This is a genomic window from Mycolicibacterium celeriflavum, assembly GCF_010731795.1.
Classification (GTDB): domain Bacteria; phylum Actinomycetota; class Actinomycetes; order Mycobacteriales; family Mycobacteriaceae; genus Mycobacterium; species Mycobacterium celeriflavum.
Genome location: NZ_AP022591.1, coordinates 743,172 through 798,924 on the forward strand (window position 1 = coordinate 743,172; position 55,753 = coordinate 798,924).

The 55,753-nt window shown below is 67.1% G+C and carries 57 protein-coding genes (2 of these 57 only partly in view); 35 read left to right on the forward strand and 22 right to left on the reverse strand.

Going from position 1 to position 55,753, the window contains the following annotated elements:
• Positions 1 to 7,925: the 5' portion of a BTAD domain-containing putative transcriptional regulator gene (locus G6N18_RS03490; protein WP_234806176.1), read on the reverse strand. The gene continues 4,426 nt to the left of window position 1, outside the view; 7,925 of the gene's 12,351 nt are visible here — the first part of the coding sequence; its start codon is at positions 7,923 to 7,925; its stop codon lies beyond the left edge, outside the window.
• A gap of 147 nt (positions 7,926 to 8,072) precedes the next feature.
• On the opposite strand from G6N18_RS03490, the gene G6N18_RS03495 reads away from it, so the two are divergent.
• The 3 genes from G6N18_RS03495 to yaaA all read left to right on the forward strand — a co-directional run bounded on the left by G6N18_RS03495 (position 8,073) and on the right by yaaA (position 10,864).
• Positions 8,073 to 9,209, forward strand: a complete 1,137-nt coding sequence (locus G6N18_RS03495; RefSeq protein WP_067225168.1) for an alkaline phosphatase family protein — start codon at positions 8,073 to 8,075, stop codon at positions 9,207 to 9,209.
• 253 nt (positions 9,210 to 9,462) lie between these two features.
• Complete coding sequence (locus G6N18_RS03500) at positions 9,463 to 10,086, forward strand: NlpC/P60 family protein (RefSeq protein WP_163689802.1); 624 nt, start codon at positions 9,463 to 9,465, stop codon at positions 10,084 to 10,086.
• Positions 10,087 to 10,117: 31 nt separating this feature from the next.
• Positions 10,118 to 10,864, forward strand: a complete 747-nt coding sequence (gene yaaA, locus G6N18_RS03505; RefSeq protein ID WP_067225176.1) for a peroxide stress protein YaaA — start codon at positions 10,118 to 10,120, stop codon at positions 10,862 to 10,864.
• A 4-nt stretch (positions 10,865 to 10,868) separates the two neighbouring features.
• On the opposite strand, the gene G6N18_RS03510 is transcribed toward yaaA, so the two are convergent.
• Entirely contained in the window at positions 10,869 to 11,384 is a 516-nt protein-coding gene (locus G6N18_RS03510; protein ID WP_067225167.1) for a hypothetical protein, read from the reverse strand.
• Between the two features lie 142 nt (positions 11,385 to 11,526).
• On the opposite strand from G6N18_RS03510, the gene G6N18_RS03515 reads away from it, so the two are divergent.
• Positions 11,527 to 12,393: an oxygenase MpaB family protein gene (locus G6N18_RS03515; protein ID WP_083002718.1), complete on the forward strand. Its 867-nt coding sequence runs from the start codon at positions 11,527 to 11,529 to the stop codon at positions 12,391 to 12,393.
• Here the strand turns inward: G6N18_RS03515 and G6N18_RS03520 are convergent.
• On the reverse strand, positions 12,390 to 14,021 hold the full coding sequence (locus G6N18_RS03520; protein WP_083002715.1) for a fatty acid--CoA ligase: 1,632 nt from the start codon (positions 14,019 to 14,021) through the stop codon (positions 12,390 to 12,392). The genes G6N18_RS03515 and G6N18_RS03520 overlap by 4 nt on opposite strands.
• Positions 14,022 to 14,162: 141 nt before the next feature.
• On the opposite strand from G6N18_RS03520, the gene G6N18_RS03525 reads away from it, so the two are divergent.
• From G6N18_RS03525 to G6N18_RS03535, 3 genes are read left to right on the forward strand one after another with little or no spacing between them, the layout of a single operon-like run.
• A complete protein-coding gene (locus G6N18_RS03525; protein ID WP_109749470.1) occupies positions 14,163 to 14,402 on the forward strand; it encodes a hypothetical protein in 240 nt (79 codons plus the stop codon).
• Positions 14,403 to 14,438: 36 nt separating this feature from the next.
• Positions 14,439 to 15,287: a hypothetical protein gene (locus G6N18_RS03530; RefSeq protein WP_083002711.1), complete on the forward strand. Its 849-nt coding sequence runs from the start codon at positions 14,439 to 14,441 to the stop codon at positions 15,285 to 15,287.
• 38 nt (positions 15,288 to 15,325) lie between these two features.
• Complete coding sequence (locus tag G6N18_RS03535) at positions 15,326 to 16,252, forward strand: alpha/beta fold hydrolase (protein WP_067225163.1); 927 nt, start codon at positions 15,326 to 15,328, stop codon at positions 16,250 to 16,252.
• A 31-nt stretch (positions 16,253 to 16,283) separates the two neighbouring features.
• Here G6N18_RS03535 and G6N18_RS03540 read toward each other — a convergent pair whose 3' ends face one another.
• The 4 genes from G6N18_RS03540 to G6N18_RS03555 all read right to left on the reverse strand — a co-directional run bounded on the left by G6N18_RS03540 (position 16,284) and on the right by G6N18_RS03555 (position 19,396).
• Positions 16,284 to 16,511, reverse strand: coding sequence for a hypothetical protein (locus G6N18_RS03540; RefSeq protein ID WP_067225162.1), 228 nt, complete (start codon positions 16,509 to 16,511; stop codon positions 16,284 to 16,286).
• Between the two features lie 64 nt (positions 16,512 to 16,575).
• Entirely contained in the window at positions 16,576 to 17,283 is a 708-nt protein-coding gene (locus G6N18_RS03545) for a 2OG-Fe dioxygenase family protein (protein WP_083002709.1), read from the reverse strand.
• Positions 17,284 to 17,331: 48 nt separating this feature from the next.
• A complete protein-coding gene (locus tag G6N18_RS03550; protein ID WP_083002706.1) occupies positions 17,332 to 18,591 on the reverse strand; it encodes a competence/damage-inducible protein A in 1,260 nt (419 codons plus the stop codon).
• A 70-nt stretch (positions 18,592 to 18,661) separates the two neighbouring features.
• On the reverse strand, positions 18,662 to 19,396 hold the full coding sequence (locus G6N18_RS03555) for a glucose 1-dehydrogenase (RefSeq protein WP_059102293.1): 735 nt from the start codon (positions 19,394 to 19,396) through the stop codon (positions 18,662 to 18,664).
• Positions 19,397 to 19,474: 78 nt separating this feature from the next.
• On the opposite strand from G6N18_RS03555, the gene G6N18_RS03560 reads away from it, so the two are divergent.
• From G6N18_RS03560 to G6N18_RS03590, 7 genes are all read left to right on the forward strand, one after another.
• On the forward strand, positions 19,475 to 20,551 hold the full coding sequence (locus G6N18_RS03560) for an NAD(P)H-dependent amine dehydrogenase family protein (RefSeq protein WP_083002703.1): 1,077 nt from the start codon (positions 19,475 to 19,477) through the stop codon (positions 20,549 to 20,551).
• A gap of 149 nt (positions 20,552 to 20,700) precedes the next feature.
• A complete protein-coding gene (locus G6N18_RS03565) occupies positions 20,701 to 21,468 on the forward strand; it encodes an HAD family hydrolase (protein ID WP_067225174.1) in 768 nt (255 codons plus the stop codon).
• A 17-nt stretch (positions 21,469 to 21,485) separates the two neighbouring features.
• Positions 21,486 to 21,842 carry a VOC family protein gene (locus G6N18_RS03570; protein ID WP_234783734.1) on the forward strand — a complete coding sequence of 119 codons (357 nt, stop codon included), beginning with the start codon at positions 21,486 to 21,488 and terminating at the stop codon, positions 21,840 to 21,842.
• An 84-nt stretch (positions 21,843 to 21,926) separates the two neighbouring features.
• Positions 21,927 to 23,060: a nitronate monooxygenase gene (locus G6N18_RS03575; RefSeq protein ID WP_083002699.1), complete on the forward strand. Its 1,134-nt coding sequence runs from the start codon at positions 21,927 to 21,929 to the stop codon at positions 23,058 to 23,060.
• A 116-nt stretch (positions 23,061 to 23,176) separates the two neighbouring features.
• A complete protein-coding gene (locus G6N18_RS03580) occupies positions 23,177 to 23,536 on the forward strand; it encodes a DUF6766 family protein (protein WP_067225172.1) in 360 nt (119 codons plus the stop codon).
• A 134-nt stretch (positions 23,537 to 23,670) separates the two neighbouring features.
• On the forward strand, positions 23,671 to 24,252 hold the full coding sequence (locus tag G6N18_RS03585) for a TetR/AcrR family transcriptional regulator (protein ID WP_083002696.1): 582 nt from the start codon (positions 23,671 to 23,673) through the stop codon (positions 24,250 to 24,252).
• Entirely contained in the window at positions 24,249 to 26,495 is a 2,247-nt protein-coding gene (locus G6N18_RS03590; RefSeq protein ID WP_083002693.1) for a molybdopterin-dependent oxidoreductase, read from the forward strand. Before G6N18_RS03585 ends, G6N18_RS03590 begins: the two co-directional genes overlap by 4 nt.
• A 34-nt stretch (positions 26,496 to 26,529) precedes the next feature.
• On the opposite strand, the gene G6N18_RS03595 is transcribed toward G6N18_RS03590, so the two are convergent.
• On the reverse strand, positions 26,530 to 27,081 hold the full coding sequence (locus G6N18_RS03595; protein WP_083002690.1) for a TetR/AcrR family transcriptional regulator: 552 nt from the start codon (positions 27,079 to 27,081) through the stop codon (positions 26,530 to 26,532).
• A gap of 60 nt (positions 27,082 to 27,141) precedes the next feature.
• On the opposite strand from G6N18_RS03595, the gene G6N18_RS03600 reads away from it, so the two are divergent.
• Together G6N18_RS03600 and G6N18_RS03605 are read left to right on the forward strand one after the other, a co-directional pair.
• Positions 27,142 to 27,762, forward strand: a complete 621-nt coding sequence (locus G6N18_RS03600) for a DUF2867 domain-containing protein (protein ID WP_067225154.1) — start codon at positions 27,142 to 27,144, stop codon at positions 27,760 to 27,762.
• A complete protein-coding gene (locus tag G6N18_RS03605) occupies positions 27,759 to 28,238 on the forward strand; it encodes a hypothetical protein (RefSeq protein ID WP_083002687.1) in 480 nt (159 codons plus the stop codon). Before G6N18_RS03600 ends, G6N18_RS03605 begins: the two co-directional genes overlap by 4 nt.
• Here G6N18_RS03605 and G6N18_RS03610 read toward each other — a convergent pair.
• Positions 28,235 to 28,780, reverse strand: a complete 546-nt coding sequence (locus G6N18_RS03610) for a hypothetical protein (RefSeq protein ID WP_109749469.1) — start codon at positions 28,778 to 28,780, stop codon at positions 28,235 to 28,237. The two genes, G6N18_RS03605 and G6N18_RS03610, sit on opposite strands and share 4 nt — an antisense overlap.
• Before the next feature lie 250 nt (positions 28,781 to 29,030).
• On the opposite strand from G6N18_RS03610, the gene G6N18_RS03615 reads away from it, so the two are divergent.
• Positions 29,031 to 30,275 carry a cytochrome P450 gene (locus G6N18_RS03615; RefSeq protein ID WP_083002828.1) on the forward strand — a complete coding sequence of 415 codons (1,245 nt, stop codon included), beginning with the start codon at positions 29,031 to 29,033 and terminating at the stop codon, positions 30,273 to 30,275.
• Here the strand turns inward: G6N18_RS03615 and G6N18_RS03620 are convergent, their stop codons facing one another.
• Positions 30,276 to 30,566, reverse strand: a complete 291-nt coding sequence (locus G6N18_RS03620) for a hypothetical protein (protein ID WP_067225151.1) — start codon at positions 30,564 to 30,566, stop codon at positions 30,276 to 30,278.
• Between the two features lie 111 nt (positions 30,567 to 30,677).
• Here G6N18_RS03620 and G6N18_RS03625 point away from each other — a divergent pair, with 111 nt between their 5' ends.
• From G6N18_RS03625 to G6N18_RS03645, 5 genes are all read left to right on the forward strand, one after another.
• Positions 30,678 to 31,454, forward strand: a complete 777-nt coding sequence (locus tag G6N18_RS03625; protein ID WP_067225150.1) for a helix-turn-helix domain-containing protein — start codon at positions 30,678 to 30,680, stop codon at positions 31,452 to 31,454.
• A 72-nt stretch (positions 31,455 to 31,526) separates the two neighbouring features.
• A complete protein-coding gene (locus G6N18_RS03630) occupies positions 31,527 to 31,946 on the forward strand; it encodes a lipoprotein LpqH (RefSeq protein ID WP_067225149.1) in 420 nt (139 codons plus the stop codon).
• 7 nt (positions 31,947 to 31,953) lie between these two features.
• On the forward strand, positions 31,954 to 32,328 hold the full coding sequence (locus G6N18_RS03635; RefSeq protein ID WP_067225148.1) for a nuclear transport factor 2 family protein: 375 nt from the start codon (positions 31,954 to 31,956) through the stop codon (positions 32,326 to 32,328).
• A 55-nt stretch (positions 32,329 to 32,383) separates the two neighbouring features.
• A complete protein-coding gene (locus G6N18_RS03640) occupies positions 32,384 to 33,106 on the forward strand; it encodes a FadR/GntR family transcriptional regulator (protein WP_067225147.1) in 723 nt (240 codons plus the stop codon).
• Positions 33,103 to 33,780, forward strand: a complete 678-nt coding sequence (locus G6N18_RS03645) for a sterol desaturase family protein (protein ID WP_083002685.1) — start codon at positions 33,103 to 33,105, stop codon at positions 33,778 to 33,780. The genes G6N18_RS03640 and G6N18_RS03645 overlap by 4 nt, the downstream gene beginning before the upstream one ends.
• A 13-nt stretch (positions 33,781 to 33,793) precedes the next feature.
• Here the strand turns inward: G6N18_RS03645 and G6N18_RS03650 are convergent, their stop codons facing one another.
• The gene (locus tag G6N18_RS03650) at positions 33,794 to 34,546 is read right to left on the reverse strand and encodes a L,D-transpeptidase (RefSeq protein WP_067225145.1); all 753 of its coding nucleotides are present in this window, start codon (positions 34,544 to 34,546) and stop codon (positions 33,794 to 33,796) included.
• Between the two features lie 237 nt (positions 34,547 to 34,783).
• A complete protein-coding gene (locus G6N18_RS03655; protein ID WP_179962358.1) occupies positions 34,784 to 36,145 on the reverse strand; it encodes a DUF7159 family protein in 1,362 nt (453 codons plus the stop codon).
• 233 nt (positions 36,146 to 36,378) lie between these two features.
• Here G6N18_RS03655 and G6N18_RS03660 point away from each other — a divergent pair, with 233 nt between their 5' ends.
• A complete protein-coding gene (locus G6N18_RS03660; RefSeq protein WP_067224407.1) occupies positions 36,379 to 37,845 on the forward strand; it encodes a peptide MFS transporter in 1,467 nt (488 codons plus the stop codon).
• Between the two features lie 15 nt (positions 37,846 to 37,860).
• Here G6N18_RS03660 and G6N18_RS03665 read toward each other — a convergent pair whose 3' ends face one another.
• On the reverse strand, positions 37,861 to 38,811 hold the full coding sequence (locus G6N18_RS03665; RefSeq protein WP_067224405.1) for a threonine ammonia-lyase: 951 nt from the start codon (positions 38,809 to 38,811) through the stop codon (positions 37,861 to 37,863).
• Positions 38,812 to 38,866: 55 nt separating this feature from the next.
• Between G6N18_RS03665 and G6N18_RS03670 the strand changes: the two genes are divergently transcribed.
• Positions 38,867 to 39,244, forward strand: coding sequence for a thiol-disulfide oxidoreductase DCC family protein (locus G6N18_RS03670; RefSeq protein ID WP_083002679.1), 378 nt, complete (start codon positions 38,867 to 38,869; stop codon positions 39,242 to 39,244).
• A gap of 18 nt (positions 39,245 to 39,262) precedes the next feature.
• On the opposite strand, the gene G6N18_RS03675 is transcribed toward G6N18_RS03670, so the two are convergent.
• Entirely contained in the window at positions 39,263 to 39,895 is a 633-nt protein-coding gene (locus tag G6N18_RS03675) for a TetR/AcrR family transcriptional regulator (RefSeq protein ID WP_067224400.1), read from the reverse strand.
• A gap of 60 nt (positions 39,896 to 39,955) precedes the next feature.
• Between G6N18_RS03675 and G6N18_RS03680 the strand changes: the two genes are divergently transcribed.
• The 3 genes from G6N18_RS03680 to G6N18_RS03690 all read left to right on the forward strand — a co-directional run bounded on the left by G6N18_RS03680 (position 39,956) and on the right by G6N18_RS03690 (position 42,602).
• Positions 39,956 to 40,795 carry an alpha/beta fold hydrolase gene (locus G6N18_RS03680; RefSeq protein ID WP_067224397.1) on the forward strand — a complete coding sequence of 280 codons (840 nt, stop codon included), beginning with the start codon at positions 39,956 to 39,958 and terminating at the stop codon, positions 40,793 to 40,795.
• Between the two features lie 77 nt (positions 40,796 to 40,872).
• Positions 40,873 to 42,366 carry an MFS transporter gene (locus G6N18_RS03685; RefSeq protein ID WP_067224395.1) on the forward strand — a complete coding sequence of 498 codons (1,494 nt, stop codon included), beginning with the start codon at positions 40,873 to 40,875 and terminating at the stop codon, positions 42,364 to 42,366.
• Between the two features lie 56 nt (positions 42,367 to 42,422).
• Positions 42,423 to 42,602: a hypothetical protein gene (locus G6N18_RS03690; RefSeq protein ID WP_244960076.1), complete on the forward strand. Its 180-nt coding sequence runs from the start codon at positions 42,423 to 42,425 to the stop codon at positions 42,600 to 42,602.
• Here G6N18_RS03690 and G6N18_RS03695 read toward each other — a convergent pair.
• The gene (locus tag G6N18_RS03695) at positions 42,599 to 43,486 is read right to left on the reverse strand and encodes a cyclopropane mycolic acid synthase family methyltransferase (RefSeq protein ID WP_067224419.1); all 888 of its coding nucleotides are present in this window, start codon (positions 43,484 to 43,486) and stop codon (positions 42,599 to 42,601) included. The two genes, G6N18_RS03690 and G6N18_RS03695, sit on opposite strands and share 4 nt — an antisense overlap.
• Before the next feature lie 231 nt (positions 43,487 to 43,717).
• Here G6N18_RS03695 and G6N18_RS03700 point away from each other — a divergent pair, with 231 nt between their 5' ends.
• The 3 genes from G6N18_RS03700 (at position 43,718) to G6N18_RS03710 (ending at position 44,914) form a co-directional block, all read left to right on the forward strand.
• Positions 43,718 to 43,939, forward strand: coding sequence for an Rv3202a family protein (locus tag G6N18_RS03700; protein ID WP_067224390.1), 222 nt, complete (start codon positions 43,718 to 43,720; stop codon positions 43,937 to 43,939).
• 84 nt (positions 43,940 to 44,023) lie between these two features.
• Positions 44,024 to 44,368 (forward strand): hypothetical protein, encoded by a 345-nt coding sequence (locus G6N18_RS03705; protein ID WP_067224387.1) that lies wholly within the window; start codon positions 44,024 to 44,026, stop codon positions 44,366 to 44,368.
• A gap of 81 nt (positions 44,369 to 44,449) precedes the next feature.
• Positions 44,450 to 44,914 (forward strand): SRPBCC family protein, encoded by a 465-nt coding sequence (locus G6N18_RS03710; protein WP_067224416.1) that lies wholly within the window; start codon positions 44,450 to 44,452, stop codon positions 44,912 to 44,914.
• Positions 44,915 to 44,935: 21 nt separating this feature from the next.
• On the opposite strand, the gene G6N18_RS03715 is transcribed toward G6N18_RS03710, so the two are convergent.
• Positions 44,936 to 45,895: an alpha/beta hydrolase gene (locus G6N18_RS03715; protein ID WP_067224384.1), complete on the reverse strand. Its 960-nt coding sequence runs from the start codon at positions 45,893 to 45,895 to the stop codon at positions 44,936 to 44,938.
• A gap of 165 nt (positions 45,896 to 46,060) precedes the next feature.
• Here G6N18_RS03715 and G6N18_RS03720 point away from each other — a divergent pair, with 165 nt between their 5' ends.
• The 3 genes from G6N18_RS03720 (at position 46,061) to G6N18_RS03730 (ending at position 49,095) form a co-directional block, all read left to right on the forward strand.
• Positions 46,061 to 46,564, forward strand: a complete 504-nt coding sequence (locus G6N18_RS03720) for a nuclear transport factor 2 family protein (protein ID WP_067224382.1) — start codon at positions 46,061 to 46,063, stop codon at positions 46,562 to 46,564.
• A gap of 53 nt (positions 46,565 to 46,617) precedes the next feature.
• On the forward strand, positions 46,618 to 47,919 hold the full coding sequence (locus tag G6N18_RS03725; protein WP_179962408.1) for a cytochrome P450: 1,302 nt from the start codon (positions 46,618 to 46,620) through the stop codon (positions 47,917 to 47,919).
• Positions 47,920 to 47,994: 75 nt separating this feature from the next.
• Positions 47,995 to 49,095 (forward strand): Rv2629 family ribosome hibernation factor, encoded by a 1,101-nt coding sequence (locus tag G6N18_RS03730; protein WP_083002676.1) that lies wholly within the window; start codon positions 47,995 to 47,997, stop codon positions 49,093 to 49,095.
• Positions 49,096 to 49,108: 13 nt separating this feature from the next.
• Here G6N18_RS03730 and G6N18_RS03735 read toward each other — a convergent pair whose 3' ends face one another.
• From G6N18_RS03735 to G6N18_RS03755, 5 genes are all read right to left on the reverse strand, one after another.
• A complete protein-coding gene (locus G6N18_RS03735) occupies positions 49,109 to 49,807 on the reverse strand; it encodes an HAD family hydrolase (RefSeq protein WP_067224374.1) in 699 nt (232 codons plus the stop codon).
• Complete coding sequence (locus G6N18_RS03740) at positions 49,804 to 50,244, reverse strand: hypothetical protein (protein ID WP_067224371.1); 441 nt, start codon at positions 50,242 to 50,244, stop codon at positions 49,804 to 49,806. The genes G6N18_RS03735 and G6N18_RS03740 overlap by 4 nt, the downstream gene beginning before the upstream one ends.
• 98 nt (positions 50,245 to 50,342) lie before the next feature.
• Entirely contained in the window at positions 50,343 to 50,741 is a 399-nt protein-coding gene (locus tag G6N18_RS03745; protein WP_067224369.1) for a hypothetical protein, read from the reverse strand.
• Positions 50,742 to 50,805: 64 nt separating this feature from the next.
• On the reverse strand, positions 50,806 to 51,912 hold the full coding sequence (locus G6N18_RS03750; protein ID WP_067224367.1) for a glycosyltransferase: 1,107 nt from the start codon (positions 51,910 to 51,912) through the stop codon (positions 50,806 to 50,808).
• 98 nt (positions 51,913 to 52,010) lie between these two features.
• The gene (locus G6N18_RS03755) at positions 52,011 to 52,922 is read right to left on the reverse strand and encodes a dienelactone hydrolase family protein (protein WP_083002673.1); all 912 of its coding nucleotides are present in this window, start codon (positions 52,920 to 52,922) and stop codon (positions 52,011 to 52,013) included.
• A 124-nt stretch (positions 52,923 to 53,046) separates the two neighbouring features.
• Between G6N18_RS03755 and G6N18_RS03760 the strand changes: the two genes are divergently transcribed.
• Both G6N18_RS03760 and G6N18_RS03765 read left to right on the forward strand, forming a co-directional pair.
• Positions 53,047 to 54,837, forward strand: a complete 1,791-nt coding sequence (locus G6N18_RS03760; protein WP_234806175.1) for an N-acyl-D-amino-acid deacylase family protein — start codon at positions 53,047 to 53,049, stop codon at positions 54,835 to 54,837.
• A complete protein-coding gene (locus G6N18_RS03765; RefSeq protein WP_067224361.1) occupies positions 54,827 to 55,270 on the forward strand; it encodes a nuclear transport factor 2 family protein in 444 nt (147 codons plus the stop codon). The genes G6N18_RS03760 and G6N18_RS03765 overlap by 11 nt, the downstream gene beginning before the upstream one ends.
• 101 nt (positions 55,271 to 55,371) lie before the next feature.
• Here the strand turns inward: G6N18_RS03765 and G6N18_RS03770 are convergent, their stop codons facing one another.
• Positions 55,372 to 55,753: the end of a type I glutamate--ammonia ligase gene (locus G6N18_RS03770; RefSeq protein ID WP_407663572.1), read on the reverse strand. It continues 971 nt past the right edge of the window; the window shows 382 of its 1,353 coding nt (coding positions 972-1,353); its start codon lies beyond the right edge, outside the window — the gene reads right to left on this strand; the stop codon is at positions 55,372 to 55,374.

A 55,753-nucleotide genomic window follows, 5' to 3' on the forward strand; every position in this document is an offset into this window, starting at 1 on the left:
GCGACGACTGACCAGGTGTGCGCGTGGGCTGCCGCTTCGCCTGCGACGAAACGGGCTTCGAGCTCAACGAAGGCGGCGCCGATGTCATCGGGATCGAACGTGACGATCGCTGCGATTCGCCCCTCCGCGTCGGTCTCGGCTATCTGTAGGGTATCGACGCGGAACGCCCCCGCTCGATCGTCATAGGGCGCTCCGCCACGGCTGAGGGCGAGGCGATCCCCGCGGATCGCGATATCAATTGCCGTGAAAACGGGGACCCCGAGGTCGGCGGCCGCCCGCAAGTCCTGCACCGCGGAGTCCCGACCATGTCGGATGCCTGCGTTCACGACTCGCCGGCGATCCTCGTTGTAGAGGTCTTCTGTCAGCATTTCGGCAGCCGCGTCCCAGTCACGCGTCGCGAAAGATGACCGGTAGCGCTCACACACTCGGCTTGCCGTGTTCTCCGGTCGCGGTGCCGGCCTGGTTACCTGGTCGAACCGCGCGAGCGCCGCGTCGAGGTCCGTTTCATCGAAGAATTCACCGCAGCTGATCAGGTCGGCTTTGAAGGTCAGAAGGTGAATGTACCGCCACTCGGCGTCGAATCCCTCTTGCGAGGCGCCGTGGCCGGCGGCTGTGATGACCGCGCCGAGCTTGCTCAGCCGGTGCACCGCTTCGATGTGAACTTTGGTGTCCGGCGCGACATTCCATACAGCTCGGATGTACGGGATCATGTCGCCAGACGCGAAAGATATCCCGCGACGGTGGTCGATGTTCACCCAATCTGGCGTCGTTGGGCTTACCTGGTGACGGTTGAATGCTGCATAGGCCCGTGCGGTGAGTGACCACGTATCCGCGTGAGCCACCGCTTCGCCTGCCAGGTACCTGGCATCGAGTTCTTCCACGGCAGAATCGATGTCGTCGGGATTGAAAGAGACGAACGAGACGATCCGCTCGTCGGCGTCGGTCTCGACGACGCTGAGTGTCTCTGTGAGGAACGCCTCGGACGCTTGATCGCCTAACGAGTAGCCGATGCGAACAAGGACGAGGCGCTCGCCGCGGGTCGCAATGACGGTCGATGTGATGTTCGTGATCGAGAGCTCGGCAATAGCCCGCATGTCTGCAATTTGGACATCTCGGCCGTGTCTGACACCTGCGCCCACCACCGGACGACGATCGTCATTTGAAAAGTCATCGGCCAGAACCCAGGCCAATGCGATCCAGTCTCCAGCTGCAAAGTTCGTACGAAAGCGTTCTTCCGCACGGCTTGCCGCATTCTCCAGCCGCGGTGCCGGTCGACTGAGCTCATCGAATCTCGCGAGTGCAGCGCCGACTTCAGCCTCTTCGAATAGCTCGCAGTGGTTGATGAGCTCGCCCTCGATCGTCAGAAGTTCTTCCACCCGCCATTCGGCGTCGAAGCCCTCGTGCGACGTCTTCGCGGCGTGGGTGAATACCGCTCCGAAATCACTCAGCCGATGCACAGCCTCGATGTAGTTATTGAGGTCCGGAGACACATGCCATCCGGCCCGGATGTATGCGGTCAGATCGCCGGGTGCGAACGCTGTCGCCCGCCGGTGGTCGATACTCACATAGTCTGGCGTTGTCGCGGGAAGTTGGCGCCGGTTGAGTGCGGCATTGGCCCGCACGATGATCGACCACGTGTGCGCGTGGGCCGCCGCGTCGCCTGCGAGATACCGACGATCGAGCTCCGTGAAGGCCGCGTCGATATCGTCGGCATCGAATGCGATGGCCGCCGTGATCTTTTCATTCGCGTTGACCTCACCAACCCCGATTAACTCCGTGACAAACGCCTCGGACCCTTGATCGCGGAACGCGAAGCGGACACGACTGAGGACGAGGTACTCGCCGCGGGTCGCGACGACAGTCGATGTGACGCTCGCGATCGAGAGATCGGCAAAAGCTTGCATGTCTGAAATCTGAGCAGCTAGACCATGTCGGACACCGGCGCCCACGACCCGACGACGATCGTCTTGGAGGAAGTCGTCGGCCACTAAGTCTGATATGGCGTCCCAGTCGCCGGCTGCGAGTTGCACGAAGTAGCGCTCGCCTACTCGACTTGCCGCGTTTTCCAGCTGGAGAGCTCGCCGGCCGAGTTCGTCGAACCTCGCGAGAGCGGCGTCGAGGTCGGCCTCGTCGAACATTTCGGTGTGGCTGACCACGTCCCCGTCGAACATCAGCAAGACGACTTCCCGCCATTCGGCGTCGAAACCCTCGTGCGAGGTTCCGTATGCCGCGTGGGTCACGACCGCCCCGAGGTTGCTAAGCCGATGCACAGCCTCGACATGAATCTTCATGTCGGGAGCAACATCCCACGTCGCAAGGATGTACTCAGCCATCTCGCCGGGCGGGAATGCTCGACCATGCCGGTGGTCGATCGTCACCCAATCCGACGCTGTCGGCGGCAGCTCATGTCGGTTGAGTCTGGCGTAGCCGAACGCCACGAGCGACCATGTATGCGCATGGGCAGCCGCTTCGCCTGCGAGATAACGGCGATCGAGCTCCTCGAAGGCGGCGTCCATGTCGTCGAGATCGAACACGATGTGGGCCGCGATCCGCTCGTCGGCGTCTACGTCGAGTATGTCTAGAGCCTCGACGTGGAACGCCTCCGGTTGCTCGCCGGCCGAGGATCGCATGCAACAGAGGACGAGGCGCTCCCCGCGGGTCGCGATGGCGGTCGAAGTTATGGCTTCGGTCCCCACGTCCGCGATAGCCCGCAAGTCAGCGATTTCGGCATCGCGACCACGTCGAATTCCGGCGTTCACGACCCGCCGACGATCGTCGGTCGAAAAGTCATCGGCCAGCATCTCCGCCATGGCGTCCCAGTCGCGGGTAGCGAAGTGCTCTATGTAGCGATCGCGCACTCGGCTTGCCGCGTTCTCCAGCCGCGGCGCCGACCGAGCTAGTTCCTCGAACCTCGCGATCGCAGCGTCGACGTCGGCCTCGTCGAAGATCTCACAACGGCTCACAAGGTTGCCGTCGACCACGATGACGTTGATCATTCGCCACTCGGCGTCGAATCCCTCCCTTGAGGTTCCTGCACCCACATGGGTGGAAACCGCGCCGAGGTCGGTCAGCCGATGCACGGCCTCCAGGTACGTGCTGATGTTCGCGAGCCCGTTCAACGTTTCGCGGAGGTAGGTGACTAACTCGCCTGACTCGATCATTGCGAGTTGGCGGTGGTCGACATTCACCGCGTCCGGGACGGTCGCGGCGACTTCGCCGCGATTGGCTGCGGCATACCCCTTCGCGATAGCCGACCATGTGTTCGCGTACGGTGCCGCTTCGCCGGCGAGGTAGCAGGCGTCGAGCTCCTCGACCGCGGCCTCGAAGTCGTCGAGGTCGAACACGATGTGGGCCACGATCCGCTCGTCAGTGTCTACCTCAACGATCCGGAGTAGCTCGGTGCGGTACGCATCGGGGCCCTTGTCCCGGCCCAAGAAGAGGTTGCGAACGAGGGCGAGGCGTTCTCCGCGGATCGCAAGGACGACTGACGTGACACTCTCAGTGCCGAGGTCACCGATCGTCTTCGCCTCAGTGAGCAACTTGGCGCGGCCATGGTGCTCGGAGTGGAGCCCGCTGCGTCGGTCTTCAATCCGAATGTCGTCGGCGACCACGGAACCGAATTCGTCCCAGCGCCTTTGGGCGCAGAGCTCGTATAGCCGAGCCTCGCTCCGGCTCGCGCTATTCTCGAGTACCGGTCGTGGGCTGTGCTTTCCGAGCCGAGCATAAGTGGCGTCGAGTTCAGCCATGGCGGCGTCGATGTCTTCGACGTCGAACACGACTTGCAGTGCGACCCGACCCTCCTCGTCGAGCCCGACGACTTGGAGCATTTCGTCCTGTGGCGCCCCGGAACTCAGGTCGGCAGTGCCGACCTTCAGCCGCGTGAGGGCAAGGCGTTCGCCGCGCACCGCGATGGGAACGAACCGGTATCGCACCATGCCCGTTTTCAGGAAGTGGCTCATCTGGTACGAGTACTCGCCAGATGGAAGGTCCGTTTGCGGATAGCCGACAATCTTCCGATGACTCTCGGCTGAGACGTGCGATGCAAACAGCTGCTCTGCCTCGTCCCAGGCCTCGCGGGCGGCCGCATCATTCAGCCTTGCGAGCGTCCGTACGCAAGTGTTGGCCGGCTCAACGTCCGGGGCTTCGGCTGAAGTTGAGGCAATTGGGACTTCGGCGCCAGTGTAGCGGCGTGCCTTCTCGGCAAGCGCCGCAGCGCCTTTCTGTTCGTACAGGTCAACCGCGTTTTCAGCGGCCGCTTTCGCGCCAACAATGTCGCCCACGGCGGTCAAGACCGTCGCCAGCGCCAAGCACGCATCGCCGTGATCGACCAACGCATCGGTGCGCCCGGCCATCGCGACCGCTTCCTCGGCCACCCGGCGCGCCTCATTGTGATCGCATTGACGTGCCAACAGCTGCGCTCGGACGGTGCGCCACGTGATCGACGCCTTCAACGCATGGCCAGCGAGACGCTCACTCTCCGCACACAATTCGTCGGCATCGGCGTCCCGATCCAACGCCAGACACGCTCGCGCCAACAACGCCGCCGTCTCAGCCGTGTCTGCGTCGAGCCCCATCCGACGAAAACCGTTGTAGGCCCGACGCAACGGCGTTTCGGCGGCCGCCGGATCGTCGGCGACCAGCTCGACGATTCCGGCGAACTGGTCAACCTCGAGCAACGCATGCCGCATCCCGAGTTCAGTGAGCGACCGTCTCGCAGAATCGATCAACTGACGACCCGCGGCGGCACGACCGCGAAAGGCGTCCAGCACCCCCTGGCACCTCGTCGACGTCGCCTCCACCACCGGAGACCCTGTTGTGATGCGAAGCAGCCGAACGACATCGAGACACCGCCCGCCCGCCCGCGGAACCGGGTTCGGGCCCCACAACGCCGCAAGTGGGGCGTTCGCCAGCACGGCATTGACCAGGCGGTGTTCACGCGCACGCCGCGCCGCAGTCAGAGCCTGGTCCAGGGCGGTCTCGCAATCGCCGACTCGCCCGAGCCGGCCCAGGCACCCGGCCCGCACCGTGTGCGCCTTGGCCTCCCCCGCCGCATCGTCCAATTCGGCGAGCTTCTCTGCCGCCGTTGCCACGGCGGATTCGATCTCATCCAAACGCTCGGGATCAGTGAGCATCGACAACTGGCCATCGAAACACGTACCCCAGGCGGCCAGCCGGACGGAATCGCTCGCTGCCTCCTGCAATTGCGACACCGCGCCCGTCGCCGAAACCACATCGCCGGCTGCGAGCAGCGCCTCGCAGCGCGCGATCAGCAGATCGTCGCGGTCGGGCAACTCATCATCGAGTTCCTCGAGCGCATGCAGCGCCTTGTCGTAGAGGTCGCCCGCGCCCTCGTAGGCCAACCGTGCCATCGCCTGGTCGGCGGCACGGCGGCAGTAATCGACGGCCTTGGCGGCGTTTCCCGCCCACGCACATTCGAAGTAGTGGTGCGCAAGTTCGGCCAGCAGTTCGTCGTCGTCGCCAGAATCGCTCTCCAGTGTCACGGCGATGCGCTGATGCAGCCGCATGCGACGCACGGATGCGAGCTCGGCCATCAGCGACTGCCGCACCAGGGCGTGGTTGAACCGGTAGTGACCGCCCGGTTCTTCGATGACGATGCCGGCCTTACACGCTTCGTCGAAAGCATCGACAAGGTCCTGGTCGAGCACCCGCTCGACCAGCTCGAGCGCGAATCGGCTGCCGATGACCGCTGCGGCTGCCAGTGCCTTGTTCGTCTCCGGTGAGAGTCGAGACAGCCTGCGGCTCACCGCTTCCCGAACGCCCTGCGGAAGCGTGCTCGGATCCCACCGGCCGCCGCTCTCATCGACATGGCGCAGCGCCTCAATGAGGAAGAACGGATTGCCGCCAGTGACCGACGCCAACGCTCGGGCGAGTTCTTCGTCGTCATAACCCGCCTCGGCGACATATGCGCTCACGTCGACCTCATCGAGGCCGCTGAGCTGAAGGCGACTGGCGGAGCCGTCGCGGTGAAGATCGGCGAGCATCGCCGCCAGAGGGTGCGACCGGTCCAGGTCGGTACTTCGGTATGTGCCGAGGATCTGCACACGGGCGTGCTCGCCGAAGCGCAGAAGATGGCGCAGCAACAGCAGGGTTGGTTTGGCCGCCCAATGAAGATCGTCGAGAATCACGACGACGGGTGCGGTCGTGGACGCCAGCGCCAGCAGCGCGACGACGGCGTCGAAAAGTGCGTAGCGTTCGGTGTCCGGGTCGGCGCGCGCACGCGCGGCCAGGTCGGGTAGCACGTCGACCAACCCGGGAACCAACGGCAGCAGTGCTTCCACGCCGCGCAATCCCCTCAGCCGGCCGGAACTGAGGCAGGGCATCAGCGAACGCAGTGCCTCGGTGAACGGCTGATACGGCGCCCCGAGATCCTCGTCGCAGCGGCCGTACAGGACGACGGCGCCGTGCTCGTAGGCAAGCCGCGACCACTCGCCCGCCAGCCGGGTCTTGCCCACGCCCGGTTCGCCGGCGATCAGCACCGCGCGCGTGCCGGCGGCCTCTGAGGTCTGCCACGCGGCGAAGAGTCCTTCGAGCTCGCGGCCGCGTCCGACGAAGGGCCCGGCGCCGGTGAGGGCTGCGGGCACGGGCGGTCGTTCCATCGGCACTTCGCTCGACGGCGCGGCCGCATCATCGTCGGCGGTCATCAATCGGAGCTCGAAGACGTGCTCCGGCCGCGCCAGATTGCGCAACTGGCGCATCCCGAGATCGGCCAACACGACATCGTCGGACAACGAGTCGATGACGAGTTCGGCTGTCGCGCCCGAGCACAGAATCTGGCCGCCGGTCGCCAGCGACCGGAGCCGGGCGGCGCGATTGACCGCCCGACCGAAGTAGTCACCGTCGCGCAACTCCACTTCTCCGGTGTGTAATGCCACGCGGATGCGTATCGGTTCTTGCAACGCCCACGGCTCGTGTCGGATCGCTTCTTGCAGTTCGATGGCGGCGGCGGACGCCGCTGACGGCCGGTCGAAAACCGAGAAGGTGGCATCGCCCTCGCCGCGCGTCTTGACGAGTCGACCTCCGCGAGAAGTAACCACCTGTTCGACCAACTCGTCGTGTCGGGCCAGTGCCAGCGCCATCGCGTCGGGATCTGCCTCCCATGCTGCGGTCGATCCCTCGATGTCGGTGAGTAGAAACGTGACAGCGCGGGTCACGGTCTGAAGATGTTGTGACACAGGACTTTCCAGGGTCCGGTCTTGAGCGACGATAGCTGCGTCGAGCCGGCGAAGGTCGGGTCCGGGGTCAACACCAAGCTCTTCAGCGAGCACCGACCGTGCCCGCTGATAGGCGCCGAGGGCTTCGCCTTGCCTGCCGGCGCGGTAAAGCGCGAGCATCAGGTGGCCCCAACGCCTCTCGCGCAGGGGCGCGTCGGCGACCGCGGCTTCGAGCTCGCCGATGATCTCGGCGGCACGGCCTGTTGCAAGCAGTGCGTCGGCCCGGTCCTCGACCAGGGCGGCATGGCTTTCGATCCAGCGTGTCTTCTCCGACGACCCGCGTGTGCCGTCCGGCAGCTCAGGGACACCGCGCCAGAGCGCCAGCGCTTCGTCGAAGTGGGCTACCGCCTGGCCCGCATCACCGGCAGCCAGTGCGTCGCGACCCAGCTTCGCGGCCGCCTTGTAACGAATGGCGTCGACTTCGGTGGTGCGCAGACTCCACCCCGTGCCTTCCGTCAGCACGAAGCCGTCCCCGAGGGCGCGTCGCAGAGCGGAGATGTGGGTCTGCAGCGCCTTGGTGGCGGTGCGCGGTGGATCGTCGCCCCAGAGCAGTTCGACGAGCGTCGCTGCCGACACCACCGAATCGCCGTGCAGGCCGAGCACGGTGAGGATCGCCCGAGGCTTGGCGCCCGGGATGGTGACCGGCAGACCGTACTGCCGGACCTGGAGAGGCCCCAGAACGCCCAGCTCCACCTGTTGAAGCGTAATCACATATGGATCGTCTGACGGCCGATTCAACATGCGGTCAAGGGCGGGTAAAGACGCGTTGAGCTGGGTCATTGCGGTGTCAAGGAAACAAGGGGCCGCCAGGGCTGCTCCCGGGTGTGGCAGGCTCGCGGTGTGGACCTGCCGGCGCCGGATCCTGACCTCGCGCACCTGGCCGATGTCGTGCCGTCGGTGCTCTCGGCGATGGGCGTCGCGGGCTTCGACAACCGCATCGGCCTCACCGGCGACATCGCCGGGGCGTGTGTCCTGCTGATCGACGGACTCGGCGCCGAACTGCTCGACACCTACGCCGCCGATGCGCCGGTGTTGGCGGGTCTTCGCGGCCAGAGGCTCACCGTAGGATTTCCCTCGACCACCGCCGCCGGACTCGCGGCGATCGGCACGGGCTGCTCGTCCGGCGAGCATGGATTCGTCGGCTATTCGTTCCGGCTGCCGGAAACCGGCGTGATCAACGCGCTGCGCTGGCGGCCGCACCCGTGGGGCGAAGACCTTCGGAGCACGGTGCTTCCCGAACAGGTGCAGCCCCGGCCGACCACCTTCGAGCGGGCCGCGTCGGTGGGCGTCGCCGTCAACGTGATCTCCGGCGCCGAGTTCACCGGCTCCGGGCTCACTCGCGCCGTGCTGCGCGGAGGGCGTTATGTGGGCGTGCACGCGCTCGGCGACCTTGCGTCTGCCGTCCGGGATACTCTGTCGGACAACGGATTCTGCTACGGCTACCACAGCGAACTCGACATGCTCGGCCACCTGCACGGTCCCGGGTCACCGCCGTGGCGCATGCAGTTGCGCCAGATCGACCGGCTCGTCGAGTCGGTGGTCGAAGCCCTGCCGGCCGGCGGCCTGCTGGCCGTGGTCGCCGACCACGGCATGGTCGAGGTCTCCGAAGCCGAGACCGTGGATGTCGACGCCACCCCCGCTCTGCTCGACGGCGTACAGGCGATCGGCGGAGAGCCGCGGGCTCGACATATCTATATAGAGGACGGCTCCCGAAGCGATGTGCTCGATACGTGGCGCGCCACGCTGGGCGAGCGGGCATGGGTGCTCTCACGCGAGGAGGCGATCGAGGCGAGGTGGTTCGGCGAGCGCGTCAGCGATGCGGTGTGGCCCCGCATCGGCGACGTCGTAGCGGCCGCCCGGGGCGCGGCGGCGGTGGTCCGGCGCAGCGTCGAGCCGCTGGAATCGTCGCTGATCGGGCACCACGGCTCGCTGACCTTCGCTGAGCAGACGGTTCCGTTGCTGCTGGCGTACGGCTGAGCTGCGCTCGCACTTTCGGCAGACCATACTGAAAAGGACTTATTTCCAATTGGTTTCGCTCGCACGCGTGCGCGGTGTAAATCAAACCGTCTGTCGGAGCGCATAATCCACCTTTGGCAACCGACGTTGCTAAGCAGATACGAAAAGCCACGATCCGCAATGATATTCGTGAAGTACGCAATAGAACGCACAGGTTGTGAACGCTGTCACAGAATTTGGTGACACTGCAACGCCACTTGTAACGTCCCGGCGCATGTTTGCTCTTGCCACGCTCTTGACGCTTGTGAACCAAGTGTCGGGCACGCCGTACGTCTCGGGCGGTGACTCCCCTGCCGGTACGGACTGCTCCGGCCTGGTGTCCTGGGTGACGAATGCGGCGACCGGTCGGCCCGTCTATGGCGACCGGTTCAACACGGGAAACATCGAAAGAGAGCTGCTCGAGCGCGGGTTCCAGTACGGCACTCAGCCCGGTGCGCTGGTGGTCGGCTGGAACAGCGGCCACACTGCGGCCACGCTCCCCGACGGCACCCCGGTCTCGTCCGGTGAGAGCGGCGGGGTCAAGATCGGCGGTGGCGGGGCCTACCAGGACCAGTTCACCAACCACATGTTCCTGCCGGTGCCGCCCGAGCAACCGATGGTCCCCGGCGCGCCGCCCGCACCCGTGGTGATGATGGCCGGGCACCAGCCCGCGCCGCCGGCCCCGCCCGTGGCGCCTCCGCCCCCTCCGCCACCGGCGAACCCGTTCGCGCCGCCGCCTCCCCCTCCGATGGCTCCCCCGCCGCCCCCGGCACCGGCACCGCCACCGGCGAACCCATTGCCGCCACCGCCGACGAACCCGTTTGCGCCGCCGCCGCCAGCACCCCTGCCACCGGCCTGACCGAAGCGCCCGCCCGGATAGCCTCTGCGGCGTGATCGTGCTTCTTCCGCCCTCGGAGACCAAGCGCTCCGGAGGTGATGGGCCACCGCTGCGCCTGGAGTCGCTCAGCTCGCCGGAGCTGGAACCGCTGCGCACCGAGTTGCTCGATGAGCTGGTGAAGCTGACGCGAGACCGGTCGGCGTGCCGCCGTGCACTCGGCCTGTCAGACGCGCAGGACGCCGAGGTCGACCGCAACGCGCAGCTGCGCAGCGCACCGACGCTGCCCGCGATCAACCGCTACACCGGTGTCCTCTACGACGCCCTTGATGTGGAATCGCTGCGGGGCGCCGCCGCGAGCCGTGCCCGGGCCCGACTGGCCGTCGGTTCGGCGCTGTTCGGACTGCTACGCGCCGACGATCCGATACCGGCGTACCGGCTTTCGGCCAGCTCGAAGCTGCCGGGGCGGCCGACGTTGGCCGCGCGGTGGCGTCCGCTGCTGGAGCCCGTGCTCACCCGGCTGGCCGCCGACGAGCTGATCGTCGACCTGCGGTCCGGCTCCTACGCGTCGCTTGGTCGGCTGCCCGACGCGGTCCGCGTCGACGTGGTCGCCGAGCACCCAGACGGTAGACGTACCGTCGTCACCCACTTCAACAAGGCGCACAAGGGGCGACTCGCGCGCGTCCTGGCCACCAGCCGAGCCGAACCCGACGATGCGGCCGGGGTTGCCGGCGTCGCGCGGCGCGCCGGGATGCGGGTGGAGCGACGCGGCGGCGATCTGACCGTCGTGGTTGCGGCCTGACGCGTCAGACGTCTTCGATCCAGTCGCTGGTGTAGAACTCCGCGGGGTTCTGGGAGAAGGCGTCGGGACGGGTGATGAACACCCATACGCCGGTTGCGCCCGGTTCGACGGCGTCGTTCAGGGTGACGGCGCCGTAGCCCGCCCCGTTGATCTGCAACACGCCCGCCGCCACTCCGGGGTCGCCGCCGTGGCAGGTGGCCGCCGACGACCGCGGTGACTGGATGAGCCGGACGTCGTAGCGCATGTTCGGTATCGCGGTGTTCATCTCGACATCCGCGGAAACGCCCGAACCACTGGTGCGGATGACGCTGGTGGCGCGCGCGTAGCCGGTCGGACCGTTGAATTCGGTCGCGCTGAAGTCGCAGCGTCGCAGGACTTGATTCAACGGAACGAACGTGCCGCCCCGCACGGCACCGACGGGCCCGTCCGCCCCGGCGCTGCCGGTGCTGTTCGCCAGTCCGAGGGGCGCGGCCACGGCGACCGCGGCGGCCAGGGTCATCAACCGGATCGATCGGCGCATGTCTGCCTCCCCGTTCCTCATCCGCGGTGGTGTGCTTTGCTCACGGGATTGACCTCCGTCGCTACGGTAAACCACAGATCACAGTCCCGGACCAGTTCGGCGGGTGTTTGGCGCGACCCTGACCGCGCCGTACCGTTGAGGTATGACGGTGTTGCCGGATCTGGGTGCCGTGCGCAAGAGCCTTGGCCGCGGCTTGTTCGGCATGGTTGCCGGACCCGACGGCCCTGCCAATCGCACGCGCATCCACGACACCCCCGGACCGCGCTGGTTCGCCGACGACCGGCCGATCCGCCGGGTGCACGCTGACGCCTCGATGTTCGTGGGCGGTCTCCGCGCGTTGTTGCTGCAGTCGCTGCATCCGTTGGCGATGGCGGGCGTCGCCGAACACTCCGACTACCGCGGTGATCCGTGGGGCCGGCTGCAGCGGACGAGCACCTTCCTGGCGGTGACCACCTTCGGGCCCGCCGACGAGGCTCAGCGCGCGGTCGACCGCGTCCGCGGCATCCATCAACGGGTGCGCGGCGTCGCTGCGGACGGCAGGCCCTACCATGCCGCCGACCCGCATCTGCTGGAGTGGGTGCACATCGCCGAGGTCGACAGCTTCCTGCTCGCGCACCAGTTGTACGGCGAGACGCCACTGGACCAGGCCGGCCGAGACGGCTACGTCGCCGACACCGCCCTGGTGGCATCGGCGCTGGGCGTCGCCGACCCGCCGCGTAGCGAGAAAGAGCTGGCCAAGCGGATCGAGCGGTTCCGGCCGGAACTGCGCGGCACCGCCGCCGCCCGCGACGCCGCCCGCTTCCTGCTGCTGACTCCTCCGCTGCCGATGGCGGCCAGGGCCCCCTACGGGATACTCGCGGCGACGTCGGTGGCGATGCTGCCGGCCTGGGCGCGAATGCCGCTGATGCTGCCGTATTTTCCGCCGGTCGAGGCGACCGTGATCCGACTGTCGGGTCGTGTTCTTGTCGGCGGGATCCGATGGGCGCTGACCGCGGAGCGCGGCGGTTAGTCCCGGCACTCCACGACGTCGTATTCACCGTCCGCGTACCGGGACCTGATCAGCTTCTTGTCGAACTTGCCGACGCTGGTCTTGGGTACTTCGTCGATGAACGTCCAGTACTCGGGCAGCCAGAACCGGGCGACCTTGTCGCTCAGGTGTTTCCGCAATTCCGCGGCGGTAATGGCTGCGTCGCTGCCGAGGACGACCGCCGCCAGCGGGCGCTCCTGCCACCGGTCATCCGGTACGGCGACGACAGCGGCCTCGAACACCGCGGGATGCTCCGTGATCGCCAACTCCAACTCCACCGACGAGATCCACTCGCCACCGGACTTGATGACGTCTTTGGCGCGGTCGGTCAGCGTGATGAATCCCTGCGGATCGATGCGGCCGACGTCACCGGTGCGCAACCAGCCCGCGTCGAACTTCGACGGGTCGGCGTTCTGATAGTAGGAGCCGGTGATCCACGGTCCTCGAACCTCGATCTCGCCCACCGCTTTTCCGTCATTGGGCAACACGGCGCCGTCGTCGTCGACGATACGGATCTCGACCCCGCACAAGACGCGGCCCGCCGAGGCGCGCAGCGTCCAGTGCTCCTCACCGGTGACCTCCGGCGGCGGTGCGGCGGTGGCCGCCAGCGGTGAGGTCTCCGTCATCCCCCATGCCTGGCGGATCTCCACGCCGTACCTTTCCTGATATTCCTTCATCATCCCGAGGGGCACGGCCGAACCGCCGCAGGCGACCCGCTTCAGGGAAGAGATGTCGCGCTCGGGGTTGGCGTGCAAAAACTTCAGGACGTCGTTCCAGATGGTCGGCACCGCAGCAGCGACGGTGGGCCGGTGCCGTTCGATCATGTCGACCAACGGAGCGGCCTGCAGGAAGCGGTCGGGCAACACCAGGTCCGCGCCGGCCATCATGGCCGCATACGGTTGCCCCCACGCGTTCGCATGGAACATCGGCACCACCGGCAGCACCCGGTCACCGTCGACGAGGCCGAGGTTGTTGGCCGCGCACACCGCCATCGAATGCAGATAGCTCGAGCGGTGGCTGTAGACCACACCCTTCGGGTTACCGGTCGTGCCGCTGGTGTAACACATTGCGGCAGCGCTTCTCTCGTCGAGTTCGGGCCAGTCGTAGTCCAGCGGCTGCCCGTCGAGGAGGTCGGCGTAGCGGATGACGGTGTGACCCGACGCGCCGAGCTGGGAAACGTCGCCGTCGCCGACCACCACCACCGTGTGCACGGTCGTCAACTGCGGCAGGATCGGCGACAGCAGCCCGGCCAGCGACATGTCCACCAGCACAACCGAATCCTCGGCCTGGTTGGCGATGAACGCGATCTGCTCATCGGCCAGTCGGATGTTGAGCGTGTGCAGCACCGCCCCCATGCACGGCGCGGCGAAGTAGGCCTCCAGGTGTTCCTGGTTGTTCCACATGAACGTGGCGACCCGCTGCCCGTCGGTCACCCCCAGCGCGCGTAGCCCGTGCGCGAGCTGCGCAACCCGTGTTCCGAATTCGCCGTAGCTGATCTCCCGGTGTCCGCCGGGTGTCGCGGTGATCACCTTGCGGCTCGAGGACCACCGGGTGCCGTGCCGCAGAATCCCCGTCACGGTCAGCGGAAAGTCCTGCATCGTACTGTCCATGGCATCATCTCCCCAGGCGCCGGCTCGATAGCGCCATGATGGCCGATGTGGGCGCGCTCCGACGGGAAACCGAGCAAGGGGCCGCGAGCGTGGCGGCTGAAACAGCCGACTGCGCCTACGGTTTGGCCTACCGTAAGCCGGGTGGAAGCACACCCGGCAAAAGCCCCCGGCCTGGTGGCGGTCGAGGCACTGCGCTCAGGCGACCCGATCGTCGATGTCAACGGTGGCGGTCAGCACTACACGGTGTTGGAGGCGAAGGACTTCGGCGAGGGCTGTGTCGTCCTCGAGCTGGAGTCCAAGGCCAACGACGAACTGCGGGTGATCGAGATGACGTTCCCCGCCGGATACCAGATGGAAAGATCGCCGCGCCGACTGCTGTAGACCGCCGTCGATGTCGCATCGAGATGGGAGTGCCCGATGTTGGGCGACATCCGTGAGTTGACCGATTCGCCCGAGGCGTACGCCGAGGAACTGCGCAGGCGGTGGGGCGGGCTGCTGAGCTACCGCTACATCGGCCGCAGCTACGCGCAGATGGACCTCGTCGACGAGGACAACACCGTCACCGTGCGCCGCGATATGCGCGACGCCGCGGGTGGGCTGCTGTTCGCCGTGCTGGGCATCTGCGCGCCCGAGAGCGGGCACATGTCCGATCTGGAGGCCGTGCCCAACCCGGTGATCCATTCCTGCCAGTTGCTCGATCCCGGCCTCGACGTCCGTTGCATCGAGGTGGTGTCCGAGGAACTACGGGTCGGCCGCCAGATGGGTTACAGCCGGGCGAAGATCGTCGACGCCGATCAGCCCGACCGGGTCCTTGCGCTGATCGAAGGGCAGGGCGTCAGCATCGGCACGCCGCCGGAAGGACTGGACCGGATGGAGGCCAATCCCCTCGAGGTGGTCGACTCCCCCGACCTGCCGCCGCTGTGGCAGGTGTTCGGCGGCCACCGCAGACCCGACGGTCGCTGGGGCCTGCCGGAGTTGTCGGTGGAGGTGGCGTCGCCCGACGCGGCGCTGCACGTCGGGCCGCAGTTCGTCATCCTCGAGACGGCGGCGATCGACGCCGCGGCCGGCGTCGCCGGCACTGACCGCCTGCACGGGGTGTCGTGCCATGTCATGTTCATGGCCCGCGGCAAAGCCGGCCCGTTCCGGGTGGACACCGAACCGGTACCCGGGCCCGACGGCACCGTCGCGGTACGGGTGCTGATGCGCGACGAAGGCGTGGACGACCGCGTCACCACCGCCGCGTCGTACGTATTCCGGGTGGCATAGCCGAAAACGGCGCCGACGCGCCATGAGACACTTCGGACATGGTTGTCGCAATCGCCCGCCCCAAGCTCGAAGGCAACGTCGCTGTCGGCGACGATCGTCGGATCGGGTTCGCCGAGTTCGGCGCTCCGCAGGGCCGCGCCATCTTCTGGCTGCACGGCACCCCCGGGGCCCGGCGCCAGATCCCGATGGAAGCGCGTGTCTACGCCGAGAAGGCCAACATCCGGTTGATCGGCCTCGACCGGCCCGGTATCGGATCGTCGACCCCGCATCGCTACGACACCGTCGTCGCGTTCGCCGACGACCTGCGCACCATCGCCGACACCCTCGGCATCGACAAGATGGTCGTCGTCGGCCTGTCCGGCGGCGGCCCGTACACGCTGGGCTGCGCCGCGGCGATGCCCGACCGGGTGGTCGCCGCCGGTGTGATCGGCGGCGTCGCCCCCACGGTCGGTTCCGACGCGATCACAGGCGGCCTGATGGGCAACCTCGGGACCCGCGTCGCGCCGCTGCTGCAGTACGCGGGAACGCCGATCGGCCTGGTCGCATCGGCACTCATCCGGTTCATCAAGCCGGTCGCCTCCCCGGCTGCCGACCTGTACGGCCGGGTCTCCCCGGAGGGCGACCGCCGACTGCTGGCCCGCCCGGAGATCAAGGCGATGTTCCTCGACGACCTGCTCAATGGCAGCCGTAAACAACTGGCCGCGCCGTTCTCCGACATCGTGGTGTTCGCCCGCGACTGGGGTTTCCGGCTCGACGAGATCAAGGTGCCGGTGCGCTGGTGGCACGGCGACGCCGACCACATCGTCCCGTACGCGCACGGGCAGCACGTGGTGTCCAGGCTCGCCGACGCCGAGCTGTACCCGATGCCCGGCGAAAGCCACCTCGCGGGACTGGGCCGCGCCGAGGAGATCCTGCAGACGATGATGAAGGTCTGGGACGAGTACGCCGCCGACGAACGGTCCTAGGACGCCGATCGGGCGCAGGTAGTCGTGGCGCCTACGCTCCGCGGTTCAGCCAGCCGGTCACCGTGGCCAAGTCGCGGGTGTAGGCCATCAGGACGTCGTCGTGATACAGCGCTCCGCCGCTGATCCCGTCGGGTCCCTGCCAGATCACGTGTATTCGCACCGGAGGTCGGGTGTAGTAGTCGGCGCGGTCGGCGTCTCGGCGGTCCCATCCGGCCTCTACGGCGCGTTGGGACATCTCGTCGCGCGCGGTTGCCGTCATCGTGCTCCTCCTGTGTTTCACGGACACGGTATCGGAACGGCGGACCAAGTCCGCACGCGCGGCGCTACGACGCCATCGGCGCGAAGGTGACGACGAGCACGTCGCGACGCGCCGGTTTCGCCGCGTCCAGCGGCCGGATCGGCGTCACGCCGTGCAACGTACGCCGGTCGTCACCGAGCAACAGTGTGCCCGGTTCGCTCAGCGTGGTCGACAGCAGATGGCGGCCGTCGGCGGAAAACACCGAACTCTCGCCGCCCACCGCGTTGTCGCGCCCGATCAGCAGCGAGGTGACCAGGGTGACACCGTCGCGGTGCAGCCCTTCCGGGGTGGGATCGCCACCGTCTGATGTCGAGGCCAGAACACGGAACGGGGTGACCTTCACACTCCAGCGGGGTAGGTCGTCCAGCATCGTGGCCACCTGGCCCAGCAGCCGCAGAAACCGTTGCAGCAGTGGCTCTTCGACGAATGCGTCGGTCAGCGGCTCGAAGTGGCGGCTACGGTCGACATAGAGCGGGTTGGATGCCTGCGGCTGTACGAACGCGTCGTGCGGCATGGGGTCGATGGCGGCGTCGGCGGGGACGAACGCGAAATGTCCGTAGCGGCGTAGGCGCCGGGTGCCCAACTCTGCGGCGTAGGGATCGTCGGCCAGGGCGTCCCAGTGCCGGCCGAACCGCTGCCAGGCGTTCCGGTCGGCGCCGAGGCCCGCATCGAGTTCGGCCGCGGTCATCAGATATGCCCCGTCGGCGATCAATCGGTGCTGCGCCAGTGTCATCTCGCCGCCGGAATACCCGCGTGTACGCGGATTGAACGCGGCGAGGGCTCAGCTCAGCGCCCGGCGCAGCATGTGCATCGCGACGGTGGTGGACCGCTCGCGGATGTCAGCGCGGTTGCCGGGCAGCCGCAGCGTCCTGGTGACCGCGGGGCCGTCGGCCAGCTTGACACTGAAACACACCGTGCCCACCGGCTTTTCGGCTGTCCCGCCGCCCGGACCGGCGACGCCGGTGATCGCGACGGCGGTGTCCACGCCGAACCTGCTCAACGCGCCGTCGGCCATCGCCTCGGCGACGGGCTCGGAGACCGCGCCGTGCGTCTCGATCAGTGCGGGGTCCACGTCGAGCAGCCCGGCCTTGGCGTCGTTCGCGTAGGCGACCACCGCACCGGCGACGTAGGCCGACGAGCCCGCGAGGTCGGTCAGCCGGGCGGCCAGCAGCCCGCCGGTGCAGGACTCGGCGGTCGCGATGCGTCGACCGCCGAGCAGCCGGGCGACCTGGTCGTCGACGCGTGAGCCGTCCTCGGAGAAGATCGCCTCGCCGTGCCGCTCGCGCAGCAACGTCATCAGCTCGCCGTAGCTCTCGGCGGCATCGGGCTCGTAGCGGGCGACCACTTCGAGCTCGCCGCGCCGCAGGCAGGTGGTGATCTCAAGGCGGTCGAAACCGGTGAGGCTGCGCTCGGCGTCGCGCAACGTGTCGGCGAGGCCGGACTCCGGCAGCCCGAACATCCGGACCGTCTCCTGTCGGTACGCGGTGCGCCCCGCGATCGCCTCCTGGACAGCGGCCGTCTGCACCGCGATCGGCCACATCGGCTGCAGTTCACGCGGCGGCCCGGGCAGCACGACGATCGTCGGCTTGCCCGGCACCACCACTCCCGGCGCGGTACCGACCGGATCGATCACGTGTGCTCCGTCCGGCACGAGGGCCTGCTTGCGGTTGGCGGCGTGCACGGCGTCGGCGTCCACGTTGGGAAAGCGCGCCATCAGACGCGACACGATGTCGGCGATCATGACCTCGAGGCGGTTGTCCAACACCAGCTTTCGGCCGGCGAAGCGGGCCACCGTCTCGACGGTCATGTCGTCGGCGGTGGGGCCGAGGCCGCCGCTGGTGACGATCAGGTCCACGCCCTCGTCGGCCAGGAACCGCAACTGTGCCTCGATGTCGCCCGGCCGGTCGCCGCAGATGGTGATGTGCGCCAACTCGACACCCAACTCCAGCAGCCGATCCGCGACCCACGGTCCGTTGAGATCCTGTACCCGGCCCGTGAGGACTTCGGTACCGGTGACGACGATGCCCGCGCGTGCGCTCACGAGCTACGACACTACGGGTCGCCGAGTGTCGGGTTGACCGACGCCTCGGCGCCGCAAAGCGTTCGGGGCGCTACTTGTGCGGCACGTCGTTGGTCAAGCCGCCGTCCATGATGTACTCGGCGCCGGTCGAATAGCTGGACTCGTCGCTGGCCAGAAAGACGACGAACGTCGCGACCTCTTCGGGCTGGCCCGGGCGACCCAGCGGGATCCGCAACATGTTGTCCGGAAAGTGCTTGGTCATCGGCGTCCGGATGAACCCGGGATGCACCGAGTTCACTCGGATGTTGTGCGCGCCGAGCTCGAGCGCCGCCGACTTGGTCAGCCCACGCACTGCCCACTTCGAGGCCACGTACGGGTGCACCATCACGGCGCCGCGCAGCCCCTCGATCGAGGAGATGTTGATGATCGAGCCGCCGCCGGCGGCCTTCATCGCCTCCACCGAGTGCTGCATACCCAGGAAGGTTCCGGTGAGGTTGACGTCGATGACCTTCTGCCACTTGGCCATGTCGAACTGGCCGATCTGGCCCAGCGCCACCGTGCCCGCGTTGTTGACCAGCACGTTGAGCTTCCCGAACTCGTTGACGGCGGTGGCCACGGCGGCTTCCCACTGGTCGGCCTGTGTGACGTCGAGGTGGACGTATCGGGCGGACTCGCCGATCTCGTCGGCCAGGGCCTTGCCCTTCTCATCGAGAATGTCACCGATAACGACCTTGGCGCCCTCGGCCACCAGCGCCCGTGCATCGGCGGCGCCCATCCCCTGCGCACCGCCACTGATCAGTGCAACCTTGTCGTCCACGCGTCCCATGGGGCGTCAGGCTACCGCACGCTCCTGGCGAACTAGAACCTGTTCCAATTTGGCTGTGCAACACGCATACTGCTCGCCATGGCTATTCGTGTGGCGCTCGTCGGGACCGGCAACTGCGGCGGCCTCGCGCTGAAGCAACTCGTCAACGACGCGCGGTTCGACCTGACCGGGGTGTGGGTCTCATCGGATGCCAAGGTCGGTAAGGACGCCGGCGAGTTGGCCGGTTTGAGCGTGAGCACCGGTGTCACCGCGATCAACGACCTCGACGCGATCATCGCTGACAAGCCGGACTGCGTCGTGTACTGCGCGATGGGCGACACCCGATTGCCCGATGCGATGGCCGACGTGCGCAAGATCCTCGCAGCGGGCATCGACGTCGTGGGATCCGGTCTCGGCGTGTTGCAGTATCCGTGGGGAGTGATCCCGGACAAGTACATCCAGCGGGTGGAAGACGCTGCGCGAGAGGGTGATTCGACAGTCTTCATGACCGGTGTCGATCCGGGGTTCGTCACCGACCTGCTGCCGTTCGCGCTGGCCGGAACGTGTCAGAGCATCGAGCAGATTCGCACCATGGAGATCGCCGATTACGCGACCTACGACGGCGCGACGGTGATGTTCGACGTGATGGGTTTCGGTAACGAGATCGGCGACCTGCCGATGCTCTACCAGCCGGGTGTGCTGAGCATCGCCTGGGGCACGGCCATCCGTCAGCTCGCGGCCGGCCTGGGCATCGAGGTGGACGAGATCCGCGACGCCGTCGAACAGGAACCCGCTCCCGAAGACTTCGAGGTCGCGGTCGGCACCATCAAGAAGGGCACCGTCGCGGCGGTCCGTTTCCAGATCGAGGGCATGGTCAAGGGCAGGCCGGTGATCGTCGTCGAGCACGTCACCCGACTGCGGGAAGACCTGCGACCGGATTGGGCCCAGCCCGCGCAGCCCGGCGGGTCGTACCGCGTCGAGATCATCGGCGAACCGTCCTACGCCATGGACATCTGCCCGACGAGCCGCAACGGCGACCACAACTACGCCGCCATCCTGGCCGCGGCGGGCCGGATCGTGAACGCCATCCCCGACGTGGTCGCGGCCCCGCCGGGTATCCGGACCACCCTCGACATGCCGCTCGTCACCGGGAAGGGCCTGTACGCGGGTCAGTAGCATCACGAGTCACACCCTTCGACGATCGGCAGAACAGTTGCGATAAGGGTCCTGTAAACCGTCGATCGGTGTGACCCATGGGAGCGTCGACCCGGTCCGGGGCTGTCATCCAAGGGCTGAAACCGCCGGTGGTTAGGCTGGACCGCGCCATGCATGCGCAAACCGCAGCACCCGACCCGATCGCCGAGATCGCCGCGAGTCCAGCCGGGCCAGACGTGGGCGCGTTCTTCGATCTCGACGGCACGCTCGTCGACGGCTTCACCGCGACCGCGCACGCGGCCGACCGCATCCGGCGCAGGCAGGCTCGCATCGGCGAAGTGCTCGGCGTCGTCGAGGCGTCGGTGCGTTACCGGCTGGGCCGCATGCAGTTCGAGCGGCTTCTGACCCGCGCGGCGGGCTACCTGCGCGGCGAGTCGCTGGCTGAACTCGATGAACTCGGCGAGCGGCTGTTCATCGAGCGGATCGCGGCGCGCGTGTTCCCTTACATGCACGAGATCGTCCAAGCACACCAGCAACGCGGACACACGGTCGTGCTCAGCAGTTCGGCGCTGACCATCCACGCTGAACCGGTCGCCCGGTTCACCGGAATCGATCACGTACTGTGCAACCATTTCGAGCTCGACGAGGCCGGACGGCTCACCGGCCGGATCGCCAAGCCGGTCATCTGGGGACGCAACAAGTCCAGCGCGGTGCAGGCCTTCTGTGAGACCAATGACGTTGCATTGCAACGCAGTTACTTCTACGCCGACGGCGATGAGGATGCGGCGTTGATGGCCCTGGTCGGCAATCCGCGCCCGGTGAACCCACGCCCCGGCCTCGCCACGATGGCCGCCGAGAACGGTTGGCCGGTGCTGCGCGTCGAGGGTTCGGGCGACCGCAGGCGGGTGTCGCTTCGAAGGCTGATCGGATACGACTGACCCGTCGAGGAGCAAGCGTGCCAAGCAAATTCAACGACATCGCCGCCGTCGTCGCCACCAGTGACTATCCCGCCGCGCGTTCCTGGTACAGCCGAATCATGGGGCGCGGACCGGATCTCGAGCCGATCGAAGGCGTCGCCGAGTGGCAGATCACTGCGACAGCGTGGCTGCAACTCATCACGGATGCCGAGCGGGCCGGCAGGTCGGCGGTGCGCATCGGGGTCGACGACCTGACGGGGGTGGTCGCGGAGTTGGCCGGGGCAGGCATCGCGGCGGGCGAACCCGTCGACATCGCGGGCATGGTGAGGGTCGTCGACATCACCGATCCCGACGGCAACGAGGTGTCCTTCGTCGCCGACCTGCCGCCCGAATAATCCCAACCCCTACTGGCCCTGAGACCGGCCTGGCGGCTAAACTAGAACACGTTTCAATTTGTGGCGGCCCACCAAGGAGCAGGCATGCGCACCCCCATCTGTGACGACCTCGGCATCGAGTACCCGATCTTCGCGTTCACCCACTGCCGCGACGTGGTCGTCGCCGTGAGCAAGGCCGGCGGCTTCGGCGTGCTCGGGGCCGTCGGCTATACCCCCGAGCAACTCGAGATCGAGCTGAAGTGGATCGACGAGAACATCGGTGACCACTCGTACGGCGTCGACATCGTGATCCCCAACAAGTACGAGGGCATGGATGCGGCCGACCTGTCGCCCGAGGTGCTCAAGAAGACGCTGAACGATCTGGTGCCGCAGGAGCACATCGACTTCGCCAAGAAGGTCCTCGCCGATCACGGCGTGCCGGTCGAGCACAGCGACGACGACGCGTTGCAACTGCTCGGCTGGACCGAGGCGACCGCAACCCCGCAGGTCGAGGTCGCGCTGCAGCATCCGAAGTGCACGCTGATCGCAAACGCGTTGGGCACTCCGCCCGCCGAGATGATCAAGCACATCCACGACGAGGGTCGCAAGGTCGCCGCGCTGTGCGGATCGCCGTCGCAGGCCCGCAAGCACGCCGACGCCGGCGTGGACATCGTCATCGCCCAGGGCGGCGAGGCCGGCGGCCACTGCGGTGAGATCGGTTCGATCGTGCTGTGGCCGCAAGTCGTCAAGGAGGTCGCGCCGGTGCCCGTGCTGGCGGCCGGCGGAATCGGCAGCGGCGAGCAGATCGCCGCCGCGCTTGCGCTCGGCGCACAAGGCGCCTGGACCGGATCCCAGTGGGTGATGGTCGAGGAGTCGGAGAACAGCCCGGTGCAGCACGCCGCCTACGTCAAGGCCACCAGCCGCGACACCGTGCGCAGCCGGTCGTTCACCGGCAAGCCCGCGCGGATGCTGCGCAACGACTGGACCGAGGCGTGGGAGGACCCGAACAACCCCAAACCCCTCGGGATGCCGCTGCAGTACATGGTGTCGGGCATGGCGGTCGCCGCCACCCACAAGTACCCGAACGAGTCCGTCGACGTGGCGTTCAACCCGATCGGTCAGGTCGTCGGCCAGTTCACCAAGGTCGAGAAGACCTCGACGGTGATCGAGCGCTGGGTGCAGGAGTACCTCGAGGCCACCGGCCGGCTCGAAGCGATCAACGAGGCCGCTTCCGTTTGATTCGCGGCTCGGCCGCGGAGGTCTGATTCTCGGCTCGGCCGCGGCCGCCTGATTCGCCTGCACTGCCGTCGGCGTTTCGAGAGCCGGCGTTCATGGTGGCGTGGTACGCCGTACCCATGACGCATATCAGACGGTGGGGCGCGGTCTACATCCTTCTACTGCTGTTCGTCGGGTCCTGGGCCGGCCAGTTCGTCACGCAGCTGGCCGAGTTCACCAGTACCCAGCAGCAGCACGGCCAGCCCTTCCAGTGGGGCGAATACCTGCACCAGTTCTTCGCCAGCACTTTCGAGAACTGGCAGAGCGAGTGGCTGCAACTGATCTTCCAGGCGATCCTGTTGCTCGGGGCCAAGCACTGGCTGTTCAAGGTCGACGCCGAAGACCTCGAGCGCATCGAGGCCAAGATCGACGACATCAAGGACCGGCTGGGCCTGCCGACTCCCCCGCCCGGCCAAGAAGACCCCTCAAGCCCAGGCTGATGAACGTTCATCACCGCTCGAAGATCCGCCGATTATTCGAGCGGTAATGAACGTTCGCGGAGGTCTACTAGCCTGCGGTCCGCCGATTATGTAAGGTGACATACATAGTTCTGTCGAATGGAGGACATCGGCGCATGGCCAGTCATCGTGAGCGGATGGTCGCCTCCGCGGCGGTGCTGATCCGCGAACGCGGCGCGCACCCGACGGCGATCGCCGACGTACTCGCACACAGTGGTGCGCCTCGGGGTTCGGCCTATCACTACTTCCCCGGTGGGCGCACCCAATTGCTCTGCGAGGCTGTCGATTTCGCGGGAGCGTATGTCGCTTCGCAAATCGAGGAGGCGGACAGCGGCGTCGATGCGCTCGACGCGTTGGTGCTCGGTTTCCGAAAGCAGCTCATCGACAGCGAGTTTCGCGCCGGATGTCCGGTCGTCGCGGTGGCCGTCGAATCCGGTGCCAAGGGTGATCAACTCGCGCCGGTGGTCGAGCGGGCCGCGGCCGCGTTCGCCCGGTGGAACACGCTGATCGCCGACCGGCTGACAGCCGACGGCATCGCCACCGACCGCGCCGAGGAACTGGCGGCGCTGGTCTTGACCGCCGTCGAGGGCGCCATCGTCGTCGCCCGAGCGTCCCGCGACGTGAAGCCACTCGACCTCGTGCACCGCCAACTTCGGGCGCTTCTCGAGACCGCGACGGAAAGTGAGGCCGAGCGATGAGCGATGACTGGCAGCCCACCGCGTGCATCCTGTGCGAGTGCAACTGCGGCATCGTCGTGCAACTCGACGACCGCAAGCTGGTCAAGATCCGCGGTGACAAGGCGCATCCTGCGTCGCAGGGCTATACGTGCAACAAGGCGCTGCGGCTCGACCATTATCAGAACAACCGCGCCCGGCTGACATCACCGATGCGGCGCAGACCCGACGGAAGCTACGAGGAGATCGACTGGGATACCGCGATCGCCGAGGTGGCCGAGGGCTTCCGGCGCATCGCCGACGCCTACGGGGGCGACAAGATCTTCTACTACGGAGGCGGAGGGCAGGGCAACCACCTCGGCGGCGCCTACAGCGGCGCGTTCCTCAAGGCGCTCGGCTCGCATTACCGGTCAAACGCTCTGGCCCAAGAGAAGACCGGTGAGGCGTGGGTCGACGCGCATCTCTACGGCGGCCATACCCGCGGCGAGTTCGAACACGCCGAGGTGTCGGTGTTCATCGGTAAGAACCCGTGGATGTCACAGAGTTTCCCGCGCGCTCGGACCGTGCTCAACACGATCGCCAAGGACCCCGGTCGATCGATGATCGTCATCGACCCGGTCGTCACCGACACCGCGAAGATGGCCGACTACCACTTGCGCGTGCGACCGGGCACCGACGCCTGGGTCCTTGCGGCGCTGGCGGCGGTGCTGGTGCAGGAAAGCCTTTGCGACGAAGACTTTCTCGCCCAGCACGTGCACGGGGTGCAACCCGTACGCGACGCGCTGCATGAGGTGCCGGTCGGCGCCTACGCGTTGCGATGCGGGGTCGACGAGGAACTGATCCGCGCCGCCGCGCGACGCATCGGAACCGCGGGCAGCGTCGCGGTATTCGAGGATCTCGGCGTCCAACAGGCGCCCAACAGCACGTTGTGCTCGTATCTGAACAAGCTGTTGTGGGTCCTCACCGGGAACTTCGCCAAGCGCGGCGGCCAGCACCTGCATTCGTCGTTCGGGCCGCTGTTCCGGCATACGCCTGAGGTCGGCCGGACCCCCGTCACGGGTGCGCCGATCGTGGGCGGCTTGATCCCGAGCAACGTTGTGCCTCAAGAGATTGCCACTGACCACCCGGACCGGTTCCGGGCGATGATCGTCGAGAGCAGCAATCCCGCGCATTCGCTTGCCGACTCGGCGGCGTGCCGCGAGGCGTTCGCGTCCCTCGAACTGATGGTGGTCATCGACGTGGCGATGACCGAGACGGCGCGACTGGCGCACTACGTGTTGCCCGCCGCGAGCCAGTACGAGAAGTGCGAGTGCACGTTCTTCAATCTCGAGTTCCCGCACAACACCTTCCATCTGCGTCACCGCTTACTGGAACCGCTCGACGGCACGCTGCCCGAACCGGAGATCTGGGCCCGGCTGATGCGCGCGCTGGATTTCGTCGACGACGCCGATCTGCAACCGCTGCGGACGGCGGCGAGCGAGGGCCGGCAGGCTTACACGCAGGCGTTCCTCCAGGCGGTCGCCACCAGTCCCACGCTGGCCAAGGTGTTGCCGTTCGTCCTCTATGAAACCCTGGGACCGACACTGCCAGAAGGCCTTTCCGGTGCGGCAGCGCTGTGGGGATTGGCGCAGAAGGCCGCGATGAGCTATCCGGACGCAGTACGGCGGGCGGGCCACGCGGACGGGAACGCATTGTTCGACGCGATCCTGGAACGCCGATCGGGTGTGACGTTCACGGTGCACGAGTACAGCGACGACTTCGCGTTGATCAGCCACCCGGACCACAAGATCGCGTTACACATGCCCGAGATGCTCGAAGAGATCCGGGCGTTGGAGCTGCAGCGCCCGGATCTGGTTACCGCGGAGTTCCCGATCGTGCTGTCGGCGGGCGAACGGCGCGCTTACACCGCCAACGACATCTTCCGCGACCCGACGTGGCGCAAGCGCGACCGCGACGGCGCCCTGCGGGTCAGCGTTGAGGACGCCGAAGCGCTCGGACTCGTCGACGGCGGCAGGGCGCGGATCACCACGGCGGCGGGCTCCGGTGAGGCGAGCGTCGAGATCAGCGAGGCGATGCTGCCGGGGCATGCGTCGCTGCCCAACGGGTTCGGGCTCGATTTCGTCGACGACGACGGCCGGGCCCACACCACGGGCGTGGCGCCGAACTCGCTGACGTCGAGCGACTGGCGCGACGCATATGCCGGCACGCCGTGGCACAAACACGTGCCCGCCCGCATCGAGGCCGTCGAGCCTGCGGTTTCGGTGTAGCCGGTCTCGCCACGCGCGACCAACGGCACCGAAATCACTCATGCAGCAGTCGCTGCGTGGCCAGTTCCACGACTTCGCGTCTGCTGAGTTCGCCGTGGTCGGCAGCGATGAAGCGGCTTCCGATCGCCAAGGAGAACGCCAGCATGGCCCGGGCTTCGACGTCGTGGGCGTCGTCGACGAAGGTGCCGATGAGAGCGCGCAGATACTCCATCCGACGGTTGTCGACACGGCGCAGCCGCCTGGCGACCGTCCGATCGCGGCGGGCCCAGTCACGCACCGCCAGGTCGACCGGAAGTAGCTCCTTGGAGAACGTGAGCAAGCCGGCCTTGCGAACCTTGGCGCTGGCGTCTCCGCCCTCGGTTTCCACCCGGTCGAGCACGTCGTCGGTGCTTCGGCGCTCCCACGATTCCAGCAGGGCGCCGAGGAAAGCCTGCCGGTTGGCGAAATGCCAGTAGAAGCCGCCGCGGGTGACGCCCAACGCTTTCGCCAGCAGGTCCACCCGCACCGCGTCGGGTCCACCCGCTGCCAGCGCCTTCAGCCCAGCGTCGATCCACACGGCCCGCGGTGTCCGGGTCTGAGCGACCATCGTTTTCCCCTATGTGCTTACAGCCTTGACGCCACCTAGAATTCAAGCATACAGTGATGTATGTTTGGTGGTGAGCGACTCGACAACACAGCGCACGTCCGCCGGCCTTGGCGGATCCACGAATTCACCGAGGATTTCCGGGTTCTCGATGTCTGGGCGCTGCCGACGCCGGGCGGACGCGACGATTTCGGTGAACTGGTGGAGCTATGGCGCACATTCGATCCGGGCAGGAACTCTCCCATCGTGCGCGCTTTGTTCACCATCCGATGGTCGATCGGCAAGATGTTCGGGCTCGACACACCGGAGGCCGGATTGGGCGGACGCGTCCAGGCGCTGCGAGACAGACTCACCGCCGACTTACGAGACACCGCAACGCAACTGGCGACCTCTGACGCTCACTTTCAGCCGGTGTACATCACCGACGAGGAGTTCGCGATGGAGATCGCCAATCACACTGTCCACGGGGTGCTGCATGTCGGCTGGGTCGCCGACGTGCATGGCACACACCGCGGCCAGATGGCTGTTCTGGTCCGGCCCAATGGCGTGATGGGCCGGATGTACCTCGTAGCGATCGCGCCGTTCCGCCATCTGATCGTCTATCCGCTGATGCTGCGCGACATCGGCCGCCTATGGCAAGGCCGGTCGAGTGCAACGCGACAACCCGAGAGCAGGCCCCGATGACCAACACAGAAGCCACGGCCAACCGGGTCCGGCAGATCCCCGCGGTAGATCTATCCCGGACACCGAGCATGCTCGGCCGGATCGACTATGTGGACGCGTTCGAGGTCGACGTCCGTCGGCCGGGCGACTGCGGCGCCGAAGAGTGGATGCGGACGATATTGGAGGGCGCTCCACTGAGCATGCGAGCCCGACTGCTCTCGGCATGGTCGGCGATCGGACTCAAGCTGCGGCTGCCGGGATCCGACCGCTCCATACTCGGGTGGGACATCCGCGCGGGCGACGACGATTTCGTGCTGCTCGGTGCACCCTCGCGAATCGGAATGCCCGGCGAACTGTTGTTGCGCCGCAAGGAAGGCGGCTTGCTATTTCAAACGTTCGTGCGTCATGACAACTCGATCGTCCGCGCGCTGTGGGCGAGGATCGAGGCGTCGCACGTGAAAACTGTGCGCTCGCTTCTGGCTCGAGTCTGCGGCTAGGGAGCCGGCGGCGCGGGCGCCGGCGCCGGTGGCGCGGGCGAAACGGGTGCGGGCGGTGGAGGCGCCGGCAGCCACGGCAGCGCGGGAGCGGGCGGCGGGCCCGCGGGTCCGGCCGGTGAGATCGGCACGTTGGGCCCCGGTGCCTGCTCCGGAGAGGGCGTGTTCAGGGGGCGTTGCGCGAGACCCATGATCAACGCTTCCTTGCCGCTGATCTCCTGGCTCTGCACGGCGTGCCAGAGATCCTTGAGATAGCTGACCTTCGGGCGCTGGTTGGGCTTCATGCTCGGGTCCAAGGTGGTTCCCGGCGGGAGCGCCTCCGGACTCGGGAGGTGCGAAACACCTTCGGTGGGTGGCGCTGGCGGAGCATCACCGGGCGCAGGGGCCGGAGCAGCGGCCGCCACCACGGATGCGCTGCCCGCAGGCGGCGGTGGCGGCGGCGCGGGCGTTGCGGGATCGGCGAAGGCCTGCGGCGCGCCGAACAGCGCCGCGGCGATCCCCGCGCCCAGCAACGACAGCTTCTTCGGGTCGATCACGATCCTCACCAGGGCCCCCTTTCCGGGTGACCGTCGCACGACGGCACTGGCGCGTCGACGGCGTCACTGTTGCTTCGAAGAGTGTCGCAGAATTGTTACACCTGTGCCCGTTGAGTCGAGACGGTCAATATCCGCACCTTGCGGAACACGTTTCACTTCGCTTTCCGGCGGACTTTCGCCGAACCCGCCTCACCCTTCCCCAACTGTGGTGTAGCAATGCGATAGGGGAACTAGACCACGTCATGTGAGGAAAGCATCGATGCCGACTCCCAATCTCCCGCCCGGGTTCGATTTCACCGATCCCGACATCTACGCAGAGCGACTGCCGGTCGATGAGCTCGCCGAGATGCGCAAGGTGGCGCCCATATGGTGGAACGAGCAGACGAAGGGCAATCTGGCCTTCGGCGACACCGGTTTCTGGGTGGTGACCAAGCACAAGGACGTCAAGGAGATCTCGCGGCGCAGCGACGTGTTCTCCAGCAACGCGAAGACTGCGCTGCCGAGGTACCGCGACGAGGCCGACTCCGCGTCATTGGAGGCCGGCAAGGTTGTCCTGCTGAACCAGGACGCACCGCACCACACCCATCTGCGCAAGATCATCTCGCGCGCATTCACCCCCCGGGCCATCGAGTCCCTGCGCGAGGAACTGCGCGAGCGCGCGGCCAACATTGCCAAAACCGCTGCCGCCGAGGGTTCTGGCGACTTCGTCGAGCAGGTGTCGGCCGAGTTACCCCTGCAGGCGATCGCCGGGCTGATGGGCGTCCCGCAGGAAGACCGGATGAAGCTGTTCCACTGGTCCAATCAGATGGTCGGTGACCAGGACCCGGAATACAGCAGGAACGATCCGACGGCGGCATCGGTCGAGTTGATCACTTACGGCATGCAGATGGCCACGGAGCGGACCAAGAATCCGGGCGACGATCTGGTGACCAAGCTCGTGCAGGCCGACGTCGAGGGCCACAAGCTCTCCGACGACGAGTTCGGCTTCTTCGTCATACTGCTCGCGGTGGCGGGCAACGAGACGACGCGCAACTCGATCACCCAGGGCATGATGGCGTTCACCGAATTCCCCGACCAGTGGGAGCTGTTCAAGAAGGAACGACCCGCGACGGCCGCCGACGAGATCGTCCGCTGGGCGACCCCGGTCACCTCGTTCCAGCGCACCGCACTCGAGGACACCGAGTTGGCCGGCGTGAAGATCAAGAAGGGCGACCGGGTGGTGATGTTCTACCGCTCGGCCAACTTCGACGAAGAGGTCTTCGACGACCCGTACACGTTCGACATTCTGCGAGACCCCAACCCGCACGTGGGTTTCGGCGGCACCGGCGCGCACTACTGCATCGGCGCCAACCTGGCCAGGATGACGATCGATTTGATCTTCAACGCGATCGCCGACGAGATGCCGAATCTGCGGCCGCTGGCCGAACCCGAGCGGCTACGGTCGGGCTGGCTCAATGGCATCAAGCACTGGCAGGTCGACTACACCGGAGCGGGCAAGGCGTAGTCAGTAGTCGATGATCGAGCGCCAGTACTCCTCGGGTATCTCGGCGTTCGACCGCAGCACCATCGCCAGGCCGGTCGCCATCGCGATACCCAGCAGTCCCAGCCACAGACCGAAGAATCCGATGACCGCCCACAGCACGGCGGTCACCGTCGGCCATGGCGACAGCACTGCCAGCACGGGCGCGAAGAAGAAGCCGGCGCCGATGTACCACGCGGACCCGGCACGGTCGGAGATCAGCACGAAGCGCAGCCACCGCGGAATCGGTGTCGAAGCGGGCTCGACGGTCTCCATGATTCCTTCCTCTGCTCGATGGACACCTCCGACATTGCTCCCCTGAGGTAACCGGCGCAATTACCTGCGACGTAATGGCCGCGCCCATCGTGCTGGGCGACACTGGCAACCATGACCGCTGCGCGCGTGCAGACCCAGACGTTCGGTGCCTTGATGAGGGAATGGCGTCGTCGGCGCCGGGTCAGTCAACTGGACCTCGCCATCGCGGCCGAGGTGTCACCCCGGCACGTCAGCTTCATCGAGACGGGCCGGTCGACGCCGAGCCGGGCGATGGTGCTGCGGCTGGCCGACGTCCTCGACGTGCCGCGCCGCGAACAGAACCAGCTGCTGCTGGCGGCCGGCCTCGCCCCGGTGTATCCCGAGCGCTCCCTCGACGACCCGGAGATGGCCGCGGTTCGCGCGGGGATCGAGCGAGTCCTCGATGCGTACAACCCGTTCCCCTGCGTTGTGGTGGACCGGCGTTGGCAGATCGTGCGGGCGAATTCGGGGGCCGGCGTGCTGCTCGACGGTGTTGCGCCAGAATTACTGAAAGAGCCCAACGCCATGCGCATCGCCCTGCATCCCGACGGGCTGGCACCTCGCATCCGCAACCTCGGCCAGTGGCGACACCACCTCGTCGAGCGGCTGCGCCGCGAGGTCGCCGTCAGCGGGTCGAACGAACTGACCGCGCTGCTGGCTGAAATCGATTCCTACCCAGGTGATCCCGACGGCTCACCGGACGTCGGCGGCGTGGCGGTGCCGCTCGAGTTGTACGCGCCGGACGGCAGGCTGCTGAAATTCCTGTCCACCGTGACGACCTTCGGCACCGCGCTCGATCTGACCGCCGCCGAGCTGTCCATCGAGGCGTTCCTGCCCGCCGACGAGGTGACCGCGGCCGCGTTGCGGTGAAACCCGCCGTCGCGCCGGTAGTCCGACGGAACCGGGCATGTACGGCCGCCGACACCAATAGAGTCTGACGACATGGACAACCGACTCGTCGCGGCGGCTGCCGTCATCCTCGTCGCCGGTGCCGCGGGCTGCTCGTCGCCACCCGCCGCGCTCGGCGGAACGACCGCGAAGGTAACCATCAACGGCAAGAGCACCGGCGGCCCCCACGCGGTGAGGTGTACGCAGACCGGATGGATGTGGACCATCGAAACCCCCGACGATGCCAAGGGCTTCACAGCCACCATCAACACCGGAGACGTCGTCACCGCCGAATCGGTCACATTCCAGGACTTCGATGGCTTCAGCGGAAACTTCTGGAAAGGCAACGTCGGCGAGGCCGAGGTGAAGGGCAAGGGCGGCAAGTACACGATCACCGGCTCGGCGGACGGCTCGTTCACCGACAACCCGAGCAACGCGGTCACCGCCACGTTCCGCATCGAAGCCGACTGCTGAGCGCGCCGTGATTCATGAATTCCGCCGCGCGGTCGAAGCGGCCGATCTCGACGCCGTCATGGCCTTGTGCCGCGACGACGTCGTCTTCCGCAGCCCCGTGGTCTTCACGCCCTACGAGGGACGGGATGCGCTGCGGCAGATACTCGCTGCGGTGATGGAGGTCTTCGACGATTTCCGGTATGCCCGGGAGATCGGAGCAGCCGACGCCCGCGACCACGCGCTCGTGTTCCAGGCGAAGGTCGGTGACAAGGAGATCGAGGGCTGCGATTTCATCCAACTCGACGAGGACGGCGCCATCAGGGAGCTCACCGTCATGGTGCGTCCGCTGTCCGCGACGTTGACGCTGGCCGAGATGATGAAAACACGGCTCGCTGGGATCTGACGGGCACTGGTAAGACCACTTGACCTCTGGCCTGTTTCGATGGCAGGCTGGCGGCATGGCACTTCAACCGGTGAACCGTCGCTCAGTTCCCGAGGACGTCTTCGAGCAGATCGTCGCCGAGGTGCTCAGCGGCGAGATGCAACCCGGTGAGTCGCTTCCGAGCGAGCGCAGGCTCGCCGAGGTCCTGGGGGTCTCCCGGCCCGCCGTTCGGGAGGCGCTCAAGCGGCTCACCGCAGCGGGCCTGGTGGAGGTGCGCCAGGGCGACGCGACCACCGTGCGCGACTTCCGCCGTCATGCGGGCCTGGATCTGCTGCCGCGCCTGCTCATCCGGGCCGGCGAACTCGACTTGTCCGTCGTGCGCAGCATTCTGGAGACCCGGCTTCACAACGGACCCAAGGTGGCCGAACTGGCCGCCGAGCGGTGCGGTGCCGACCTGGCCGAACCACTCGAGAAAGCGGTGGATGCCCTTGGGGCCGAGGACGATCCCGTCGAACGACAACGCCACGCGCTGACGTTCTGGGACCACATCGTCGACGGCGCCGACTCAATCGCGTTCCGGCTCATGTACAACACGTTGCGGGCCACCTACGAACCGGCGCTGCCCGCGCTGGCCACCGTGATGGCCGACGAGGTCGGCAGGCCCCAGGCATACCGGGAACTGGCCGACGCAATCACCGCAGGCGATCCACCGCGGGCCCGAACGGCCGCCCAGGCCCTTCTCGAACCTGCGACGACGGCGCTTCTCGACGCCCTCGGCAATCTGGAGGACCGGCAGTGACGACCGCGACCACCCGCAATGCGCGCACGGGCTTCACGCTCAGGCACGCACAGCGCGAATTCTGGAAACACCCCTCGCCCTGGATGATCGGCAGCACCCTCGTCGCCGCGCTGGTGGCCCGCATCGCCGTCGGTGACTGGCAGATCACCGACGCGATCGTCCCGGTGGTGATGCTCGCGCTGTTTCCGTTCTTCGAGTGGATCATTCACGTCTGCATCTTGCATTGGCGTCCGAAGCGGCTGGGGCCGTTGACAATCGATCCACTGCTCGCCCGTGAGCATCGGGCCCACCACAGCCATCCGCGTGACATTCCGCTGATATTCATCCCGTGGAAGTCGCTGGCCACCTGGGTGCTGCCGCTGACGGTCGCGATCGGACTACTGGCGTTCCCCCGGTTGGGTATGGGCCTGACGTACCTGGTGTGCATCGGCACGCTCGGGTTGGCCTACGAGTGGACGCATTACCTGATCCACAGCGACTACAAGCCGAAAACCGCGCTCTATCGGGCGATCTGGCGCAACCATCGCCACCACCACTTCAAGAACGAGCACTACTGGTTCACGGTGACCAGTTCGGGGACCGCCGACCGGGTGCTCGGCACCTACCCCGATCCGGCCCGCGTACAGAACTCCCCGACCGCGAAGAACCTGCACGCCGAACACCAGCCGGCGTGACCGCGCCCGCCCGCTAGTACTGCACGATGACCGGGTCGCCGAGGCTCACGGTGTTGAAGTACCAGTCGGCGTTGTCCGGGCTGAGGTTGATGCATCCGTGGCTCACGTTTTCGTACCCTTGCGAACCCGTCGACCAGGGCGCGCCGTGCACGTACACCCCGCCCCAGGTGATCCGAACCGCGTCGTAGACGGTGAGCTTGTAGCCTTCCGGATCGTCCAGCGGGATACCGATGGTGCGCGAATCCATGATGACCACACTGTCCTTCTCGAGAACCGTGAAGGACCCGGTGGGTGTGGCGAATCCGTATTTGCCCATCGACGCGGGCATCTCGCGCGCGACCTCTCCGTCGATGCTGACGGTGAACGTATGGGCGCCGATGTCGGCGACGCTGACTACCGCGGCACCGGTCTGGAAGTTCGCCTTCGCGTTGCCTGCCGAGACCGTGATGGTCGAGTGCGCCGGCCAGAACTCGGCCGGATCCCACTGCAGCACATGGTCGTTGACCCACGTGAAGCTTCCGGGAGGCGCTCCGGCGGGCATGGCGGGCGAGGAGAACTCGACGCTCCGCTCGGCAGCCGCCCGGTCACGGATCGCCCGGTCGAAGGTCACCGTCACCGGATGCGCGACACCCACCGTCTGTCCGGCCGGTTGGATGCTGGCCACGTCGGTCGGCGTCGTGATGCCCGCAGCGCTGGTCGCGGTGGACCCCGCCAAGGTGAGCACCGCGAGGCTCGCCACCGCCAGCGCATTTCGAAGCTTCAGCACACTTCTATCCTAGTTCGTCTCGTGCGGTTACCTCGGCAACCGCAATGGGCGCCCGCCTGCGCATGTCTGCGCGCAGGCGGGCGTCGTCCTCACTGCACTTATCGAATGTGCTGCTCAGATCGTTTCACGGGACGTCGATCGGCGCGCGTGTGGCGAACCGGGTGACGGCCAGCAACGGATAGCCGGGACCGAGTGCGCCGGTATCCAGCACACCGATCACAGCCGCGACGCCTGCGGTCACGGAGGTGGCAGCACCGGCGGGGGTGGCGGCGCAGGGGGCTGCGGCGGTGGGGGTGGTGCTTCTGGGGGCGGCGGAGGCGGCGCAGGTCCGGCGGGCGGCGCGGCCGGCGTGGGTGCCTGCTGCAGTGCGGGGTCGTCGTCGCCGATATTGGAGAACCGGTCCCTGATCCGCTGCAGGAGACCTTTGCGCTCGGGCACCGGGGTGGGCTGGGCCGGCACCAAGCCCGGCGCCCTCGATTCCGGCGGCAGCACCGGTGCGCCCGGCACGGTGACGGCTGGCGCTTCGGGCGGCGCGACCGTTGGGGGCGGGCTTTCCGGTTCTGCGGGGATGTCGACCGCCGCAGGGATGTCGACGGCCGCGGCAGGCGGCTCGGAGGGCACCTCGGCAGCGGGAAGAGGGGTCACGACCGGCGGTGGTGGTGCGGGCACCGCCGCGGGCGCGGGTACAGCGGCCGGACGGGGATCGGCGGCCGCTGCCATATCGGGCGACGATTTGGCAGCCGGGCTGGGCTCGGCCGGCGTGGTGTTCTTCCCGAGCCCGACCTGCATGCTGATCGCCGCCGAAACCGAAACCACGAACGTGACCGTACCGACGGCCAGCATGGCCAGCGGGCCGACCTGCGTGGTGTGGCGTTGCCGCTGCTTCTGCGTGCGACGCAGCGGTTGCTCGTCGGCGAAGGTGAACTCGCGGCCGTGGGCGGCGGCGAGCGCTGCGCCCCTGGCCAACGCCAGCTCGGCCTCGGCAGGCGCGAACACCGGCACCGACAGCGTGGTTTCCAGCCACGGCATGAGCGCGTCGAAATCGCCGCCCGATCCGACCAGGACCAGTGCCTCGGGCCGCCAGTCGGCCTTGGCGAATATGGCGCTCAGCCAACTGGTCAACGACTCTTCGCTGTGGATCGAATGGTTGACCGCGGTCTGCACCGCGCCTTCTCGCATGTTCACGACGAGCGCGATGACGGTGTCGCACTCGACCACGCACACCGCGGTGACGTCGTTACCGATCATTTCCGCGAGAGCCCAGGCCAACGCCTCCGACGCCTCTGGCAACTGGACCGGCATCACGTTGTCGAATCCGCAGTCGCTCAAGGACCTGAGCAGCAGCGAGGCCTCGACGTCGGCGTCGTCGCTCCACGTCACGCCGATGGTATGCAACCGGTGGCCACGATTGGCGGCAAGCGCCTCGGCCCGCAGCACCGCCGCCGCGGCCTGATCGGAGGTCTCTCGTGGCGAGGACCGACGAAAAGGAAGAATCTCGATGGCATCGCGGTCGACGGTCGCGCCGTCGGCATCCTGTCCTTCGACGAGGACAAGGCCGACAGCAGATCGTGTCACCGACAAGCCCAGTACGGCGTCCACACACACCCCTTCGGACGTCCATCCACCGCAGGCGACCGTAACAGCAAGGCGCACCGCCGGCTCCGCCGGGCAGTGGCGAGCGGGCGGGTCGCCGCCGACAATTGGATGAACCGAAATGTGCTGTGCCGCTTCCACCCCTGTAAGCATCGGCTGTTCCCCTTTGCCAAGGGGCCGTTCGCAATCACGCATGATCAGCCCCCGGGACGCATACTCCCGTGGCAGGGTGAGGTCCCATGGCAGCAGTCGAGCAGACGGAAGGCGCACCCAGCGGCCGCACGGTATTCGGGCACCCGATCGGGCTGACCAACCTGTTCGGAGTGGAGCTGTGGGAGCGGTTCTCCTTCTACGGCATGCTGACGATTCTGGGCTACTACCTCTACTACTCGGCCACCGACGGCGGTCTCGATCTTCCCCAGAGCACGGCCACCGGCATCGTCGGCGCCTACGGCGGGCTGGTCTACCTGTCGACGGTGCTCGGCGGATGGATCGCCGACCGGATACTCGGCATGGAGCGCACCGTTTTCTACGGCGGTGTAGTGGTGATGTTCGGCCACATCGCGCTCGCGGTGGTGCCGGGATTGGCGGGCGTGGCCGCGGGTCTGGTACTGGTCGCGCTGGGTTCGGGTGCATTGAAAGCCAATGCGTCCTCCCTGCTCGGCACGCTCTACGACAAGGGCGATCCGCGCTGCGACGGCGGATTCACGTTGTTCTATCTCGGAATCAACCTGGGCGCGTTCACCGGCCCACTGATCACCGGCCTTCTGCAAACCCGCGTCGGCTTCCACTACGGATTCGGCGCGGCCGCTGTCGGTATGGCTTTGGGGCTGACGCAGTACGTCGTGTTCCGACGGAACCTCGGCGACCACGGCCGTCATGTGCCTAACCCGCTGCCGCGCAGTGCATTCGGCCGAGCAGCAGGTGTGGCGCTGGTGGGCGTCGTGGCGATCGTCGTGGTCTTCTCGACAGGTGTGGTGCAGCTGTCGAACCTGTCGCAGGTCACGACCGGTGTCATCGTAGCGGCATCGGTGACCTACTTCGCGGTGATGCTCACCAGCGCGAAGGTCTCGACCGTCGAACGGACCCGGGTGCGCGCGTTCATTCCGCTGTTCGTCGCCAATGCGGTGTTCTGGTCACTGTTCCAACAGATCTTCACCGTGCTCGCGGTCTACTCCGACGAGCGGATGAACTGGTCGGTCTTCGGGTGGACGGCGCCGTCGAGTTGGATCGGGTCGATCGAGCCGGTCTGGATCATCGCGCTCTCACCACTTTTCGCGATCCTGTGGACCCGACTCGGCGAGCGCGCGCCCACCACCCCGCGCAAGTTCGCGTACGGCGTCATCGGAATGGGGTTGGCGTTTCTCCTGTTTCTGCCGATGGCCGGCACCACCGGCCGGGCGGTGCCCGCGCTGTTCGTGGTCGGCGTCATGGCAGTGTTCGCGATCAGCGAGTTGCTGCTGTCGCCGATCGGGCTATCGGCCACCACAAAGCTTGCGCCCGAAGCGTTCCGGGCCCAGATGATGGCTTTGTACTTCTTCTCGGTCGGCCTCGGCACCTCGATGTCGGGGGTGCTGGCCGGCTACTACGACCCCGCGCGGGAGTTCGCCTACTTCGGCATCATCGGGGCGGTGGCGGTGGCGGCGGGCGTGACGTTGTTCGCCCTGGCGCCGTGGATCAGCCGTCACATGGAGGGCGTGCACTGACGGGCGGGTCGACGGTCATGCGCCCAGGATCTCTCGCAGCAAGGCAACCTCGATGTTACCGCCGGACACGATGATCACCGTTCGGCCCGCGAGGCTGGACCCCTTACGGTACGCGGCCAGCGCCACCGCACCGCTGGGTTCGCTCACAAGATGAGCGCGCGCAGCGAGTTTCACTACCGCCGAACGGATTTCGTCTTCGGTGACCGTGACGACGTCATCGAGCACATGCCGAAGATGGGCGAAGGTCAGCTCCGAAGGTTGCGAGCGCAGGCCGTCGGCGATGGTGCGGTTGCGCGCTTCGATCGACCAGTCGACCCGGTGCCCGACGCGCAAGCCCTCTGCGGTGTCGGCCGCGAGTTCTGGTTCCACGCCGATCACCCGGGCGTTGGGACACAACGCCTTCACCGCCGTTCCGATACCGGACGCGAGACCGCCGCCGCTGACGGGGACCAGCACCGTGTCGACATTGGGCAGATCCTCGGCGATCTCGAGCCCGATCGTGCCCTGCCCCGCGATGATGTCGGGATGGTCGAAGGGCGGTATGAGGACGCCGCCGGTCTCCTCCACCACCTCGGCGGCGACCCGCTCCCGTTGTCCCGCAGCGCACAACACCACCCGCGCCCCGTGACTGCGGGTGGCCGCCACCTTCACGTTCGGCGTCTCCTCGGGCATCACGATGTGCGCCGGCACCGCGTACACCGCCGCCGCGTACGCCACCGCCTGGGCGTGGTTTCCGCTCGAGTACGCCACCACTCCCCTGGTGCGCACGGATTCGTCGAGATGACCGATCGCGTTGAACGCGCCCCGCACCTTGAACGCCCCGATCGACTGCAGGCTCTCGGGCTTGACCCAGAGCGGCCGTTCTTCGTCGCCCGCCCACGGCGCCGGAAGCAGCGGCGTGCGCAGCACGAAGGCGCGGATGCGCGCGGCCGCCTCCTCGATGTCGTCCAGTGTCACCAGGTCCACGAGCTCAGTGTGCTCCCCGGTTGGACGGCGCGGCGCCCAGGAGGACAATGGGGTCATGGCCGGAACCCTGTTCTTCGACGGCAATTGTGGGATGTGCACCCGCGCGGTGTACTTCGTGCAGAAGCTGAACCGGACCGGGGACATGCGGATCGAGCCCCTGCAGGGCGAGGGTGTCGCGCAACGGTTGGGCGTTCCCGAGTCGCAGATCCTCGATGCCGCACGTTGGCTGGACGACTCGGGAGATGTCTACGCCGGCGCGGAGGCGATGAATGCGGCGGTCGCGGCAGCACTGGGCGCCCGGCTTCCGCTGCTCGTGTACCGCATTCCGGGCATGCGCTCGCTTCAAGACGCGATCTACCGATATGTCGCCGGACACCGCTACCGCTTTCCGGGCACGACTCCCTACTGCGAGTCGAGTCCCGTCGGCTGCTGACACGATGCGCGCACCCAGCTAAAGCCCGGCGATCCCGTCGAGCAGGCGGTCGAGGACGGCATCCATGTCGCGGCGCGCCTGCGCGCGATCGGCCGCCCGCGATACATACAGTGCGGCCTCGTCGAGCGCCCCGAGCACGACGTGCGCCGTGGCGCGCGGCGGCTGTTCCGGGATGGCGCCCTCGGTGATGGCGTGTGCGAGCATCCCCTCGATGACCCCGAGGCCGTACTTCATTCCGACCTCGCGCCAGCGACCCCACCCGAGCACCGCGGGCGCGTCGATCAGGACGACCTGCTGCACGTCGGGTTCGGCGCAGCAGTCCAGGAAAAGCCGAGCACCGACCCGCATGGCCTCCAGCGGATCCAATGGCTGCCGTGCACTTATCTCACGCGCGATGTCGGTGACCATGCCGCATTCGATCTCTTCGTACACCGCTTCGAACAGGCCCGCCTTGTCTCGGAACTGGTGATAGAGCGCACCTCGGGTGACACCCGCGGCCGCAACGATGGCCTGCGTCGATACCTCGGCGAATCCCTTGTCCGCGAACAATTTCCGAGCTGCACTCATCAGTTGAGCGCGCGTTGCGGCGGTGCGCTCGGCCTGGGTGCGGCGACCGCGTGAGCCGGCGGCGGCCCGACCATTGACTTTCATACAGAGTGCACGTAACTTTCATACCGAGTGCTTGTAAGTTGCACGGAAAGGATAGCGAACATGCCGCAGGTCGCGTTGGAACAGTCCACGATCGATTACCGCGTGTTGGGCCCGGAAGACTCGCCACATCCGCCCGTGGTTTTCGTGCACGGCATTCTCGTGGACAGCCGTCTCTGGGATCGGGTGGCCGACGGGCTCGCGCGGCAGGGTTACCGCTGTTACCTGCCCACCTGGCCACTGGGTTCGCACACCACTCCGGTGAATCCCGGGGTTGAGCTGTCGCCGCACGCGGTGGCCGGAATGGTCCGCGATTTCATTGCTGCGCTCGGGTTGTCGGATGTGACGCTGGTCGGCAACGACACCGGAGGTGGTCTGTGCCAGTTGGTCGTCGACGATGACCCCGATCGAATCGGACGGTTGGTGCTCACCAATTGCGATGCCTTCGACAAGTTTCCGCCGTTCCCGTTCAACGTGGTGTTCGCGCTGCTGCGCGGGCCGATTTCGATCAAGGTGTTGTTCGACCTGATGAGGGTGACCGCGCTGCGTCATTCCCCGCTCGGCTTCGGCCTTCTGGCACAGCCGGATCCCCGGCTGACCGCGTCATGGCTCGAGCCCGCCCGCAGCGACGTGCGGATCCGTCGCGATCTGGCGCGTCTGCTGCGCGCGGTCGCCCGGACGGACCTGACGGATGTGGCCACCAGATTGCCTCGCTTCACCAAGCCGGTCACCTTGGTGTGGGGTCAGCGCGACCGCGCCTTCACACCCGCGCTCGGCAGACGTCTGGCCGCGGTGTTCCCGCACTCGACGCTGGTCGAGGTGCCCGAGTCGAGGACTTTTGTGTCCCTTGACGCACCCGCGGCCGTGATCGACGCGATCTCGCAGCCGGTGCCGCTCCGTTGAGCTGAAGCCCTTCCTGGGTGAACCGTCGCTAGCTGGGGTACTCCCCTCACCGATTGCCACGGTCGAGGAGGCTGCCGATGAGTCCCGGGGTGCAAACCGGCACGATCACCACGCAGGTTCCCGCCCGGTTGGACCGGCTGCCGTGGTCGCGGTTTCACTGGCGCGTGGTTCTCGGGCTCGGCGGAGTGTGGATCCTCGACGGCCTCGAAGTCACCATGGTGGGCAACGTCGCTTCGCGACTGACCGAGAGCGGCAGCGGAATCGAGTTGAACGCAGGCGAAATCGGCATCGCAGCAGCGATCTACATCGCCGGCGCGTGCTTGGGCGCCTTGTTCTTCGGGCAGCTCACCGACAGGTTCGGCCGCAAGAAGCTGTTTCTGCTCACGCTCGGGGTCTACCTAGCCGCCACGGTGGCAACGGCTTTCGCGTTCGCGCCGTGGTACTTCTACATAGCGCGGTTCTTCACCGGCGCCGGCATCGGCGGCGAATACGCCGCTATCAACTCCGCCATCGACGAGTTGATCCCTGCCCGCGTCCGCGGCCGCGTCGACCTGATCATCAACGGCTCCTACTGGCTGGGCGCGGCCGGTGGTGCCGCCGGTGCGTTGCTGTTGTTGAACAAGTCGATTTTCCCAGCCGACGTCGGATGGCGTATCGCGTTCGGAATCGGCGCCCTGTTCGGTCTCGTCGTGCTCGTGGTGCGGCGCAACGTTCCGGAAAGCCCGCGCTGGCTGTTCATTCACGGCCGGGAAGACGAAGCCGAACGCGTCGTGGGTGCGATCGAGCGGGAGGTGGGGCGCGAGACCGGGCAGTCACTCTCAGAACCCGAGGGAACGCTGACCGTGCGTCAACGCAAGACGATCTCGTTCCGGGAGATCGCCCGCGTCGCGTTCACCAAATACCCGCGCCGGGCGGTGCTGGGCCTCGCGCTGTTCATCGGGCAGGCATTCCTCTATAACGCGTTCACGTTCAACCTCGGCACCCTGCTGAGCAACTTCTTCGACGTCGCGTCCGGCGTCGTGCCGATGTTCTATGCGCTCTGGGCGCTGAGCAACTTCGCCGGTCCGATTCTGCTGGGCCGGTTCTTCGACACCGTCGGCCGAAAACCGATGATCGCGTTGGCATATCTGGGTTCGGCTGCCGTCGCCGTCCTGCTGACGGTGCTGTTCGTCTCCGAGATGGGCGGGGTGTGGATGTTCATGGCCGTGCTCGGCGTCTGCTTCTTTCTCGCGTCGTCCGGCGCCAGCGCGGCGTACCTCACCGTCAGCGAGATATTCCCGATGGAGACACGCGCCCTGGCGATCGCGTTCTTCTACGCGGTGGGAACCGCGGTCGGTGGCATCACCGGGCCCCTGCTGTTCGGCCAACTCATCGAGTCCGGCGACCGCGGACTCGTCGCGGTGTCGTTCCTGATCGGCGCGGCGGTGATGGCGGTCGGCGGAGTCGTCGAACTGATACTGGGCGTGAAAGCAGAAGGTCAGCGACTCGAGGACCTGGCGCTGCCGTTGACGACGGCCGACGAGGAGGAGTCCGCGGACGTGCCTGCGCCGCCCGAGGCGTCGACGCAATGACGTTGGCGTGTCGCGTATTCGGGCACGACCCGACATTTCGGGTCGACGGTCGCACCATGCGGTGGCGGTGCGAGCGCTGCGGCGAAGCGCAGGGCGCCAAGGATTACCCGTCCGCGGCCGACGCACTGCGGTACGCCACCGCGTTCAACAAGCGCGATACCGACGACTTGGGCAGGCGTGCACCGCTTCTCGGCTTGCTGCCGCTGCGGCTGTGGCGGGCGCTGCGGCGCCGTTAGCTCTTGGTCAGGGTGAACTGGCAGACGTCGGTGTAACCCTCGCGGAACAAGTCGGCGCAACCGGTCAAGTACTTCATGTACCGGTCGTAGACCTCTTGCGACTGAATGGCGATCGCCTCGTCCTTGTGCGCCTCGAGCGCGGCGCTCCAGTGGTCCAGGGTGCGCGCGTAGTGCAGCCGCAGGGGCTGCACGAGCCGGACGTTGAAGCCGGCCTTGGTTGCATGCTCCTCGACGGCGGTCACCTGCGGTAGATCTCCGCCCGGGAAGATCTCGTCCATGATGAACTTGAAGAACCGGATCTTTGTCATGGTGATGGGCAGGCCGCGCTTCTCGAACTCTTCGTTGCTGGGCTTGACGATGGTGTGCAACATCATCACGCCGTCGGCAGGCAGCACGTCGTAGGCGGTCTTGAAGAACTCGTCATAACGGTCGCGACCGAAGTGCTCGAATGCACCGATGGACACGATGCGGTCGACCGGCTCGTGGAACTGCTCCCAGCCCTGCAGCAGGACCCGCTTGCTGCGGGGGCTGTCGAGCTCGTCGAGCACGTTCTGGACATGGGCCTGCTGGTTCTTGCTCAGAGTCAGCCCTATGACGTTGACGTCGTAGCGCTGTACTGCGCGCTTGATCGTCGCGCCCCAGCCGCAGCCGACGTCGAGAAGCGTCATCCCGGGCTGAAGTCCGAGCTTGCCGAGTGACAGGTCGATCTTGGCGAGCTGCGCTTCCTCGAGCGTCATGTCGTCGCGCTCGAAGTAGGCGCAACTGTAGGTCTGGGTGGGGTCGAGGAACAGCCGGTAGAAGTCGTCGGACAGGTCGTAATGCGACTGCACGTCCTCGAAATGCGGCGTCAGGTCCTGGGCGGTGTCGGTCGATTTTTCTGGCACGGTCAGCCTCTGGCGTTGGAAGTGGTCAGGTTCGAAGCTCCGCACGGTTCGAGAGCCTCCCCCGTCGGTGGCAGTTTACGCACAGCGCTTGCCCGGAGACGGCATTGCCCTGGTCATCGGGCCAAGCCGCGATGTTCGAGCGCCCAGCGCAGTGTGTCGTGCTGCTGGGAACCGCACTATCCTGGCAGGTGCATGTCAGTAGTCCCTCGAGAAGTGGAACGGAGACCGATCATGACCAGACCTGACGGCCTCGCGTTCGGCGAAGGCATTCCCGAAGCCATTCCTGAAGCAGATGTCGCGGAGCAGCGCATCCCGGTGGACCCGGACGAGGACGACACCTGGCTGGATGCTGCTGCGGACTCGACCGCACGCACGTGGGACGCCGACGAGGCGGATCTCATCGAGCAGTCGATCGAGGTGCCGGTTCCCGACGACGACCTCGAGCTCGAGTAACGGGCGCCCGGTTCTGCGCGCAGTCAGCAAGCACGTCGGACCGATCGGCTGCCACCACCGGCCGTCGGTAGTAAGCATGAGGCCATGGACCTGCGTGCAGAACTCTTGGAGACCCTCGACTTCGATCCCGGCGCGTCCCGTGTTTTCGGCCAGCCTTATGAAGCGGCCGACGGCACAACCGTCATTCCCGTCGCGGAGGTACGGGGACGGGCACGGCGCGGCGGTGAGGCGAACGTCAGGGTGCTGACCAAACCGGCCGGCGTGTTCGTCGTCAAGGACGGCGACGCCGCATGGCGACCCGCGGTCGACGTGACGCGCATTGCGTTGACGGGCATCCTGGTCGGGCTGGTCTCGGCGACGCTTGCCGGGGTGGCGATGGTGCGTCGTCCGCCGTGGCCCGATCTGTACGGGGACATCTCGTCGCGGTAGGACGTGCGAAGCGCGTTTCTGGTGCATCCGATCGAATGGACGCTAGGGTGCGGAAAACGCTTGCGAGAGAGCGAGGCAGCGGTGGACGGAGCGGTGACGGTGTCGATGGCGGCGCCGGCGGAGCGGATCTGGGACCTGATCGCCGATGTGCGCAACACCGGCAAATTCTCCCCTGAGGTGATGGAGGCCGAATGGCTCGGCGGCGCGACCGGCCCGGCGCTGGGCGCCCGGTTCCGCGGGCACGTCAAACGCAACGAGATCGGGCCGGTGTATTGGACGACATGTGAGGTGACCGCCTGTGAACCGGGCCGCGAGTTCGGGTTCGCGGTGCTGCTCGGCGACAAACCGGTGAACAACTGGCACTACCGGCTCACCCCCGTCGAGGGCGGCACCGAGGTCACCGAGTCGTTCCGGCTGACCGACTCGATGCCGATGAAGGTGTTCTCGGTGCTGGGTGGTCAGCTTCGGCGCCGTCGCAACATTCGCGACATGCGCAAGACGCTCGAGCGCATCAAAGCCGTCGTCGAATCGCCCGACGGCGGTTGACGCGCGGCGTCGGTGCGGTGATCAGAGGCTGCGCAGGCGACGTACGCGATCGCTGATCGCCCGCCGCGATACGCCGGCGTTTCTGGCCAGCGCCTCGAACGCGTGCGGACAACCCGGGTACACGTGCAACTCGGTCGGCACCCCGGCGTCGGCGAGTCGGCGCGCATAGGAGATGTCCTCGTTGCGGAAGATGTCGAGATCACCCACGTCCAGGTAGGTGTCCGGGAGCCCGCGCAGGTCCGTGGCGCGGGCCGGCGCGGCGTACGGCGGCACGGAATCCGTCCCGGCGTCCGCACCGAGCAATGCGCCCCAACCGGTGAGGTTGTCGTCATAGGTCCATGTCAGATACGGCATCAGGGCCGGGTCGGGGGTGATGGGGCGGTCGTCGAGCATCGGGTAGATCAGAATCTGTGCAGCGATCGCCGGCCCGCCGCGATCCCGCGCCAGTAGACAGACGGCCGCCGCCAGGCCGCCGCCGGCGCTGTCGCCCATCACGGCGATCCGAGCGGGGTCGACACCGAGCGTCGCGGCGTTTCCGGCCAGCCAGCTCAGCGCCGCAAAACAGTCCTCGACCGGCGTCGGGTGCGGGTGCTCCGGGGCGATGCGGTAGTCGACGACCAGCATCGGCACGCCGGAGGCAGCCACGTAGTCGCGCACCGCTGCGTCGTACATGCGCCCGATGTGTTCGAGCCCGAAGATCATTCCGCCGCCATGTAGATACAGCGCCGCGCTGCCGGGTTGTGCCGCCGCCCGGTGGTACCAGCCGAGTCGTAGCGTCGTGCCGTCGTCGGTGCTCAACGAATACTGCGTGACTTCGATGCCCGCGGCGGGTGCCCATGCGGCGGCGACCGAGTCGAACATTCGGTGTCCGTTGACCCGCCGCGACTCGACGTCGCCCACCGGCGCGGGCGCGATGTCACCGACCGCGGCCAGAAGCGGCGCCATTTCCGCGAGCACCTGGGCGTCGATGCCGAGAGCCATGGCTCAGACATTAACGTGGCTGAACCCGTTGCGGCCCAGGATCAGCGCATCGTCCCGCTCGCCAGGAGGCGCGTATTGCGTTGTCGCCCTGCCTGAAACGCTTCGCGGCGCCGACAGGTTTGGTAGGAAGGTGCCAGTTGAGCGACGAAACCGAGGGAGCGTGCGATGGGTCAATGGTCACGAGAAGAACTCGAGGACGCGTTCCGCCGCTACCAGGATGTGGTGGTCGACATCGGCCAGACGTGGAACTGGGCGAGCTATGCCGACCAGTTCACCGAAGACGCCACGTATGTCGAGCACGCACTGGGCAACATGTCCGGACGTGAGGCGATCCGCGACTGGATCGTCCCGACGATGAATACCTTTCCGGGCAGCGAAATGCCGTTCTATCCCGTCGAGTGGTACTCGATCGACGTCGACAAGGGCTGGGTCATCAACCGGAACGTCAACACGATGAAGGATCCCGGCGACGGCAGCGTGTACGGCACACCGGTGCTCACCGTGCTCAAATATGCCGGTGACGGCAAGTGGAGCTACGAGGAAGACGCCTACAACCCGATGAACTTCCTGGTGATGGTGCAGGGCTACATTCAACGCTGCCACGAGCTCGGCACGATTTCCGACGACGCCCGGGCGTTCGCCGGGAACATGAACTGGCAGCTGTCCTAACGAATTTCCGCTTCTGCGGCCGCGCACGGCCTACCCTCGGAAGGGTGGCTATCGTGACACCGCATACGTCCGGAGTTCAGCTGACCCGGGTGAACGGCACAGCGCCGCCGCACGTGCCGTTGTCCGACATCGACCTGGGCTCCTGGAAGTTCTGGGTGCAATCCGACGACTTCCGAGACGGTGCGTTCGCCACGCTGCGCCGTGAAGCGCCGGTGTCCTTCCATCACCCGCTCGAGACACCCGGTGTTCAGGAGGGTCCCGGGCACTGGGCGATCACCCGGTTCGACGACGTCTGGTACGCGAGCCGTCATCCGCACATCTTCAGCTCGAGCCCGAGCATCACGATCAACGATGCCAACCCGGAACTGTCGGAGTACTTCGGCTCGATGATCGTCATGGACGACCCGCGTCATCTGCGCCTGCGCAACATCGTCAGCCGGGCGTTCACCCCGAGGGTGGTGGCGCGCACCGAGGCGTCGGTCCGCGACCGGGCCCGGCGTCTCGTCGAGGCGATGATCGCCGAACATCCCGACGGCCAAGGCGAAGTCGTCGGGGAGTTGGCGGGTCCGCTGCCGCTGCAGGTGATCTGCGACATGATGGGCATCCCGGAAGACGACCATCAGCAGATCTTCCACTGGACCAACGTGATTCTCGGCTTCGGCGACAAGGACATCGCGCAGGACTACGAGGAGTTCGTCAAGGTTGCGATGGACATCGGCGCCTACGCGACCGCCCACGCCGAGGACCGTCGGGCCCGTCCCCAGGAAGACCTGACGACCGCGCTGGTGCAGGCCGAGGTCGACGGTGAACGGCTGACGTCGGCGGAGATCGCGTCGTTCTTCATCTTGCTCGTGGTCGCCGGCAACGAGACCACCCGCAACGCGATCAGCCACGGCGTGCTGGCGCTCACCCGCTACCCCGACGAGCGGGCGCGGTGGTGGGCCGATTACGAAACGCTCGCCCCTACCGCGGTCGAGGAGATCGTCCGGTGGGCCGCCCCCGTGATCTACATGCGTCGCACCCTCACCGAGGACTGTGAACTGAGCGGCGTCAAGATGGCCGCCGGCGACAAGGCCACGCTGTGGTACTGCTCGGCGAACCGCGACGAGGACAGGTTCGCCGACCCGTGGACCTTCGACGTGGGACGCAATCCCAACCCCCACGCCGGGTTCGGCGGCGGCGGCGCGCATTTCTGCCTGGGCGCGAACCTGGCCCGGCGCGAGATCAGCGTCGTCTTCGAGGAGTTGCACCGGCGGATACCCGATATCGCCGCGACCGACGAGCCGGCGCGATTGCTGTCGCCGTTCATCCACGGGATCAAGCGACTGCCCGTGTCGTGGACACCGCCGAGCTGAGCGCAACCGAGTCGCTCGCGTGCCCGTGCACTGGATAACCTGTGTCGTCAGCTGCTCGACGGGTAACCCACGTCCATGCAATCCGAACACTTCCGCACCTTGCTGACCTCGAACGGCCCCTACGCGTCGGTGTACTTCGACGATTCGCACAACACCGCGGACGCAGCCGCGCAGATGGAGTTGAAGTGGCGGTCGCTGCGTGAGCAACTCGAGCAGCAGGGCGCCGACCCGACGGTGACCCAGAGCATCGAACAGGCCGTCGTGCAGACCACTCCGCCGGTCGGCCGCAGGGGGCGCGCCGTGGTGGCGAGCCGCGACGGCGTCCTGGTCAATGAGCACCTCATCCGGCCGATCGGACCCATCGTGCGGGTCTCGACGCTGCCCTACATCGTCCCGGTCGTCGAACATGCCCTCGACCGGCCGACGTACGCAGTGGTGATCGTCGACCACGAGGGTGGCGACATCACGTTGTACCGCGAGGGCACCGCGGTGTCGGACACGGTCGACGGCGATGCGTACCCGGTGCACAAGGCGGCGGGGGCGGATACGCCTGGCTACGGCGACCCGCAACGCGCCGCCGAGGGGGCGCGCCAACAGAACATCCGCGCAGTCGCGGTTCAGCTCACCGCCTTGGTCGACGACGCCAGACCCGTGGTGGTGTTCGTCGTCGGCGAAGTGCAGTCCCGCACCGACCTGGTCGCGCAACTGCCCGAACGGGTCACCGCGCTGGTCGTCGACGTGAATGTCGGGGCGCGGCACAGCGGTTTCGACGCCGCGGACCTGCAGCAAGCGATCGACCAGGAGTTCCAGCACCGTCGCCTGGCTGCGATCGACGACGCCGCACAACGGTTCAGCGCCGAGGTGGGCCGCGGCGAAGGCATGGCGACCGAAGGCCTCGCCGGCGTCACCGCGGCGCTGCGGGCCGGCGCGGTCGAGACGCTGATCATCGGCGACGTCGGTGATGCGACCGTCGTCGCCGGTGACGACCTCGCGACGATCGCACCGAACGCGAACGTGCTCTCCGAACTAGGGACGGCTCCGACCCAGACCCTGCGGGCCGACGAGGCGCTTCCGATGGCGGCGATCGCGACCGGTGCCGCGCTGATCCGCACCGATGAGCGCATCGCTCCGGCCGACGGCGTCGCGGCAATCCTGCGGTACGCGCTACCCCGTTGACCGCAGTCGCCGCTCAGCGGGCGCCGACGATGTTGGCCAGCGCCGCGATCGAGGTGTCGTCCAGGTGTTGGCAGAGCTCGAGAGGATGTTCGAAAACCCGCTGAGCCCCGGCCTTTTCGAGCTCTGAACGCGACACTCCCCCGCTCAGCACCCCGATGCTGTCCACTCCGGCGCGCCGACAGGCCTCCATATCCCACACCGTGTCGCCCAGGAAGACGGCGTGCGAGGCCGGCACGCCGGCGCGCTCGAGCGCGATCTCGATGATGTCGGGTTCGGGTTTGGCGGTGTCCACGTCCTTCGACGACGTCACCGCGGACACCAACTGGTCGCAGTCGAGTACCTCACGCAGGACCGACAACTCCTCCTCCGGCGCCGAGGTCGCTAGCACGACTCGAATGTCGAGCTTGTGGACGGCCTCGAGCAGTTCCTGCGCGCCGGGCAACCGTTTGAGAAGGGGAGCCAGTTCCTTGTAATAGCGCGAGTGCAGGTCCTTGGCCTGCTCACACACCGCAGCGCCGGCTTGTCCTGCCAGCGTGTTCACCAGCGTCGTGCCGTCCATCCCGATCGAGCGGTGGATGCGCCAGGCCTCAACGGGGTGGCCGGCGTCCTCGAACGCCCGATACCACGCGTGCACGTGCAGGTAGTTCGAGTCGACCAGCGTGCCGTCGACGTCGAACAACACCGCCGACGCGGTCTTGGCCCGGCCGGTCACGGACGGCGCTGTTCCGGTGCCCGGGTGTGGTCGGAACGGGTGGCGGGATCCGCGGGCGTCCCATCGGCTGTGGTGGCGGCATCGGTGGTGCCGGCCCTGGGGTCGAGGGCGTCGGCGCGGGCGCGTTGTTCGTCGAGTTCGTCGCGCTTGGTGGTCACCGCGTCCCGATGCGTGCGCGCGGCGTCCTGCAACCGGGCCGCCTCGGCGGCTTTCGCCTCCGCCTCGGCCTGCGCGGCGCGGGCCCGCGCCTCGGTCTCCTGGGCCACGGTCTCGCGCTTCTCGACGTGCTGCGACTTCTGGTCGATCTCGGTTCGCAGCCGCTCGGCCTCCACGTGGCGGCGCTTGGTGCGCGCATTGCGTGCCAGGAACGCGACCAGAGCGATGACGGCGATCACCACGACTGCAATGACGATCCACACGATGACGTTGCTATCCATGTCGGCTCCTTCGATCGGTCGATCCGGCTCATTGACGAACCCGCTAATTCTGCGGGTAACCGGGCGCAGGCCCGGCTAAACGGAACGGACCGCGGTCGCTACAGCGTCGCGGTCAGCGGGCCCACCGGCTCGCAGACCGGTTGCGGCGGATTACCCGTCGTTGAGCAGCCTCGACCGGTGGCGACGTAGGTCGCCCCGGGCTGGTGCGGCGACAAGTACACCCGCGCAGGCAACAGGCCGTTGTTCTGCTCGCACCGCCCCGGGCCCTGGCTGCCCTGCAGTTGGACGCACGCCACCGCTTGATACGGGACGGCGCCGTCGCATCCCGCCGGCGACATCGTCACCGCGACCATCTCGGTGCCCGACACCTGGACGACGTGCGGCGGGGACAGCGTGTAGGTGCACGGCGGGGTCTGCGGGTCGGCGCCCGCCGCGGCGGTGATCGGTAGGCAACTCAGGGCGACGGTGAGACCCGAAACCATCAGCGACCTGATCATTCCCAGATCTTAGGAACCCCGCCCTGGTGAGGGTGCGCAAATGGCCGTTTCGCCGCCGTTTGGGTCAGTACACGCGCAGCGCCCGCAGCATGCCGGTCGCGGCCCTCGGCCAGGTGAAGTGTTCGGCGCGGCGGCGGGCCTCGTTGCGTCGCACGGTTTCTGGGCGGCTGATGACCGACGCGACGGCGTTCGCGATCGCGACCGGGTTGTTGTCGGCGGCCACTCCGCTTCCTGCGTCCAGGATCTCGGTCAGCGCCGACGTGCGCGACACCACCGCTGGTGTCCCAGACGCGAGCGCTTCCAGTGCGGCCAGTCCGAACGTCTCGTGAGGGCCGGGCGCCAACGCGACGTCGGCGGTCGCCAGGATCGACGCGACGGTGTCGCGGCAGCCGATGTAGCCGGTGAAGTGGACGGGCAGGCGCGCGGCCTGCCGTTCGAGTCGCGTGCGCAGCGGCCCGTCCCCCACGACGATCAGCCTCGCGTCGACGCCCGTCGCGTGCAGCGCCGCAACGGTGTCGATGCTGCGGTGGGCGTGCTTTTCCACCGACAGGCGCCCGCAGTGCACCAGCAGCGTCTGCTCCGGGCGGGCCCAGCGTTGCCGGACCGACGCGGAGCGGTGCCGGGGATGGAACTGGTCGAGGTCCACACCCAGCGGCACGGTGAACACGTTCGAGGCGTGGATGCGGTCGAACTCGTCACGCGCGAACCCCGTCGTACACACCACCGCGTCATAGCTTTGGGCGGTGCGGCGGTTCGCGGCGTCGGCGACCTTGTGTGCGGCCCGCTTCGGAAGTAACTGCCCGACAAGGCGATCGAGGCGCTCATGCGAGATCATCACCGTGGCGACGCCGTGCTGTCGGCCCCAAGCGCCCAGGGAACGCAGCGTGAGCCGATCCGACACCTCGAGGGCGTCGGGGGTTAGCTGTTCCAGCAGTGCGGTCACCGGACCGGGTAGCGCCGCTCGGTAGCCGCCCGTGAACGGAATCCTGCGGGCGGGCAACGAGATTCGAACGACTCCTGACGGCAGTTCCCGCCACTCGGACCGTGCTCCGGGCACGACGAGATAGACCTCGTGACCGCGTGCACAGTATTCGGCACCGAGTCGATCGACCGCCGTGCGTAGGCCGCCCGAGCGCGGGCCGTAGAAGTTCGCTACCTGCACAACCCGCATGCGCTCAATGTGGCCGCGATGCGTGTGCGGTCGCCAACGAGGCGGTGACGGTCGGGCGAAGTACGCCTTAACACCGCTCGCTTAGATGGCGGGGCGCGTCAGGCTACGTAGCGCGACAACCAGTCCTGTACACGGCGCCAGGCGTCGGCCGCGGCGGTGGCGTTGTAGCGCTCGCGGGTGTCGTTGAAGAACGCATGGTCGGCGTCGGGTTCGGTGACCAGTTCGAACACCAGGCCGGCCTTCTCGAGGGCCGCCCTGGCGACGGGCTCCGTGGCGTTCACGCGTTGATCCTCAGCGGCGTAAATACCCAGCACCGCAACATCTTTCGAACGCGAAAAGTCCGGGTTCTCGGGCGTCGGGCCGTAGAACGGTACCGCCGCCGACAGCCGCGGCTCGCCGGCGGCCAGCAGTCGCCAGACATAACCGGCACCCATGCAGAACCCGACGGCGGCGACCTTCTTGCCGAGCACGCGTCGCTGAAGTTCATCGACACCGGATCTCAGGTCGGCCAGCGCCTCCTCGGGCGGAATCTTGCCCAAAGCGGCCGTCGCCTCGGCGGGGTCGGCGAACGTTGCCGTTCCGCCCTGCGCCGAGAGCAGATCGATCGCCAACGCGGAGTAGCCGATGCCCGCAAACCGTCCCGCCACCGAGCGGGTGTGGTCGTTGAGTCCCTTGTTCTCGTGAATGACCAGAACGCCACCCCGGGCGGTCGGCGCTTCGGCCCAGGCGCCCTGAAGTTCGCCCCGAGGCCCGGCCCAGGTGATCGGCGCGGTGGGCAGGGCGTTCTCGGCGCCCGGTGGCGGCGCGCTCGCGGTTGCGGGGTCACTCGAGGTCACCGGCGCCTCCGCCGCGGGCTCTCGGGTTTGGCTACACGCGGCGAACAACGCCGTCGCCCCGGCGGTGCCGACGCCGAGCAGGGCGAGCCGACGCAGCGCCTCGCGCCGCGACAGCAGCCCGTCGACGTGGTCGGTGGCGATCTCTTCAGCGATGTAGCGCTGCAGCGGGGTCACCTTCGCGAGTATGCCCCCGCATTCGATGTCGGAACAGTGCACGTCAAGCCCATCAGTAGACAGAAATAGAAATCTGTTCACAATTTTCATTGACACTCGTCAACTCGGACTGTTCTATGGCCTGGTGAGCTACGACACGATCATCCGCAACGGTCGCTGGTTCGACGGCACCGGTGCCCCGTCGGCCGTGCGGAACCTCGGTATTCGCGACGGCCGCGTCGTCGCGGTCAGCACCGACGACCTCGACGCGACCGACTGCCCCCAGGTCATCGACGCGACCGGCAAGTGGGTGCTGCCGGGCATGCTCGACATCCACACCCACTACGACGTCGAGGTCCTCAACGGCCCGGCCCTGGCCGAATCGCTGCGACACGGCGTGACCACCGTGATGCTCGGCTCGTGCTCACTGTCGACCGTGCACGTCGACGCCACCGACGCGGGCGACATCTTCGGCCGGGTGGAAGCGATCCCCCGCGAACACGTCATCGGCGCGGTCGAGCAGCACAAGACCTGGTCGAATTGCGAGGAGTACATCGAGGCGCTGGAGTCGCGGCCGCTCGGCCCCAACGTCGCCGCCTTCATCGGGCACTCCGACATGCGGGCTGCGGTGATGGGTCTGGACCGCGCCACCCGCAAGGACGTGCGACCCACCAAGGGCGAACAAGCGCAGATGGAGCGCTGGCTTGCCGAGGCGCTGAAGGCCGGGTTCGTCGGAATGTCTTCGCAACAACTGCTTTTCGACAAGCTCGACGGCGACGTCTGCCGGTCGCGGACGCTACCGTCGACCTACGCCAAGCCACGGGAGTTGCGCCGGCTGAAGTCGCTGCTGCGCCGCGCCGGGCGGGTGCTGCAGTCTGGCCCGGACATCCAGAACCCGCTCAACCTCGGCTCGCAGCTGGCGCAGTCGCTGGGCATCGTCCGTAATCCGCTCAAGACCAGCCTGCTGTCGGCGGCGGACGTGAAATCCAACCCGTACAGCATTCACGCATTGGGTCCGGCCGCCCGGCTTGTCAACAAGCTCGGCGGCAACTTCCGGTGGCAGCATCTGCCGGTGCCGTTCGAGGTCTACGCCGACGGCATCGACCTGGTCGTCTTCGAGGAGTTCGGGGCGGGTGCCGCGGCGCTGCACATGCGCGACGAGGTCGAGCGCAACGAGTTGATGCGCGACGAGGCCTACCGCCGCCGCTTCCGCAAGGAGTACGAGAGCAAGCTGGGTATCCGCGTATGGCAGCGCGACTTCTTCGACGCCGAGATCGTCGCCTGTCCCGACGCGTCGGTCGTCGGCAAGTCGTTCGGTGAGGTCGGCCGGGACCGCGGCGGGTTGCACCCCGTCGACGCGTTCCTCGACCTGGTGCTCGACCACGGACGGGCGCTGCGCTGGCGCACCACGATCTCCAACCATCGGCCCGACGTGCTCAGAAAGCTGGCGCACGACACCGGAATTCAGATGGGCTTCTCCGACGCCGGTGCACACCTGCGCAACATGACGTTCTACAACATGGGTCTGCGGTTTCTGCGCCATGTGCACGACGCCGAGAAGACCGGACGGCCGTTCATGACGATCGAACACGCGGTGCACCGGATCACCGGAGAACTGGCCGACTGGTACCGCATCGACGCCGGCCATCTGCGCATCGGAGACCGCGCCGACGTCGTCGTCGTCGACCCCGCGCATCTCGACGACTCGCTGGACCGCTATGCCGAATCGGAAGTCGATCAGTACGGGGGGCTCTCACGGATGGTCAACCGCAACGACGACACCGTGACCGCCGTCTTGGTTTCCGGGCGTGCGGTGTTCCTCGACGGCCAACTCACCGACCTCGTCGGCAACCGGCGGACCGGGCGGTTTCTGCGTGCGGCGCACAAGGCGCCGGCGCTCTCGCGACAGGAAGGTGAACTGGCCAGTGTCAGTTAGCGATACGGTGCTCGGAATGTGGAAGGCGCTGTCGGCGCGTGACTGGGAGACGGTGAAGACCTTCCTGTCCGACGACTGCATCTACCTCGACATGCCGGTCGGTCCGACCGCCGCCGCGCGTGGGCCCGAAGACATCGTCAAGCGCCTCAAGATCGGCCTCGAGCCGCTGGCGTCCTACGAGAACTTCAACGGCCTGATGCTCGACAACGGTGCGGACGTGATGTACGAGCATCACGAGGAATGGCACTGGGCCACCGGCGAATCCGCCATCCTGAAGTTCGTCAGCGTGCATCGCGTGGAGAACGGCAAGATCACCTTGTGGAAGGACTACTGGGACATGGGGGCGCTGGCGAACAACGCGCCGCCGACCTGGATGGAAGACTTCGCCAACGCCGACATGTCGTGGGTGTTCGACGCGACCGGCCTGGTCTAGTCGTCATACGTTCTTGTGCTCTAACGGGTTGTTTTCCGGCAACAGGTGCCGGTGATCAACCCGTTACGGCCCCTGCAACACGACCGGCCTGGTCTAGATCGTCATACGCTCCAGGCCAGCCGGAACTTGTCGGCGATCTCCTCGAGGCTCAGCGCGCCGTAGTTGTCGTGCTCGTAGCGGCGCACCGCGACCACGGCGTCGACGGCCTCGTCGCCGAGGATCTTTCGCATCAACGACGATCGGTTCAGCACATCGAGCGCATCGATCTGCTTCTCGCGTAGCAGAACGACGCCCGTCTGCTCACGCTGGGCGTCGGTCAGCGTCGCGGGGTCGACGGTCGTCTCCGGCGGCAGCGGCAGCCGGCGTTCGATGCCGTCCAGCGCAAGACCCAGGATCGCCGCGGTCGCGAGATACGGATTGGCCGAAGGGTCGACCACTTTGACTTCGATGTTCGCGCCGTAGGGGTTGCTCGGCCCGCCGATC

What these genes read in the sequence shown, in the direction of transcription:
- G6N18_RS03535 (WP_067225163.1), top strand. Translation starts at nt 15,326, where the DNA reads ATGGTTGTCGCAATCGCCCGCCCCAAGCTCGAAGGCAACGTCGCTGTC.
- G6N18_RS03630 (WP_067225149.1), top strand. Translation starts at nt 31,527, where the DNA reads ATGGACAACCGACTCGTCGCGGCGGCTGCCGTCATCCTCGTCGCCGGT.
- G6N18_RS03700 (WP_067224390.1), top strand. Translation starts at nt 43,718, where the DNA reads ATGACCAGACCTGACGGCCTCGCGTTCGGCGAAGGCATTCCCGAAGCC.
- G6N18_RS03515 (WP_083002718.1), top strand. Translation starts at nt 11,527, where the DNA reads ATGACGGTGTTGCCGGATCTGGGTGCCGTGCGCAAGAGCCTTGGCCGC.
- G6N18_RS03660 (WP_067224407.1), top strand. Translation starts at nt 36,379, where the DNA reads ATGGCAGCAGTCGAGCAGACGGAAGGCGCACCCAGCGGCCGCACGGTA.
- G6N18_RS03640 (WP_067225147.1), top strand. Translation starts at nt 32,384, where the DNA reads ATGGCACTTCAACCGGTGAACCGTCGCTCAGTTCCCGAGGACGTCTTC.
- G6N18_RS03595 (WP_083002690.1), bottom strand. Translation starts at nt 27,081, where the DNA reads ATGGTCGCTCAGACCCGGACACCGCGGGCCGTGTGGATCGACGCTGGG.
- G6N18_RS03580 (WP_067225172.1), top strand. Translation starts at nt 23,177, where the DNA reads ATGACGCATATCAGACGGTGGGGCGCGGTCTACATCCTTCTACTGCTG.
- G6N18_RS03565 (WP_067225174.1), top strand. Translation starts at nt 20,701, where the DNA reads ATGCATGCGCAAACCGCAGCACCCGACCCGATCGCCGAGATCGCCGCG.
- G6N18_RS03615 (WP_083002828.1), top strand. Translation starts at nt 29,031, where the DNA reads ATGCCGACTCCCAATCTCCCGCCCGGGTTCGATTTCACCGATCCCGAC.
- G6N18_RS03745 (WP_067224369.1), bottom strand. Translation starts at nt 50,741, where the DNA reads ATGATCAGGTCGCTGATGGTTTCGGGTCTCACCGTCGCCCTGAGTTGC.
- G6N18_RS03720 (WP_067224382.1), top strand. Translation starts at nt 46,061, where the DNA reads ATGGGTCAATGGTCACGAGAAGAACTCGAGGACGCGTTCCGCCGCTAC.
- G6N18_RS03510 (WP_067225167.1), bottom strand. Translation starts at nt 11,384, where the DNA reads ATGCGCCGATCGATCCGGTTGATGACCCTGGCCGCCGCGGTCGCCGTG.
- G6N18_RS03730 (WP_083002676.1), top strand. Translation starts at nt 47,995, where the DNA reads ATGCAATCCGAACACTTCCGCACCTTGCTGACCTCGAACGGCCCCTAC.
- G6N18_RS03620 (WP_067225151.1), bottom strand. Translation starts at nt 30,566, where the DNA reads ATGGAGACCGTCGAGCCCGCTTCGACACCGATTCCGCGGTGGCTGCGC.
- G6N18_RS03520 (WP_083002715.1), bottom strand. Translation starts at nt 14,021, where the DNA reads ATGGACAGTACGATGCAGGACTTTCCGCTGACCGTGACGGGGATTCTG.
- G6N18_RS03605 (WP_083002687.1), top strand. Translation starts at nt 27,759, where the DNA reads ATGACCAACACAGAAGCCACGGCCAACCGGGTCCGGCAGATCCCCGCG.
- G6N18_RS03705 (WP_067224387.1), top strand. Translation starts at nt 44,024, where the DNA reads ATGGACCTGCGTGCAGAACTCTTGGAGACCCTCGACTTCGATCCCGGC.
- G6N18_RS03675 (WP_067224400.1), bottom strand. Translation starts at nt 39,895, where the DNA reads ATGAAAGTCAATGGTCGGGCCGCCGCCGGCTCACGCGGTCGCCGCACC.
- G6N18_RS03715 (WP_067224384.1), bottom strand. Translation starts at nt 45,895, where the DNA reads ATGGCTCTCGGCATCGACGCCCAGGTGCTCGCGGAAATGGCGCCGCTT.
- G6N18_RS03690 (WP_244960076.1), top strand. Translation starts at nt 42,423, where the DNA reads ATGCGGTGGCGGTGCGAGCGCTGCGGCGAAGCGCAGGGCGCCAAGGAT.
- G6N18_RS03530 (WP_083002711.1), top strand. Translation starts at nt 14,439, where the DNA reads ATGTTGGGCGACATCCGTGAGTTGACCGATTCGCCCGAGGCGTACGCC.
- G6N18_RS03540 (WP_067225162.1), bottom strand. Translation starts at nt 16,511, where the DNA reads ATGACGGCAACCGCGCGCGACGAGATGTCCCAACGCGCCGTAGAGGCC.
- G6N18_RS03680 (WP_067224397.1), top strand. Translation starts at nt 39,956, where the DNA reads ATGCCGCAGGTCGCGTTGGAACAGTCCACGATCGATTACCGCGTGTTG.
- G6N18_RS03500 (WP_163689802.1), top strand. Translation starts at nt 9,463, where the DNA reads ATGTTTGCTCTTGCCACGCTCTTGACGCTTGTGAACCAAGTGTCGGGC.
- G6N18_RS03740 (WP_067224371.1), bottom strand. Translation starts at nt 50,244, where the DNA reads ATGGATAGCAACGTCATCGTGTGGATCGTCATTGCAGTCGTGGTGATC.
- G6N18_RS03545 (WP_083002709.1), bottom strand. Translation starts at nt 17,283, where the DNA reads ATGACACTGGCGCAGCACCGATTGATCGCCGACGGGGCATATCTGATG.
- G6N18_RS03685 (WP_067224395.1), top strand. Translation starts at nt 40,873, where the DNA reads ATGAGTCCCGGGGTGCAAACCGGCACGATCACCACGCAGGTTCCCGCC.
- G6N18_RS03560 (WP_083002703.1), top strand. Translation starts at nt 19,475, where the DNA reads ATGGCTATTCGTGTGGCGCTCGTCGGGACCGGCAACTGCGGCGGCCTC.
- G6N18_RS03600 (WP_067225154.1), top strand. Translation starts at nt 27,142, where the DNA reads ATGTTTGGTGGTGAGCGACTCGACAACACAGCGCACGTCCGCCGGCCT.
- G6N18_RS03670 (WP_083002679.1), top strand. Translation starts at nt 38,867, where the DNA reads ATGGCCGGAACCCTGTTCTTCGACGGCAATTGTGGGATGTGCACCCGC.
- G6N18_RS03625 (WP_067225150.1), top strand. Translation starts at nt 30,678, where the DNA reads ATGACCGCTGCGCGCGTGCAGACCCAGACGTTCGGTGCCTTGATGAGG.
- G6N18_RS03555 (WP_059102293.1), bottom strand. Translation starts at nt 19,396, where the DNA reads ATGGGACGCGTGGACGACAAGGTTGCACTGATCAGTGGCGGTGCGCAG.
- G6N18_RS03585 (WP_083002696.1), top strand. Translation starts at nt 23,671, where the DNA reads ATGGCCAGTCATCGTGAGCGGATGGTCGCCTCCGCGGCGGTGCTGATC.
- G6N18_RS03575 (WP_083002699.1), top strand. Translation starts at nt 21,927, where the DNA reads ATGCGCACCCCCATCTGTGACGACCTCGGCATCGAGTACCCGATCTTC.
- G6N18_RS03590 (WP_083002693.1), top strand. Translation starts at nt 24,249, where the DNA reads ATGAGCGATGACTGGCAGCCCACCGCGTGCATCCTGTGCGAGTGCAAC.
- G6N18_RS03750 (WP_067224367.1), bottom strand. Translation starts at nt 51,912, where the DNA reads ATGCGGGTTGTGCAGGTAGCGAACTTCTACGGCCCGCGCTCGGGCGGC.